Origin of the sequence: Allosalinactinospora lopnorensis (assembly GCF_000981225.1) — a bacterium.
Lineage (GTDB): Bacteria > Actinomycetota > Actinomycetes > Streptosporangiales > Streptosporangiaceae > Allosalinactinospora > Allosalinactinospora lopnorensis.
Window position 1 is genome coordinate 1 of the sequence record NZ_LAJC01000044.1, and the last position, 47,251, is coordinate 47,251.

General features: G+C 69.0%; 39 protein-coding genes, 1 pseudogene and 2 riboswitches. Of the genes and pseudogenes, 20 read left to right on the forward strand and 20 right to left on the reverse strand.

Annotated elements, in window-relative coordinates; all coding sequences use genetic code 11:
- The 4 genes from VS93_RS16315 to VS93_RS16330 form a co-directional block, all read left to right on the forward strand.
- Window positions 1-564: ABC transporter substrate-binding protein (locus VS93_RS16315; protein WP_046470783.1), on the forward strand; the 564-nt coding region annotated here is incomplete at its 5' end.
- Between the two features lie 895 nt (window positions 565-1,459).
- Entirely contained in the window at window positions 1,460-3,217 is a 1,758-nt protein-coding gene (locus VS93_RS16320) for a tetratricopeptide repeat protein (protein WP_052745799.1), read from the forward strand.
- 234 nt (window positions 3,218-3,451) lie between these two features.
- Entirely contained in the window at window positions 3,452-4,300 is an 849-nt protein-coding gene (locus tag VS93_RS16325) for an SDR family oxidoreductase (RefSeq protein WP_046470784.1), read from the forward strand.
- 105 nt (window positions 4,301-4,405) lie between these two features.
- A complete protein-coding gene (locus VS93_RS16330) occupies window positions 4,406-4,813 on the forward strand; it encodes a DUF3140 domain-containing protein (RefSeq protein ID WP_156184877.1) in 408 nt (135 codons plus the stop codon).
- A gap of 40 nt (window positions 4,814-4,853) precedes the next feature.
- On the opposite strand, the gene VS93_RS16335 is transcribed toward VS93_RS16330, so the two are convergent.
- Genes VS93_RS16335 through VS93_RS16345 form a run of 3 tightly spaced genes read right to left on the reverse strand, consistent with a single transcriptional unit; the run spans window position 4,854 to window position 10,004 of the window.
- Window positions 4,854-6,884, reverse strand: a complete 2,031-nt coding sequence (locus VS93_RS16335; protein ID WP_046470785.1) for a CocE/NonD family hydrolase — start codon at window positions 6,882-6,884, stop codon at window positions 4,854-4,856.
- A gap of 10 nt (window positions 6,885-6,894) precedes the next feature.
- Window positions 6,895-8,166 (reverse strand): ATP-grasp domain-containing protein, encoded by a 1,272-nt coding sequence (locus VS93_RS16340; protein WP_046470786.1) that lies wholly within the window; start codon window positions 8,164-8,166, stop codon window positions 6,895-6,897.
- Window positions 8,167-8,204: 38 nt separating this feature from the next.
- Window positions 8,205-10,004 carry a thiamine pyrophosphate-requiring protein gene (locus VS93_RS16345; protein WP_046470787.1) on the reverse strand — a complete coding sequence of 600 codons (1,800 nt, stop codon included), beginning with the start codon at window positions 10,002-10,004 and terminating at the stop codon, window positions 8,205-8,207.
- Between the two features lie 145 nt (window positions 10,005-10,149).
- On the opposite strand from VS93_RS16345, the gene VS93_RS16350 reads away from it, so the two are divergent.
- A complete protein-coding gene (locus VS93_RS16350; RefSeq protein WP_046470788.1) occupies window positions 10,150-10,896 on the forward strand; it encodes a Mut7-C RNAse domain-containing protein in 747 nt (248 codons plus the stop codon).
- A gap of 133 nt (window positions 10,897-11,029) precedes the next feature.
- On the opposite strand, the gene VS93_RS16355 is transcribed toward VS93_RS16350, so the two are convergent.
- The gene (locus tag VS93_RS16355; RefSeq protein ID WP_046470789.1) at window positions 11,030-12,124 is read right to left on the reverse strand and encodes a family 2 encapsulin nanocompartment cargo protein polyprenyl transferase; all 1,095 of its coding nucleotides are present in this window, start codon (window positions 12,122-12,124) and stop codon (window positions 11,030-11,032) included.
- A 15-nt stretch (window positions 12,125-12,139) separates the two neighbouring features.
- Window positions 12,140-13,540: a family 2B encapsulin nanocompartment shell protein gene (locus VS93_RS16360; protein WP_046470814.1), complete on the reverse strand. Its 1,401-nt coding sequence runs from the start codon at window positions 13,538-13,540 to the stop codon at window positions 12,140-12,142.
- Between the two features lie 699 nt (window positions 13,541-14,239).
- On the opposite strand from VS93_RS16360, the gene VS93_RS16365 reads away from it, so the two are divergent.
- Entirely contained in the window at window positions 14,240-15,619 is a 1,380-nt protein-coding gene (locus VS93_RS16365) for a sensor histidine kinase (RefSeq protein ID WP_236700582.1), read from the forward strand.
- Window positions 15,620-15,647: 28 nt separating this feature from the next.
- Here the strand turns inward: VS93_RS16365 and VS93_RS16370 are convergent, their stop codons facing one another.
- From VS93_RS16370 to VS93_RS16385, 4 genes are all read right to left on the reverse strand, one after another.
- Window positions 15,648-16,343: a response regulator transcription factor gene (locus tag VS93_RS16370; RefSeq protein ID WP_046470790.1), complete on the reverse strand. Its 696-nt coding sequence runs from the start codon at window positions 16,341-16,343 to the stop codon at window positions 15,648-15,650.
- A 110-nt stretch (window positions 16,344-16,453) separates the two neighbouring features.
- Entirely contained in the window at window positions 16,454-17,611 is a 1,158-nt protein-coding gene (locus VS93_RS16375) for a sensor histidine kinase (protein ID WP_052745803.1), read from the reverse strand.
- 243 nt (window positions 17,612-17,854) lie between these two features.
- Window positions 17,855-18,412 (reverse strand): HdeD family acid-resistance protein, encoded by a 558-nt coding sequence (locus VS93_RS16380; RefSeq protein ID WP_046470792.1) that lies wholly within the window; start codon window positions 18,410-18,412, stop codon window positions 17,855-17,857.
- Between the two features lie 427 nt (window positions 18,413-18,839).
- Window positions 18,840-20,129, reverse strand: a complete 1,290-nt coding sequence (locus VS93_RS16385; protein ID WP_046470793.1) for a citrate synthase — start codon at window positions 20,127-20,129, stop codon at window positions 18,840-18,842.
- Between the two features lie 621 nt (window positions 20,130-20,750).
- On the opposite strand from VS93_RS16385, the gene VS93_RS16390 reads away from it, so the two are divergent.
- Window positions 20,751-21,278, forward strand: a complete 528-nt coding sequence (locus VS93_RS16390; protein WP_052745800.1) for a DUF7144 family membrane protein — start codon at window positions 20,751-20,753, stop codon at window positions 21,276-21,278.
- Window positions 21,279-21,377: 99 nt separating this feature from the next.
- On the opposite strand, the gene VS93_RS16395 is transcribed toward VS93_RS16390, so the two are convergent.
- Complete coding sequence (locus tag VS93_RS16395; protein ID WP_046470795.1) at window positions 21,378-22,109, reverse strand: TetR/AcrR family transcriptional regulator; 732 nt, start codon at window positions 22,107-22,109, stop codon at window positions 21,378-21,380.
- A 147-nt stretch (window positions 22,110-22,256) separates the two neighbouring features.
- Here VS93_RS16395 and VS93_RS16400 point away from each other — a divergent pair, with 147 nt between their 5' ends.
- Complete coding sequence (locus tag VS93_RS16400; RefSeq protein ID WP_046470796.1) at window positions 22,257-23,411, forward strand: acyl-CoA dehydrogenase family protein; 1,155 nt, start codon at window positions 22,257-22,259, stop codon at window positions 23,409-23,411.
- A gap of 400 nt (window positions 23,412-23,811) precedes the next feature.
- Window positions 23,812-24,204, forward strand: coding sequence for a hypothetical protein (locus VS93_RS16405; protein WP_046470797.1), 393 nt, complete (start codon window positions 23,812-23,814; stop codon window positions 24,202-24,204).
- A gap of 101 nt (window positions 24,205-24,305) precedes the next feature.
- On the opposite strand, the pseudogene VS93_RS33465 reads toward VS93_RS16405, so the two are convergent.
- From VS93_RS33465 to putP, 3 genes and pseudogenes are all read right to left on the reverse strand, one after another.
- Window positions 24,306-25,932: pseudogene (locus VS93_RS33465) on the reverse strand (protein kinase domain-containing protein).
- 319 nt (window positions 25,933-26,251) lie between these two features.
- Complete coding sequence (locus tag VS93_RS16415) at window positions 26,252-26,824, reverse strand: putative glycolipid-binding domain-containing protein (RefSeq protein ID WP_046470798.1); 573 nt, start codon at window positions 26,822-26,824, stop codon at window positions 26,252-26,254.
- A 128-nt stretch (window positions 26,825-26,952) separates the two neighbouring features.
- Complete coding sequence (gene putP, locus VS93_RS16420; protein WP_046470799.1) at window positions 26,953-28,494, reverse strand: sodium/proline symporter PutP; 1,542 nt, start codon at window positions 28,492-28,494, stop codon at window positions 26,953-26,955.
- Window positions 28,495-28,867: 373 nt separating this feature from the next.
- A riboswitch (cobalamin riboswitch) is annotated at window positions 28,868-29,037 on the forward strand.
- A gap of 592 nt (window positions 29,038-29,629) precedes the next feature.
- Here putP and VS93_RS32575 point away from each other — a divergent pair.
- Both VS93_RS32575 and VS93_RS16430 read left to right on the forward strand, forming a co-directional pair.
- A complete protein-coding gene (locus VS93_RS32575; RefSeq protein WP_269082866.1) occupies window positions 29,630-30,130 on the forward strand; it encodes an ABC transporter substrate-binding protein in 501 nt (166 codons plus the stop codon).
- Window positions 30,131-30,141: 11 nt separating this feature from the next.
- Window positions 30,142-31,233, forward strand: coding sequence for a FecCD family ABC transporter permease (locus VS93_RS16430; protein WP_394298829.1), 1,092 nt, complete (start codon window positions 30,142-30,144; stop codon window positions 31,231-31,233).
- 57 nt (window positions 31,234-31,290) lie between these two features.
- Here VS93_RS16430 and VS93_RS16435 read toward each other — a convergent pair whose 3' ends face one another.
- Window positions 31,291-32,535, reverse strand: coding sequence for an FUSC family protein (locus tag VS93_RS16435; protein WP_082126938.1), 1,245 nt, complete (start codon window positions 32,533-32,535; stop codon window positions 31,291-31,293).
- Window positions 32,536-32,748: 213 nt separating this feature from the next.
- Between VS93_RS16435 and VS93_RS16440 the strand changes: the two genes are divergently transcribed.
- Window positions 32,749-33,834 carry a methyltransferase domain-containing protein gene (locus tag VS93_RS16440; protein ID WP_046470800.1) on the forward strand — a complete coding sequence of 362 codons (1,086 nt, stop codon included), beginning with the start codon at window positions 32,749-32,751 and terminating at the stop codon, window positions 33,832-33,834.
- A 250-nt stretch (window positions 33,835-34,084) separates the two neighbouring features.
- Here VS93_RS16440 and VS93_RS16445 read toward each other — a convergent pair whose 3' ends face one another.
- Both VS93_RS16445 and VS93_RS16450 read right to left on the reverse strand, forming a co-directional pair.
- A complete protein-coding gene (locus VS93_RS16445) occupies window positions 34,085-34,270 on the reverse strand; it encodes a DUF397 domain-containing protein (protein WP_046470801.1) in 186 nt (61 codons plus the stop codon).
- A 27-nt stretch (window positions 34,271-34,297) separates the two neighbouring features.
- Window positions 34,298-35,149 carry a helix-turn-helix domain-containing protein gene (locus tag VS93_RS16450; RefSeq protein WP_082126939.1) on the reverse strand — a complete coding sequence of 284 codons (852 nt, stop codon included), beginning with the start codon at window positions 35,147-35,149 and terminating at the stop codon, window positions 34,298-34,300.
- 140 nt (window positions 35,150-35,289) lie between these two features.
- On the opposite strand from VS93_RS16450, the gene VS93_RS29265 reads away from it, so the two are divergent.
- The 8 genes from VS93_RS29265 to VS93_RS16485 all read left to right on the forward strand — a co-directional run bounded on the left by VS93_RS29265 (window position 35,290) and on the right by VS93_RS16485 (window position 40,181).
- Window positions 35,290-35,649, forward strand: coding sequence for a hypothetical protein (locus VS93_RS29265; RefSeq protein ID WP_156184878.1), 360 nt, complete (start codon window positions 35,290-35,292; stop codon window positions 35,647-35,649).
- Window positions 35,650-35,680: 31 nt separating this feature from the next.
- Window positions 35,681-35,848 carry a BldC family transcriptional regulator gene (locus VS93_RS31805; RefSeq protein ID WP_046470804.1) on the forward strand — a complete coding sequence of 56 codons (168 nt, stop codon included), beginning with the start codon at window positions 35,681-35,683 and terminating at the stop codon, window positions 35,846-35,848.
- Window positions 35,845-36,324, forward strand: a complete 480-nt coding sequence (locus tag VS93_RS16465; RefSeq protein ID WP_236700584.1) for a hypothetical protein — start codon at window positions 35,845-35,847, stop codon at window positions 36,322-36,324. The genes VS93_RS31805 and VS93_RS16465 overlap by 4 nt, the downstream gene beginning before the upstream one ends.
- Window positions 36,325-36,427: 103 nt before the next feature.
- Complete coding sequence (locus tag VS93_RS29270; RefSeq protein WP_236700585.1) at window positions 36,428-36,568, forward strand: lasso RiPP family leader peptide-containing protein; 141 nt, start codon at window positions 36,428-36,430, stop codon at window positions 36,566-36,568.
- Between the two features lie 13 nt (window positions 36,569-36,581).
- Window positions 36,582-38,309 carry an asparagine synthase-related protein gene (locus tag VS93_RS29790; RefSeq protein ID WP_046470805.1) on the forward strand — a complete coding sequence of 576 codons (1,728 nt, stop codon included), beginning with the start codon at window positions 36,582-36,584 and terminating at the stop codon, window positions 38,307-38,309.
- A gap of 67 nt (window positions 38,310-38,376) precedes the next feature.
- Window positions 38,377-38,640: a lasso peptide biosynthesis PqqD family chaperone gene (locus VS93_RS16475; RefSeq protein WP_046470806.1), complete on the forward strand. Its 264-nt coding sequence runs from the start codon at window positions 38,377-38,379 to the stop codon at window positions 38,638-38,640.
- A complete protein-coding gene (locus tag VS93_RS16480) occupies window positions 38,637-39,056 on the forward strand; it encodes a lasso peptide biosynthesis B2 protein (protein ID WP_046470807.1) in 420 nt (139 codons plus the stop codon). Before VS93_RS16475 ends, VS93_RS16480 begins: the two co-directional genes overlap by 4 nt.
- A gap of 12 nt (window positions 39,057-39,068) precedes the next feature.
- Window positions 39,069-40,181 (forward strand): protein-L-isoaspartate O-methyltransferase family protein, encoded by a 1,113-nt coding sequence (locus VS93_RS16485; protein WP_052745802.1) that lies wholly within the window; start codon window positions 39,069-39,071, stop codon window positions 40,179-40,181.
- A gap of 173 nt (window positions 40,182-40,354) precedes the next feature.
- Here VS93_RS16485 and VS93_RS16490 read toward each other — a convergent pair whose 3' ends face one another.
- The 4 genes from VS93_RS16490 to VS93_RS16505 form a co-directional block, all read right to left on the reverse strand.
- Complete coding sequence (locus tag VS93_RS16490) at window positions 40,355-41,428, reverse strand: ribonucleotide-diphosphate reductase subunit beta (protein ID WP_046470808.1); 1,074 nt, start codon at window positions 41,426-41,428, stop codon at window positions 40,355-40,357.
- Window positions 41,429-41,521: 93 nt separating this feature from the next.
- Window positions 41,522-44,023, reverse strand: a complete 2,502-nt coding sequence (locus VS93_RS16495) for a ribonucleoside-diphosphate reductase subunit alpha (RefSeq protein ID WP_046470809.1) — start codon at window positions 44,021-44,023, stop codon at window positions 41,522-41,524.
- A 156-nt stretch (window positions 44,024-44,179) separates the two neighbouring features.
- Window positions 44,180-44,441: riboswitch (cobalamin riboswitch) on the reverse strand.
- 160 nt (window positions 44,442-44,601) lie between these two features.
- Window positions 44,602-45,156, reverse strand: coding sequence for a hypothetical protein (locus VS93_RS16500; RefSeq protein WP_046470810.1), 555 nt, complete (start codon window positions 45,154-45,156; stop codon window positions 44,602-44,604).
- Between the two features lie 46 nt (window positions 45,157-45,202).
- Entirely contained in the window at window positions 45,203-46,852 is a 1,650-nt protein-coding gene (locus VS93_RS16505; protein WP_046470811.1) for an NYN domain-containing protein, read from the reverse strand.
- Window positions 46,853-47,251: the final 399 nt, after the last annotated feature.

A 47,251-nucleotide genomic window follows, 5' to 3' on the forward strand; every position in this document is an offset into this window, starting at 1 on the left:
AACCCCTACTCGGTGGAGATCCTGCCCACCGACCCCCAGGGGAAGATCCCCGCGGTCGCCTCCGGCGAGGCCGACGGCCTGCTCGGCTTCGCCCACGACCAGGCACCGACACTGGCGGAGGAGACCGGCCGCGAGGTCGACGCGATGCTCTGGGCCGACTGGGGTCTCTCCTACTACGGCACCGGACTCATCACTTCCGAGACCGTCGTCGAGAGCGACGAGGACCTGGTCCAGCGCATGGTCACCGCCACACAGGAATCCTGGAGCGCCGCCCAGGACAACCCCGAGAAAGCGGTCGCGGCCATGGAGGGCGCCTCCGAGCAACTTCCCAGCGACCAGGTGCTGACCGAGCAGTTCGCCTTCACTCGGAAGCTGATGCCCACCGAGGCGACCGAGGGCAGGGCACCCGGAGTCAACGCCGAGGAGGACTGGCAGCAGACCATCAACATCCTCGCCGAAAGCGGGGTCACCGGGTTCACCGAGACACCCGACGCGTACTGGACCGGCGAATACGCCGAGGCCGGGGCCAGTGCTTTCGCGCAGCGCGGATCCGGGATCCGGTGAGCGGGCACCGTCGACGGCCCCGCTCCGGACCGGACGGCCCGCGGCCGGTGGTGGAAGAAGGGGGATGATCTCCAGCGCCGCGGCGTCCCTGCCGACCGGTCGCGGCGCTGTGTGTCCGGCCGGCGGACGTGCCGCCGAACCCCGGAGCGAACGTGTCACGGCTCATGGCGCGAGACATGTTCCTCCGCGAACGGCCCTGCTCCGCCGACTGGAGCCCGGCGGAGCAGGGCTCTCTCCTGTTCCGGTGCCCACGGAATCCCCCGGATCCGCCCAACGGCCGCATACGGAGAAAACCGCCAATACCAGGGGCATAACCGAAGAAAAAGGAAATTCCACCCCTTGGCGTCGACGATACTCGGAATATACCGCCGCTACTCCACCCTCCGGAAGAAGGGGTGCCCTCGACAGGACCGGGGTTCACTCCGGTCGCGTTGCCACCGGCAAGGAACAATATCCTCCCCCTGAGCGCGGATCCGGGATCTCATAACCCCTGTCGACTTTCTGTATATCCCGTTTTGTCCACTGTTTTGTACCTCCCTTGGTACCGCGCGATTACCGCAGCGTTGAACGGCGCCCCCTCTACCGCAGGTATACCGCCGCTATCCTCGCCGCCCCCAGAGTAGAAATCGTTGGAACCGACCCATCGACGATCTCAGGGGGAAACCAGTGGGAGGCAACGGGGGACCGGAGGAACAAGGGGACGAAATTCCTGTCTCTCCTAACCGAAGAGGCGTTTCGTTGCTGTTTTTCCTACTCGGCGGCGAGGAGCGCGGACACCGGCCAGGAATCCGCCGAAAACACGCTTTACCCATTTTCACTCCGACACCCGGCCTAGCGCCGGCCTGTCCGAATAGTTCTTACCAAGCGGCGCAGACCAATGGACGAACCAGCACACATGAAAAACTCGGTAGGCCCCTCGGACCCGCGGGAACCGGAGCTCCCGTCCCCTGCCACCACCGGTGCGGGCAACCGGACGAGCGGACGGTCAGGGACGGTCGTCCAGACCGGTTCCCTCCACGGCGGTGTGACCGTCAGCGCGCCCTCGGCCCCGGTCACTGCCATGCGCATACTGCCCGCTGACATCGCTTTCTTCACCGGTCGGCGGGCTGAGCTGGAGCGTCTGGTGCAGGCGCTGCCCGGCCGAGCGGGCACAGGCGGGGTGGTGGGGATCAGCGCCATCGACGGGGTGGGCACGACCGCTCTCGCGGTGCATGCCGCGCACCAGCTCGCCCCCCTTTTCCCCGACAGGCAGCTGTTCGTCCGGCTGCATGGCCACACACCGGGACAGCGACCGGTCGAGCCTGCCGAGGTATTGGCCACGCTGCTGCTGGCGGTGGGGGTGGACGCCCGGCAGATCCCCCGGGAGATGGAGGCGCGCGCGGAGCTGTGGCGCGACCGCATGGCGGATAAGCAGGCGCTGGTGGTGCTGGACGACGCGGCCGGCAGTGAGCAGGTGCGTCCCCTGTTGCCCGGCACGGCCGAAACGCTGGTGCTGATCACCAGCCGGCGCCGCCTCAGCGCGCTGCCCGGGGTGTTTCCGGTCATCTTGGACGTGCTGTCCTCTGCGGAGGCCGCCCAGTTGTTCATCCGGCTGGCCGGACGTCCTGACCTGAGCCCCGGTGATGCGGCGGTGACCGAGCTGGTCGAGCTGTACGGGCGCCTGCCGCTGGCGATCAGCCTGATGGCCGGCCAACTCAGACACCGCCCCGCCCGGACGGCGGCTGACCTGGTAGCGGATCTGGGTGCGGCCGGCGACCGCTGCGCCTCCGCCCGCACCGAGCACGCCTTCGCGCTGTGCTACCGCACCCTGCCCACCGAGCAGCGGCGGCTGTTCCGTCGGCTCGGTCTGCACCCCGGCGCCGACATCGACGCCCACGCCGGCGCCGCCCGCCACCGCTTGGACGGGCTGTACGGCCACCACCTGATCGAGGAGCCGGTGCGGGGCCGCTACCGCCTCCACGACCTCATCGGCCGGCACGCCCGCGCCCGCAGCGGCGAGGACCCACCGGCCGATCGGGACGCAGCGCTGGACCGGCTGCTGGACTACTACCTGTACACCGCCCAGGCCGCCGACCGCCACCTCGCCCGCCGCACCCCCACCGGAGTACCCGAGGCGAGCACCACCCCGCCCGCATGGGTGCCGGACCTGCCGACCCGGGAGGCGGCGGCCGCCTGGATGAGGACCGAACGCCTCAATCTGCACGCCGCCGCCGAACACGCCGCAGGCCACGACCGCCCCGGCCACACCATCGCCATCCCCGCCGCGATGGACGGCTTCCTGCGCGCCCACGGCCACTGGGACCAGGCTCGAAGCCTGCACCACACCGCCCTGGAGGCGGCGCGTGACACCGGTGACCGCCGCGCGGAAGCCGAGACCCTCAACAGCATGGGGGAGTTGCTGCTGGCCTCCGCCACCCACGCCAAAGCCCAAGCCCGGCATGAGCAGGCCCTGCGGATCGCCCGCGACATCGCCTTACCGGTTGAGCAGGCACGCGCCCTGGAGGGGATCGGGCGCTGCCGACTCCAGCACGGGCAGGACGGAAAGGGGGCCGCACGGCTGCGCGAGGCTCTGGCGATCTACCGGCGGATCGCGTCCCCGCGTGCCCTGCGGGTGGAGGAGGTCCTGCAGAACAGCGACCTCCGACCTCCATGATGAGCACGGACGTGCTGTCCGGCGGACCTCCGGTCCTCGCGGGCCGCTTCCGAGGGAAAACACCGCGGTGATGTTGCACAGGTCGCGCCCCGGGGTAGCCGACCGCCGAGTAATCGGCGGACCGTACCGGCCGGCGCGACCTGCCCGGAGTACTCGCCCGGTCTCCCGAACGGTCCGCGTCCCGGCTCCCAGGCGGCCGGGGCCGGAAACCGGCATCGAGAGCAGGAGCGCACCATGAGCCATCCTCCAGCACAGAGCCAGCCGTACCCCGGCTGGACCGACCCGATGGAGCCCCGCCCGGCCGACGAGATGCGGGACTACGTGGGACGGGATCTGCTGTCCGGCAGCCGCGCCCTCATCACCGGCGGGGATTCCGGGATCGGCCGGGCCGTCGCCGTGGCGTTCGCGAAGGAGGGCGCCGACGTCAGCGTCGGCTACCTCGAGGAGGACAGCGACGCCGCGCACACCGCCGCGCTGGTCGAGAAGGCGGGCCGCCGGGCACTGCGATTCCGCGGCGATCTGGCGGAGGAGTCCTACTGCCGCGAACTCGTCGAGGGCACGGTCGCCCGGTTCGAACGGATCGACGTCCTCGTCGCCCACGCCGCGACCCAGACGCCCGTCAACGACTTCACCGAGCTCAGCACCGAACAGCTGCTGCGCACATTCCAGGTGAACGTCTACGGCGTGTTCTGGACGATCCGCGAAGCCCTGCCCCATATGCCGGACGGCTCGTCGATCGTCATCACCGGCTCGATCAACGGGCTGCGCGGGAACAAGCGGCTGATCGACTACGCCTCCAGCAAGGCGGCGGCGATGAACCTGACCTACTCGCTGGCGCAGACGCTGAACGAGCGGGGGATCCGGGTGAACTGCGTGGCTCCGGGGCCGGTGTGGACACCGCTGATCCCGGCGACCCTGGAACCCGAGACCGTGGCCGGGTTCGGGGAGCAGGCACCGATGGGACGCGCCGCCCAGCCGGACGAGATCGCGCCCTCCTACGTCTTCTTCGCGAGCGACCGCCTCTCCTCCTTCTACACAGGGGAGGTGCTCGCGCCCACCGGAGGCGAGATCCAGGCCAGCTGAGGCGCGCTCCCGGTCGGAGCCGGGCCGGCGGAGCACCGCCGGCATGACGTTGTGCGGCCCCGGGTACGGGTAGCCGCCCCCCACGTAACCGTGAAGGAGGTAGACATGGCGAACCTGGCAGACGACCCAGAGGTCCACCGGCTGTGGACGGACTTCCATTCCGTGGTGAACATGAGCGGTGAGGATCTCCGGAAATGGTTGCTGACCGAGGCCTCCGGGGAGTCCGCCTTCGACGCCTCCCCGGATCTGGACCTTCCGGAGCAGGGCCGCGCTGTCGTCGAGATCCTGAACAAGCGCCGCACCGACCTCACCAGGGCCGATATCGCGGTGATGCGCGACACCGTTTCGGCGGTCCGCGAGCAGCTCGCGGACCCGCGTCCGAACGACGACGCGTGGCGGCACCGCCTGATGACACTGGGGCACGATCCGCTGAAGCCCGACTCGGAACGGCCGGACGAGGAGAACCTCCCGGAGCCGCCCACCGGCGAGCGCGCCGCCGAACCGGGCGAATGAGACCGCGCGGGTACACCACACCCGCGCGGCCGGTCCGTCCTCACACGTGGTCGCGCGGGATGGTGAGGTTCCAGTTGCGCGAGTAGACCCGCCGGAGCCCCTCGTAGGCGTCCAGCCGGGCATGAACCATGAAGTCCGTGGTATTCGAGGTCAGGACCGTGCGGGTGACCGTCTTGACGTCCCACTCGCCGCGGGAGAACCCCATCTCCCATTCGACGTCGCCGTAGACGGAGCCGAAGTCGTCGTTGACCCAGCCGTAGCGCTCGAAGGCGCGGCGGGTGACCTCCAGACCGATGTCGTCGAACCGGATGGCACCGAGGTCCTTCACCACTTCCAGGGCGGACTCGTAGTTGACCAGGTCCCGGGACACGGTCCAGCGCTCCTCGCCCGGCTGCACCTGCGTCGTCGGGGTGGGGGCGGTGCCCTCGGGTTCGCCGAACGCGCCGACCTCGGGCTCGTCCTGGGCGTTCACCGGTCTGATCGGCAGGGTGAGCGTGCTCCGCCTCGGGTAGACGGTGATCAGTGTGGGACGCGGCGGCGGCCACGCCAGCGGCCAGTACGACGTCGAGACCGACAGCCGGATGCGGTGTCCCTTGGGGAACGACTGCGCCATGGCGTTCATCTGGACGGTGACCCGGTAGCGCTTCCCGGGCTCGAGCATCTCGGGAGCGTTGTGGCCGTTGCGGTGGGTGAGGTTGAGCAGCCCGTAGCTGACCCGGGTGGCCCGCCCCTCGGGCGACACGTCGGAAAGCCGCATCGCGACCATCGCCACCGGCTGGTCGACCGAAAATTCCAGGTCGACCGTTGGCGCGCCCAGGATCTCGCAGCGCTCGCTGAGCTCGTCGGTGTCGAAGACGAGCGAGCCCCCGTCCTCCTCCCGTTGGTCGTAGGGGAGGTCCGGAGGCGCGTTGTAGGAGCACCACTTGCCGGCGAACTGCCCCACCGACAACGGGGATTCGAGCCTCAGCTCGTCCTCATTCCCCCCGTACTCGCCGGGTCGGCAGATGCGGTTGCGGGCTAAGGGGAACGCCTGGTCGGCGAACCGGTCGGTGGGCCAGATGCGCTCTCCCACCCAGCGGCCGGGACGCTCCGTGTAGCTGGTGGACGGCGGCACGCTGTCCTGCATGTAGATGCGCAGCATGGGCTCGTCCATGATGCCGTTGTCCTTGTCGTCCTTGAGCCAGCGGTCCCACCAGCGGACGATCTCCTGCAGGAACCCGATCGCCGGTCCGGGCTTGCCCAGGTGCGGGTACTTGTGCGACCACGGGCCGATCAGGCCCTGCCGGGGGCACTCAAGGTTGGCGAGCATCCGGAACACCGCGTTGGAGTAGCCGTCGGCCCAGCCGCTCACCGCCATGACCGCGCACTCGATCTGCGAGTAATCCTCGCGGACCGAGCCGTGCCGCCAGTAGCCGTCGCGCCGCTGGTGGGTCAGCCACTCCTCCAACCAGAGCCCACTGTTCTTCAGCCGCTCCTGCCACATGTCGCGCCAGCGGTCCCCGGCGATCTCCGGATCGGGCGGGCACGACGTGTAGGCGAACATGGTCGACGCCCACGAGAGGTTGTCGCTGAGCAGGCACCCGCCCATGTAGTGCACGTCGTCGGCGTAGCGATCGTCGCTGGAGCACACCGTGACGATCGCGTCGAGGCCGGGCGGGCGGCGCGCGGCCAACTGCAGGGCGTTGAACCCGCCCCACGAGATTCCCATCACCCCGACCCTGCCGTTCGACCAGGGCTGTTCGGCGAGCCAGTGGAGCACCTCCTCGCCGTCGATCAGCTCCTGCTCCATGTACTCCCCGTCGAGAAAGCCGTCGGAGTCACCGCTTCCCCGAATGTCCACCCGCACACAGGCGTAGCCCTGGCCGGCCAGGTACGGATGGTGTGTCGAGTCCCGCCGCGCGGTGAGATCCCGCTTCCGGTAGGGGATGTACTCCAGGATCACCGGAACAGGTTCCTCGTCAGAGGAGACCGGCCGCCAGATGCGCGCGGCCAGCCGGGCTCCGTCCGACATGGGGATCGATACGTGCTCGTGCTCCTTGATCTCGTGCGGTGTGGAGGTCACCGTACGCATCCAAAGACTCCTAATCGAATTCGAACGGCAGCTCGTTCACACAGGTGTCGTATTTCTTGCGCAGCTCCGCCTCGTCCTCCGCGCCGGCGTAGACCCGGGCCAGCTCATAGCTGTAGCTGTCCTGCCCGTGCTTGTCGGACAGCCGATCGCCTTCGGCCACCTCGACCTGGATCCGGACACCGGGCACCTTGCTCTCCACCCGGGCTATCTCCTCGGTCGTCGGCGTACGCCGCACCACGCCGTCCTCGAAACGCCGCACGAACCATGTCGCCGCGACGTTGTAGGGACCCTGCCGGCGCGGAAGGATCGGCTCACGCCCAAGCGCCAGGTGGATCTGGATCTGATGGTTCGGAATGCCGTCGACGAACTCGAACAGCCGCGCGTGCGACTGGGAGTGCCGCGGGTTGACCTCCAGCAGGTTGATGGCGTTGCTGGTGGGCTCCCAGAAGAACTCGATGTTGAACGTCGTGGAGTCGAGCCCTGTCTGCCGGACGACACGTTTCGAGATCGACGCCAGCCGTTCGACGACCGTCTCCGGCAGCGAGGACGGGTACTGGTAGCGCAGGAAGCTCGAGGTATCGGCGTAGTTGTGGGAGTCCACCACGCCGTGGACACGGGCATCGCCGTCGAAGACGTAGCCCTCGACCGTGAGCTGCATGCCGCCCACCGCCTCCTCGGCCAGGCAGGAACGGCCGCCCGCCGCGGCGATCTCCGGTGGCAGGTCGATGTGCGAGAGAACGAAGTTGAAGGGATCGCCCACCCTGCCGACGTGCTCGCGGATCTCGCGCACCGCGTGGTGGAACCGCTCCTCGTCCTCCACCAGGTAGGCGAGCTCCGAGGAGGCGGACTTCACCGGTTTGAGCCACATCGGGAAGCCCACCTCGGAGGGCGGGGACGGCTCCTCTCCGTCCAACCGCACCAGCGCGAACCGGGGATGCTCGTCGATCACCTCCGCCTGCGTGAGGCGGCTCCAGTACTTGTGCTCGCAGCGCACGACGGCGTCCAGCGGAGCGCTGCGCAGCCCGAAGTCGGCGCAGAGGATCGGCACCATCGAGCTGACCGGGAAGTCCCAGTAGCCGATGATCGCGTCCACCCGGCCGTCGAACGACCGGAGCTGTTCCCGCACCTTGTCGAGCAGTTCGGGCAGCGGGATCTCCTCACCACCCAGCAGTTCGTCGAGGCTCAGCAGCGCGTGGAACCGGTACTGGGCCAGATGTGGCAGGTCCTGCAGCGTTTCGAGGTTCACCTCGTCGAGCCCCAGAACGAAGATGTTCTCATGCATGGAGATTCCCTCTCCTGACCACCGCCGGGCGGCGGTCCTCAGTGCCCCCTGCCCGGAATGAACTCCTGGAGCTTCGTGCGCATGCCTTTGGCCACGAGATCGGCACCGTCGGGGTCACCCGTGGCGAGTGCCTTCGTGGTGTCGAGGAGCTGGTCCAGTTCCACATGGGGCGGGATCGGCGGAATGTTCGGGTCGCAGTGGACGTCGAGCACCACGGGACGGTCGGCGCTCAGCGCGCGGTCCCATGCGGGCACGACGGCCTCAGGCGTGTCGACCTCGAAGCCGAGCAGGCCGGCCGACGTCGCGAAATCGGAATAGGAGAACTCCGGGAGGTCCTGGGAGAACGGCGTCTTGGGAGAGCCGCTCATCGCCCTCTGCTCCCAGGTCACCTGGTTCAGATCATTGTTGTGCAGCACGCACACCACGAGGCGCGGATCGCGCCAGTCCCGGTAGTAGCGCCGCAGGGTGAGCAGCTCGGCGAGACCGTTCATCTGCATCGCGCCGTCCCCCACCAGAGCGACGGCCGGGCGGTCCGGCGCGGCGAACTTCGCCCCGATGGCGTAGGGGACCCCGCAGCCCATGGTGGCGAGGGTCCCGGACAGGGAGCCGCGCATGCTCTCGCGGAACTTCAGCGACCGCGCGTACCAGTTCGCCGCGGATCCGGAGTCCGCTGTGACCATCGCGTCCCACGGCAGACGCGGCGACAGCTCGTCGAAGACCAGCATGGGGTTGATCGGGTCGCCGGGCACACGCGCCTGCTGGCCCATGGTGGTCCACCACTGCTCGACGCTCTTGTGCACACTCTCCCGCCAGCGGCGTGTCCGGGCGCCGGATTTGGACCGCAACCGCTTGAGGAGCTCGCGCAGGGTCGGTGCCGCGTCACCGACAAGGTTGACCTCCGTGGGGTAGCGCATGCCGATCATCCGAGCGTCGATGTCGATCTGTACCGCGCGCTTGCCGAAGGGCGGTAGGAACTGCGAGTACGGCAGGTTCGAGCCGACGATCACCAAGGTGTCGCAGTCGCGCATCAGCTCCCACGACGGCCGGGTGCCGAGCAGGCCGATAGCCCCGGTGACATAGGGCAGCTCGTCGCTGAGCACGTCCTTGCCCAGCAGCGCCTTGGCCACGCCCCCTTGCGTGGTCTCGGCCAGTTCCTTCACTTCGGCGACCGCGCCGCGGGCTCCCTGCCCGATGAGGATGGCGACGCGCTCCCCCTCGTTGATCACCCCGGCCGCGCGGTCGATCTCCGAGGCGGCGGCGACGACCTCCGGCTGCACCAGCCCGGGTGAGCTTGACGGCACGTGCTTGAACGCGTGGCCGGGAGGCGTGTAGTCCGCCTCCTGAAGGTCCGCGGGGATGATGACCGCGGTCGGGCAGCGCTCGGCGAGCGCGGTGCGGATCGCGCGGTCCAGGATGTTCGGGAGCTGTTCGGGGACCATCGCGGTCTCCACGTAGGCGCCCGCGACGTCCTTGTACAGAGTGCGCAGGTCGACCTCCTGCTGATAGCTCCCGCCCACCGCCGAGCGGGCGACCTGGCCGACGACGGCCACGACAGGAACATGGTCGAGCTTGGCGTCGTAGAGTCCGTTGAGCAGATGGATCGCACCCGGGCCGCCCGTCGCCAGGCAGACGCCGAGGCCACCGCCGAACTTGGCGTACCCCACCGCCTCGAAGGCCGACATCTCCTCGTGGCGGCTCTGCACGAACCGCGGCCCCTCCTCGGACTTGCCCAGTTCAGCGATGAGGCCGTTGATGCCGTCACCGGGGTAGCCGAAGACATGCTCGACCCCCCAATGGCGCAAGCGCTGCCACACGTGACCGGCCACACTCTGGCTCACGGTCCCCTCCCGGATCCCAACCGCTTTCGGCGTCCTCCCGGGCTACTGCCAAGAATCCGATGCACCAAACCTGCGCGTGCCGACGGCACGCGGGCGGAGGGCGGACACGCAAGGGCCGGAGCGGGTGCGGTGGCATCCTGAAAGGATGGACCACTCCGAGCTGCGCCTGCGGTTCGCGGCGGAGCTGTGGCTGTTCCTCCCGCAGCGCAAGCGGGGCCCGGAGGCGAGCGCGCCCTGTGACACGACCTCGACACTCGGCCATGTGATCCAGTCGTCCGGGGTCCCGCTCACCGAGGTGGGCCGCCTTCTCGTCAACGGGCACCCGGTGGCGCCCTCCCACCGGCCCGGCCCCGGTGACGTCGTCCACATTCTCGGGATCGAGCGGCCGCAGAAACCCCCCTTTCACCCGCCCCGGTTCGTGCTGGATGTCCACCTGGGGGCGCTGGCACGCCGGCTGCGGCTGGTCGGCGTGGACACCGCCTACCGCAACGACCTGGACGACGACACACTGATCGAGCGAGCGAACGCGGAACAGCGGGTGCTGCTGACCCAGGACCGCCGGCTGCTGCACCGCCGGATCCTGGAGGCCGGCGCCTTCGTCCGGGGACACGACCCGGATCACCAGGTCCTCGACGTCCTGGAACGGTTCGCTCCACCACTGGCCCCGTGGAGCCGGTGCACGGCGTGCAACGGTCTCCTCGCGCCCGTCGACAAGCGCGACGTGGCGCACCTGCTGGAGGCGGGGACCCGGGCCACCTACGACACCTTCGCCCGCTGCCGGTCGTGCGGCCGGATCTACTGGCCCGGTGCCCACCACCGGCATCTCACGGCCATCGTGGACGCGGCGGAGAGAACCGTCTCCGCGGTCGCCGGGCCGCAACGGCGGTCGTGAACGCGACTCGCCGCGAAGCGGTGCCCCCGGCCCGAGGGGCAACAGGGCCGCACAGCGGCGGCAGCCGGAAACGGACGGTCTTCCGCCCGGTCACGGTGACCGGGCGGAAGACGCGCCAGGGCGGCGGTCATCGCTACCCCGGCGGGACCGGTCGAGGCGGGCCGGCCGTTCCTCCTGGCACCGTGCCGCGTTCCCCGACCAGGCGGGCGAGCGCGGCCAGCTCCAGCGCGGCCGGCTCCGACGGTGCGGACGCGTCGAGGTCGCAGAGCGCGCTCTCCAGCAGGTGACCGATTTGGTGCCGGCTCCACGCGCGCCCGCCCGCACGCTCGATCAGCTCCGCCGCGTGGGTGAGCTCCGCACCGGACAGCGACTCCTCGTGCGGGTCGCGCCCGTAGAGCGCCGCGAGTTCCCGCCCGGCCGCGGTGCCCGATGTCAGAGCGGCCACCACCGGTAGCGACTTCTTCCGGTTGCGCAGATCCGAATAGACCGGCTTCCCTGTCGAGTTCGGGTCGCCCCAGATCCCCAGCAGGTCGTCGGCGAACTGGAAGGCCATACCCACGCGTTCACCGAAAGCGCGCAGGTACTCGCCCCGCTCCGGCGAGGCGCCGCCGAACAAGGCACCGAGGACACAGGCGCACCCGAACAGCGCCGCGGTCTTCCGTTCCACCATGCTCAGGCACTCGTCCAGGTCGACATCGGCGCGGCGCTCGAAGGCCATGTCCAAGCTCTGCCCGTCGACCAGGCTCAGCACCGCGGTGCTGAGCCTGCGTGTGCCGTCGTGCGCGGTCGGGTGCCCGCTTCCGGCGAGCACGTCGGAAGCCAGGGTCAGCAGCGCGTCGCCGGCCAGGATCGCCGAGCCGCGGCCGAACACGCTCCACGCCGTCGGCCGGTGGCGGCGGGTCGCGTCGCCGTCCATGACGTCGTCGTGCAGCAGGGAGAAGTTGTGCACCAGCTCGACCGCCACCGCGGCCGGCACGGCCGCGGCCGGTGTGCCTCCCACGGCCGGGGCCGCCAGCAGCGCCAGGGCAGGGCGCAGCGCCTTGCCGCCGTCGGCCTCGGTTGGCCGGCCGTGCTCGTCCCGCCAGCCGAAGTGGTAGCCGGCGATGTCCCGCATCGAGGCGGGCAACCGCTCGACCGCCTCGCGCAGGGCGGGATCGACCATGTCCCTGCTCCAGGTCAGCACATCGCGGGCGGATCGCCCTTCGGTCATCTCGCCAGTGGGGGACATGCCCGCCACCTCCCCTCAGCGCCCGAGCTCGACGTTCTCCAGGACACCGAGAGCGTCGGGGACCAGAACGGCCGCGGAATAGTAGGTGCTGACCAGGTAGGAGATGATCGCCTTCTCGCTGATGCCCATGAACCGCACCGACAGCCCCGGCTCGTACTCGTCGGGAAGCCCGGTCTGGTGCAGCCCGACCACCCCCTCGTCGTCCTCGCCGGTGCGCATGGCGAGGATGGAACTGGTCCGGGTCTTACTGATCGGGATCTTGTTGCACGGGAGCATCGGCACCCCCCGCCAGGACGGCACCATGTTCCCGTTCATCTCGACGTTCTGCGGGTAGAGGCCGCGGCGGCTGCACTCCCGGCCGAACGCGGCGATCGCCTCAGGGTGCGCCAGGAGGTATTGCGACTTCCTGCGGCGGGACAGCAGTTCGTCGAGGTCGTCGGGGGTAGGCGGCCCATTCCGGGTAGGGATCCGCTGCCTCAGATCGGCATTGTGCAGCAACCCGAACTCGCGGTTGTTGACCAGCTCGTGCTCCTGCCGCTCCCGCAGCGCCTCGATTGTCAGCCGCAACTGCTGCTCGACCTGGTCCATCGGCTCGTTGTAGAGATCGGCCACCCGCGTATGCACCCGCAGCACCGTCTGCGCCACACTCAACTCGTACTCGCGCGGCGACAACTCGTAATCAACGAACGTTCCCGCGATCTCCGGCTCCCCCGAATGCCCCGACAGCACGTCGATATCGGCCTCGCCGTACCTGTTCTGCCGCCGCTGAGGACCGGACCGGAACTCCTCCACATGCGCCCGCAGGGTCTCCGAGCGCTCCATCAGCTCGTCGAAGGATTCCCGGGAGAGCTCCAGCACAGTGGACCTGGTGACCGCCTTGACCGCGAACTCCCACCTGCTCTGGGAATCCGTCAGCGCATGATCCCCGAAATGATCACCGTCGATCAGCGTGGCCAGCACACTCTCATCGTCATACTCTCCCGCCCCCACCTTGTTCACCTTGCCGTGGACGATCAAAAAGACCCGGTCCACCGGCCGGCCCGACTCCACGATCACCTCACCCGGCCGGTACTCCACCTGCTCGAAACGGTCCGCCAACTCCCCCAGCACGCCTTCACCGGCGAGCCCCCTCAGCAGCGGCAACTCCCGCAGCTCCTCGGGAACGACCCGCATATCAGCACCGATATTGGTGAACGTGACCCGGCCATCGCCGACCGTGTAGGTCACCCGACGGTTGACCCGGTAGACCCCGCCCCGCGTCTCCACCCACGGCAGCACCCGCAGCAACCACCGCGAAGTGATCCCCTGCATCTGGGGAACCGACTTGGTCGTCGTCGCCAGATTACGCGCGGCCGCCGTCCCCAGACTCAGCGACGACCGGCCGTCCTGCGTCCTCGACGCAACCGTTTCCGTCACGACACACACCACCAATCCATTCAGGTGCCAACAGAAAAGAGTCGGGTATTCCTGCGCGGAAACAGCACCCGACACAACAAATAAATCGACTCCCGTTAACGCGGTACAAACATTTCTGCCTACCGACCGGGCATCGGAATTAAATTCCCAGTCGAATCGACGTTATGCGCGACCGAGACCGTTCTTACCCCGAGCAAATCACCGGCACGCCAGGGCGTCCGCCTTTTTCCTCGACTACGCACCGGTAATTTCCAGCGCACTTCGGATTCGGTCCCGCACCTCGTCCGACACGGCGCCCGACCGGCCGGCTTTTCGCCTGCTGCGCCGGACAAACGACCGGGTTTTCGGTCCACAGAGATCACACCCGACCAAAATCCTATTAGCGCGGATTTCGGTCGCCCAACACCTCTTGGATCCCCTTTCCGGGCAGGCGGACCCGGGATATGAGATGCCGCAGAATTTCGACTATCCTTGCCGCCATAAATACATAAATGACGGGACAAACGCACGGAAACCGTACGGGGAGAGGACCCTTCGCCGCCAGGCCGGCGCGCAGAACCCGACGGTCGGACGGGCCCGGACGCGCCACATCGCTCGAAGCGGATATCCTGGTTCCCAAATCGCCCCCTTCCTTCGGTCAAACAGCGGGGCGTACCGGGTGCTCCAGGATGTTCTGTCTACCGTGACGACGATGCGGACATGCCGAGGTCGACTGTGATCGGGCGGCTACGCGCCCTCCGGTCGATCCGCGCGCGGGTAACGGCCGGCTCGATCGCCGTGCTGGGGATCGCGCTCGCCTTCGCCATCGCCATCACCTCCCTGCTGATCCGGGACGTGGTCGAACGGGAACTCATTGATCGGGCCGCCGACGCCGCGGGCAATGTGGCCGAGACCATCGCCACCCAGCCCGTCGAAGAGCCGATCTCACCGAGGAGCGGCGTGGTGCGGCTCCAGGTGGTCGATGCCGAGAGAACGGTCGTCGCGTCGAGCCCCGCGCTGCGGGACCACGGCCCCCTGACGGAGGCCCGCCCGGAGGGCGGCAACCTGGAGGTCAGCACGATAGAGTGCCAGATCGGCGAGCTCGCCCCGACCTGCTTGCGCATCGTGGGGTTCGCGGTTCCCGATTCGGCCTACGGTGATGTGGTCGCCTACGCCGCGGTCTCGCAACCGCCGTTCCTCTCGCAGTACGTCCTGGAGGCCGCCCTGGTGCTGTTGGGGCTGGTCGTGCTCGTGCTGGTCGGCAGCGGCATATGGTGGGCGGCCGGCCGGACCCTGCGCCCGGTGGAGGAGATCCGGGCCGAGCTGGAGCGGATCACCGCCGCCGACCTCAGCCGCCGGGTGCCCGAGCCGCGCACCGAGGACGAGATCGCGGACCTGGCCCACACCGTGAACGAGACCCTGGCGCGGCTGGAATCCGCGGCGTACCGGCAGCAGCGTTTCATCTCCGACGCCTCGCACGAGCTGCGCACCCCGATCGCGGGACTGCAGATGCAGGTGGAGCTCGCACTGGAGGACCCCGAGGGGGAGCATCCCCGTTGGACCCTGCGAAGGATGCTCCGCGATACCCAGCGGCTTCAGCGGATCGCGGACGACCTGCTGCAACTGGCCCGACTGGACTCCGATACCGTGAGCGGGCGGGAACCGGTGGATCTCGGCGAACTGGTGGGCGCGGAGGTGTCGCGGAGCCGGTTCGAGCCCGAAATCAGCGTCGACACCGCCCCGGACACCATTGTCACCGGCGACCGGACCCAGCTCTCCCGGCTGCTGATCAACCTGCTGGCCAACGCCTCACGGCACGCGGCGGGCCGGATCCGCATCACCGTCACGCGGGAGGACGGGCAGGCCGTGCTGCGGGTCCACGACGACGGCCCCGGCATTCCACCCGGGGAGCGGGAGCGGATCTTCGAGCGCTTCGCCCGCCTCGACGAGTCGCGCCACAAGGATCCCGGCGGCACGGGCCTCGGCCTGTCCATCGCCCGCGAAATAGCACGGATGCACGGCGGGTCGCTGGCCGCTGAGGAGAACTCCGAGCTGGGCGGCGCCGTGTTCGTTCTCCGGCTGCCGCTGCGCAGGGGATGACGGGCCCCGGATCGACCGGGCGGGCCGTTCACCCCAGCCAGCCCGGTTTGACCAGCCCGGCCTCGTAGGCGAGGACGACGAGTTGGGCGCGGTCGCGGGCGCCGAGCTTGGTCAGCACCCGGCTCACATGGGTCTTGGCCGTCGCCGGGCTCACCACCAGCCGCCCCGCGATCTCCTCGTTGGACAGACCCGCGGCCACCGCTACCAGGACCTCGCGCTCGCGCTCCGTCAGACTGTTCAGCAGGGGCGCGGGCGGCGGCTCCTTGATCCGGCCGGCGAACTCCCCGATAAGCCGGCGGGTGACGGACGGCGCCAGCAGCGCGTCGCCCCGCGCGACCACCCGAACACCGTGGATCAGCTCCATCGGCTCGGTGTCTTTGACCAGGAATCCGCTCGCCCCGGCTTTCAGGGCTCCGTAGACGTACTCGTCCAGGTCGAACATCGTGAGAATGAGGACCTTGACGCCGTGGAGCCGCTCGTCGGCGGCGATCCGCCGGGTGGCCTCCAGTCCGTCGAGCACCGGCATGCGGATGTCCATCAGGACCACACTGGGCCGTTCCGACCGCGCTAGCCGCACCGCCTCGGCGCCGTCACCCGCCTCCCCGACGACCGAAAGTTCCGCTTCGTCGTCGAGTATGGAGCGGAAACCGGCGCGCACCAGGGTCTGGTCGTCGGCGAGGATGAGCCGGGTCGCGGCGCTCGCGCCGCCGTCGCCTCGGTTCACGCTCGTGCACACCTCCGCGCCCCGCACCGATTGGTCCCCCATTGATACCAGGACGGGAAAGCGCGGAACAGCCGAGCGGGCGGACACCGGCGAAGAGGCCAGCGGGTACGTCACATGCCGGTGGTGCCACCACTGAGCGGGAGTACGGCGCGCACCCGGAAACCGCCCTCCGGGCGCGGCTCCGCGGTGACGTCGCCCCCCACGGAGGTCGCGCGTTCGCGCATGCCGCGCAGTCCCTCCCCCGCGGATACAGCGGTCCCGGGCACACCGTCCCCGTCATCGTCGATCTGCACGGCGACCGTGCCGCACGTGTAGCGCAGGGACACCATCGCCCCTGTGGCTCCCGCGTGTCGCACGGCGTTGGTGAGGGCTTCCTGGATGATGCGATAGGCCGCCAGGTCGACCGCCGAGGGCAGCGGTGCATGGTCGCCTTCGGTGTCGACGCTGACCGGAAGACCGGCCCGGGTCACCTGAGCGGCCAGGTCATCGAGCCGCGCCAGGGACGGTACCGGAGCCACCGGCGCCGCGTCCTTCTCGTCGACCCGCCGGAGCACACCGAGGGTTGACCGGAGCTCTCTCAGTGTCTCCTTGCTGGCCTGCCCGATCGAGGCGAGCGTTTCGTAGGCCTGCTCGGGGTCGCGGCGATGCGCCGCCGCCCCGGCCTGCACGTTGATCAGCGAGATGTTGTGCGCGATGACGTCGTGCAGCTCCCGGGCGATGCGCAGCCGCTCCTCGGTGGCGCGGCGGCGTGCCGTCTCCTCACGGGACCGCTCGGCTTCGACGGCCCGTTGTTCGTACTCGTGCAGGTAGGCGCGGCGACTCCGCGCGATCTCCCCGGCCGCGAGCACCACGATCAGCCACGCGAGCGCCATGAGCGACCGGCCGAGCTCGAAGTGGACCATCTCGCCGGCCAGGAAGAACCCGAACGCCACAGTGGTCCCGACGACGGCGGACAACCGGTGGCGCTCCGCCGCCAGGCGGAAGACACCGACGGCGAACGCCCCCCACCCGCTCCAGCCGTCAACGCTGCCGAGCATGTAGTACAGCGGGGTCGCGGTACCAAGGGCCACTCCGGTGACCAGTGGCCACCGGCTCAGCACCGACAGAGACGCCGCACCGGCGAGCAGCACGGCGAGACTGGGTACCCCCAGCGGTTCGCCGGTGATGTCGGCCGTCAGCAGTTCCCCGGCAAGCAGGATGACGCTCACGGCCGCGGCCAGTGCCGCGTCCAGCGGCGAACCGGACAACCGGGCCACCAGGTTTCGCACCCCGCGCGCCACCTCTCGCTCGAAGCGCCCCGAGACACCTGGGCGAAGACGCCGGTTCGCGTGGTTCAGAGGAATCCGCCGACCAGTCCTGCCAGCGCGACTCCCGCGGTCCGCAGTCCCCACATACCGGTTTCCCCTCTCCGAACAGCCGCTTACCCAACGGCTCGATACTGGGAAAGGGGTTCCGCACCGCGCATTCGCCTCGCGGAGGCACTCGGGCTACATCGAGCGATGTACGCGGGGTCAGAGGGTGATGTTGTCCCTCGCCACGCTCGGGCCCTCGCGGCGCACCCGCAGGCTCAGCATGACCAGCACCGCGCCGAACACGATCGCGTAGATACCGATGATCCAGGCCACCGCCACGGCCGCGGTGGTCGGCCAGAACCACACCAGCAGGCCGAAGAACACGGACAGGGCCCCGGCGAGGATGAGCAGCCATTCACCCTCGATCTCCTCGCGCAGCCGGACCGCGGTGATGATCTCGAAGATGCCGGTGACGAACGCCCACGCCCCGATGAGGACGATCAGTACGATGACGGTCACGCCCGGCCAGACCAGCGCCACCGCCCCGAACCCGAGCCCGAAGACGGCTTCGAGCGCCAGCGGCAGCCGGTTCCCGTTCCTCACCCGGATCGCGGAGACAGCGGCGAGGACTCCGTCGGCGAGTGCGTACACGCCGAACACTATGGTGAGCGCGATCAGCGTGATCCCCGGCCAGATCACGGCCAGCAGACCGAAAATGATTGCTGCGGCGCCGCGTACGGTGAGGACCCACCAGTGGCGCGCAAGATCGTTGAGCATGTCTCCCCCGCCCGTCAACCAACCATATCCCTGCCGTGCCCTACTGCTCCCAGGGCGATCTCAAGAACGGGGAAAGGAGTACTGAGTCTTCTTTATCCTGTTCCTTCCATTCTCAGAATCAGGTAAGGAGGGATGCCGCCATGGTCGCGGCCGGCTGCACGGTGCCGGCCCGCGGCGGGAAAGGAGCGGCCCCCCGGCCGGCGGCACGCAGGCGGCGGCGCCGGCCGTGCGGTCCACCCGCTGCAGACGTGCCCGACGCTTCGCCGCCTCGGCTCCGGGGGGACGCGCATTCGGGGAGTTTCGACCTTCTCCCTGGGCACGACCATCGTGCGACCCCGATGAGGGAGGGCGCGGCTTCCCCTCCGGGCCTGGTGGCCGGAGGAACCGCCGCGCGACCCCAACGGCGCCGCACTGGACGCGCCTCTCCTTAGGCATGCCCAGGGTAGGCGCGCTCTGCCGGCCCGGTGTAGAGCTGGCGGGGACGGGCGATACGCGCGGACGAATCGGCCGCCTGCTCGCGCCAGTGAGCGATCCAGCCGGGCAGTCGGCCAATGGCGAAGAGCACCGTGAACATGTTGGTGGGGAAGCCCATTGCCCGGTAGATCACACCGGTGTAGAAGTCGACGTTCGGGTAGAGCTTGCGCTCGGTGAAGTAGGAGTCGGCGAGCGCCTTGGACTCCAGCCGCAGCGCCAGTTCGAAGAGCTCGTCGGGACGCTCCTGGTTGGCCAGGATCTGGCTCGCGAGGCCCTTGATCTCCTTGCTGCGCGGGTCGAAGTTCTTGTAGACGCGGTGGCCGAACCCCATAAGGCGGGTCTCCCGGGCCTTCACCCTCTCCAGGAAGGCGTCGATGTCGCCGCCGCTCTGGCGGATCTCCTCGAGCATCTCGAGTACGGCCTGGTTGGCACCGCCGTGCAGCGGACCGAAGAGCGCGTTGATGCCTCCGGTGACACTGCCGTACATGTCGGCCTGCGAGGAACCGACGACACGCACCGTCGCCGTGGAGCAGTTCTGCTCGTGGTCGGCGTGCAGGATCAGCAGCAGGTCCATCGCCTTGACGAACAGCGAGCCGAGTTCTCCCTGGCCCTTCTCCTGACCGAAGGTCATGTGCAGGAAGTTCTCGACGTAGTCGAGGGAGGCGTCCGGCTCGACCGGCTGCTCGCCGACGGAGTTGCGGTAGATGTGCGCCGCGATCGTCGGCAGCTTGGCCAGCAGCCGGATCGTGGCGAGCTCTACCTGGTCGGGGTCGGAGGGGTCGACGCTGTCGGAGTAGTAGGCGGCGAGCGTGTTGATGGCGCTCCCGAGGAGCGTCATCGGGTGTCCGTTGCGCGGGAACGCGTCCAGCAGGGTCCGCATCTCCTCGGGGATCCCCGCGTTCACCTTCAGCTTGTCGGCGAACTCCTTGAGTTCGCCCGGCCCCGGAAGTTCACCGTAGATAAGCAGGTGGCAGACCTCGATGAAGGAGCTTCCGGTGGCCAGCTCCTGGATCGGATAGCCGCGATAGCGCAGGATCCCCGCGTCCCCGTCGATATAGGTGATCGCCGATCTACAGGAGGCGGTATTGACGAAGCCGGGATCGAGCGCGACCTTGCCGGCCTTCGCCAGCAGTGTCTTCACCTCGATGGCCTCATCGCCCTCGCTCCCGGTCAGTACGGGGAGGCGCAGCGCGCCATCGTCGTACTGGAGCTCTGCCGTGCGCTCTTTACCGTCTTCACTCATGCCCGAGTCAACCTTTCCAGGCGGGGGATGCAGGAGATGCGCGGGGTGTAGGGCGCGGGGGGCGGGCCCTACACGTGTTATTCCGTTGACACTATGCAGTTTCATTAAACTTCCGTGAAGTAAAACCATACAATTCTCGCGGATCCACGCACAGGTGATGTACGGCACACCACAAAGGCAGCGAATTGTTACGCACACGGCAAAGAAATCGACTTCTTCACATACGGTGCATAATCTGCTAATCACACGGTGAACACAATGTCGCCTCCGTCGTGGCGACGGCGTCCCGCACACCGTCGAGGAGCGACCGCGGGAGGGGAGCGCCCCGCTACCCGCCGGATCCGGTGCCGCCGTCTACGGCGGTTTCGCGCCCTACCGGGCGGCCGCGCCCGTCGCGGCGGATGTGTTTACCGCCGGATTCCGGCCCCTGACCGCACCAAGGGCCGGATGCCAGGCTTGAAACGGTCATTACGATTTTCCGGTGAGCTTTTCACCGCCCCTGGAGCATCCTGGATGCAAGGCTGGTGGAGCGGTCGCCTTGATCGGGTCTCCGGCTAGTCCTCCGCCAACGAGCCTGTTAACGCCATAACTGGCCAAGACGGATCAACGGTGGTGAGATCTATGAACAACGTTCAGCTCCACGGGTGGGGCGCGTTCGCCGCGACCGTAGTGCTGCTCGCGGGCGCGTTCCATCTGATCCAGGGGATCACGGCGATGGCCGCGCCGGCGTTCTTCGTCGGCACCGAAGGCCAACTGCTGATAGCCGCCACATTCGTGGGCTGGGGGATCGTCCTCGCTATCCTCGGCCTGGTGCTGATCCTGACCGGGATCGCCCTCTTCTACGGCTACATGTGGGCGCGCGTCCTCGGTGTGGTGCTGGCCGGCATCGGGGCCGTCCTCCAGCTCGGCTTCCTCGCCGCGTTCCCGATCTGGTCGCTGGCGGTCATCGTCCTCAACGTCGTGGTGATCTACGGCCTCACCGCGGGATGGTCGACGGAGACGAGGGACGAGGAGGTCGCGAGGGCGGCCGCCTCTTACCAGGCCGGCCGCACTGACGCCACGAGGGCCACCGCACCCACCCAGCGCGAATCCGGCGCGCACGAGCGCCCGGACATGCCCTCCGGTGGGACCACGACCGGCGGCCCCTGACCACCTCAGCCGGCGGGACGTCTCCGCGCGCCGGCCGCCCTGGACGAACAGCGAGCCCCGGAAGGACAGATGTTCCCCGGGGCCCGCTTGTGTGCGCCTTCAGCCGGGGCCTTCCCCCAGGGCCTCGCTTACCCGGCGCAGTACGTCCGTACCGCCCGTGGACGAGGGGTAGACCGCGACCAGCACGGTGTCACGGGGGCTTTCCCCGGCGGCCGCGGTCTGCCCGGAGCTCCGGAGCATCGCTCCAAGGGAGCGGGTCACGAACTCCATGGCGCGGTCGAAGCGCGCCCAGGGGACGGGCTGGTCGGGATCGTGCAGCCAGGACCGCAGCACGTGGTTGTGCGCGGCGATGACCGAGGCGGCCAGCGCCTCACCGGCGAGCACCCGGGGGCCGGTGGTCTCCCCCCGCGCCAGGTAACGGCTGAACGCGCCCTGGTAGCGGGCGGTCATGGCGATCTCGCGGTCGCGCAGCCGCGGAACGGCGCGCACCAGCCGATAGCGGGGCACGGTGATCTCGGGGACGTCGACGTAGGCCTGGAAGACCATGCGGGCGGCGGCGCAGACGGTGGCCGCGGGGTCGTCGCCGGGTGTCGCCTCCAGGTAGCGCGTGACGGTCTCGAAGAGCTCGTCGTGCTCGGCGAAGAGGATGTCCTCCTTGGAGCCGAAGTGCCGGAAAAGGCTCCGCCTGCTCACACCGGAGGCCGCCGCGATGCCGTCCATGGTGGTCGCCTCGTACCCGGCACCGTCGAAGAGCCGCACAGCGGCTGCCACGACATGGCGGCGCGCGGGCTTGCCCGCCCTGCCCCGTTCGGATCCGCCCGGTTCCTCCACGCTCCTGCTCCCCCATCGCGCCGGCTGTCTGGAAGCGAACATAACCGACCCGGTCGACACGAAAAGCCGCCCACCCTCTACCCTGACACTAAATGCCATAATTAGGCACGCAGTGCCAAAACGAAGGCCCGAGAGCGAGGAACCCCCATGAGCGACTTTCCCCTGTTCCAGACCGGTGAGGAGCACGAGGAGCTCCGCGAGGCCGTACATGCCGTCGCCGAGGACAAGATCGCCCCTCACGCCGCCGAGGTGGACGCCAACAGCGAGTTCCCGCGGGCCGCCTACGACGCCCTGCGCGCCACCGACTTCCATGCGGCGCACATCCCCGAGGACTACGAGGGTGTCGGCGCCGACGCGCTCGCCACCTGCATCATCATCGAAGAGGTGGCCCGTGTCTGCGCCTCCTCGTCGCTGATCCCGGCGGTCAACAAGCTGGGCACCATGCCACTCATCCTCGGCGCCTCCGAGGACGTCAAGCGGCGCTACCTGACGCCCACGGCGCGCGGCGAAGCGATGTTCTCCTACGGGCTGTCCGAGCGCGAGGCCGGATCCGACACCGCGCGCATGCGCACCCAGGCCGTCGCCGACGGAGACGACTGGATCCTGAACGGCCAGAAGTCCTGGATCACCAACGCCGGCGTGAGCGAGTACTACACCGTCATGGCGGTCACCGACCCGGACGGCAAACGCGGCAGCAACATCAGCGCGTTCGTCGTGCACGCCGACGACCCCGGCTTCGCTCTGGGCGAGCCCGAGAAGAAACTCGGCATCAAGGGGTCGCCCACGCGCGAGCTGTTCTTCGACGACGTCCGCATTCCCGGCGACCGTCTCGTCGGCGAGCCGGGCGAGGGGCTGAAGATCGCGCTGCGCACCCTCGACCACACTCGCGTCACCATCGGGGCGCAGGCCATCGGCATCGCGCAGGGCGCACTGGACAATGCCGTGGCCTACGTCAAGGAGCGCAAGCAGTTCGACACGGCCATCGCCGACTTCCAGGGCATCCAGTTCATGCTCGCCGACATGGCCATGAAGCTGGAGACCGCCCGCCAGATGGTCTACGTCGCCGCGGCCAAGTCCGAGCGCAACGACTCCGACCTCTCCTTCTTCGGTGCCGCCGCCAAGTGCTACGCCTCCGACGCGGCCATGGAGATCACCACCGACGCGGTCCAGCTCCTCGGCGGCGCCGGCTACGTCAGCGACTTCCCTCTGGAGCGCATGATGCGCGACGCCAAGATCACCCAGATCTACGAGGGCACCAACCAGATCCAGCGCCTGGTCATGGCCCGCCACCTGCTGAAATGAGGGGGGCGATGTGACCTGGGGACCCCGCTCCGTCTCAACACCGCCGGTCGCGGGGCGCGGGCGGGCTACACCTGTGCCGGTCCCCTCCGCGTCCGCCCTTTCGTCCGCCGGTCCGCGAGGCGCGCTCCGGCCATACCGGCCCATCCCCATGTAGCGTCCGCCAATCAGGATCGCAGTCGACGTTCAACTGATGGGGAAAGGACCTTCGCCCCCGTTCTCGGCACCCCTTCCGGCGCGAGGGTGGGTGCAGGGCCAAGACACGGGCTCGGGAGCGCACGGTTGAGCAGAGGGGGAGCAATGGACACGGCAACCCAGGACAGACAGGACACCAGGCTGCTGTTCCGCATGGAGGGCAGACTCACCGAGCTCGTGATCGTCGGGCTCTTCCCGGAGCGTCCGGATGGTCAACAGCTTCGAGGGCCGCATCGTGACCGGGGAACCCGCCGGCGCGCGCGTGATCGGCACGGACCACTTCACGGTCCGCCCCGACGGTGTCGGCACCATAGAGGCCCGCGAACTGGTCAGCACCGACCGGTACCAGACCAGCGCCGAGGTGTACGGATACGCCACGCCTCCCGCCGGCCTCCAGCTCCCATCGCTCGATGTGCTGCTCGACCCGGATTTCACCTGGCCCGACGCCTGGTTCACCATCGACGCGTTCGCGCTCTACCGGACGGCCGCGCCGGGACTGGTCGGGCTCAACCGGACCGCCGTCTCACACCGGGGACGGGTGAACATGGGTACCGGGGAACTCCTCATCGAGGGCCGGGCGGTCACGGCCGAGGCCTCGTGACCGGATCAGCGGGCGGAGCGGCCGCTCGGTGCCGGGCGCAGAGGACGGGGCCCCTGATGGGTGTAGCCCCGATGCCACGGTCCGGCCGGTGAGCGCGGCGGCTACTCCGCGGGTTCGAAGGACTCCGTCATCGTGTCCAGGAGTTCCCGGTTCTCCTCCCAGTCCTCCTCGGGGGAGACCAGGAACAGGGCGTAGCCCTTCTCCTCGTTGTGGAACGCGCGGTTGACCGCGCGCATCCGCCCGTTGGAGTCGGCGAATGTGAACTCCCAGTCGGCGGCGCTGATGTACTCGTCGAGGTAGGGCTCGTCCAGCGCCACGATCTCCTCACGCTGGTAGCCGCTGAACCCCCTGGATATGGTCCTCTCCTGCCGCTCCCAGTCCTCCTTGGCGTTGTCGGCCGGGGTGTCGGTCTGGTCGATCTGCAGGTAGCCCCCCGCGGGGTTGAAGAAGAACACCCCGTTGTCGCGCTGGTCCAGCTCCCAGCTCGCGGGCACGTCGAGTGAGAAGCCCGTAGGGTCCTCGTGCCGGGCCAGGGGGGGAGCGTTCTCCGGGGGTTCCGCCTCGGCGCTGTTCTCGGGATCCTCCAGGAGGTCCTCCGCGGGGGGCGCCTCGCCTGACGGGTCGGTTTCGTCGCCGCTGCTCAGCCCCAGCCAGAACCCCGCTACGATCGCGCCACCGCCGCCGCGCCTCCGGCCGCGGTCGGGAGCAGTTTCCTCCGGCGCTCGGACGCCGGGGACGGCGCGGACGCCGCGGGCGCGGAAGGCAGCGGCCCGGGAGGCTCCGGGGGCATGGTCGCGGCCACCACCGGGGGTACCGGCATGGTGGAGGTCGGCTCCTCCGCCCCCTCCTCCGGAGCGCTCGCAGCGGACTGCTCTTCCTGCGGCGCATCGGACGAGGTCACGGCATCGACCGCCACGCGCAGCATCCAATGCGCCTCCGCCGCCAGGGGCCGGCGCTCGGGCACCTTGTCGAGGAGCCGCTCCAGCAGCGGCCGGAGTGGCCCGGCGGCGACCGGCGAGGGCGCCTCCTCGGTGACGATGGCGGTAAGCGTCGCCATAGGAGTGGCGCGCTGGAAGGGAAGGTCGCCTTCGAGCGCCTGGTACAGGGTGACGCCGAGCGCCCACATGTCGGAGGCCGGGGTGGCCGAACCGCCTTCGGCCAGTTCCGGGGCGAGGTAGCTGGGCGACCCGATGAGCTGACCAGTGCTGGTGAGGTTGGTGTTGCCCTCCAGCAGCGCGATCCCGAAATCGGTGAGCACGGCGCGTTCGCCGCGCGCGATCAGGACGTTGCCCGGCTTGATGTCGCGGTGCACGACGCCCCGGTTGTGCGCCACGGCCAGGGCCGCGACCACCTGCAGGCCGATCCTGGCGACCCGCTCGGGCGCTGCGCGCCTTCGCGTTTGAGCAGATCTCCCAGTGAATCGCCGCGCACCAGCTCCATGACGATCCACGGCCGGCCGTCGCTCTCGACGACGTCGAAGACCGTGATGATCGACGGATGGCTGAGCTGGGCGGCGCTGCGCGCCTCGCGCAGCATCCTGGCCCGCAGCACATCGATCTCGCGCGGGGGCAGGTTCGGGGAGATACTGAGTTCCTTGATGGCGACCGGGCGGTCGAGCAGCTCGTCGGTGCCCTGCCAGACACGGCCCATGCCGCCTTCGCCGATCGGCTGGGAGAGCCGATAGCGTCCGACGATCAAGCGTCCCGACTCGGTTTGCTCAATGCTCATACGCGAGGATTCCTCAGATGGGGAGGCAGACGCCTGGGAGGCCGGAGGCGTCGTGTAGCGAGTTTAGAAGCACGAGACGTGCCGCAAGCGATACGAATCCCGCGCCGTTGGGTGGTACTACGCCTACCACACGCGCAGGCTACCCTTCTGACCTGCGTCAACGCGAAAAATTTACTGTTTACCCGCTATGTGCCGAATTATGCGTAACTCCGCTGTCCGGAACCGGCCGCATTGGACGTCGCGAGTATAACGCGAAGGGACGTCTCCGGATCCCGCAGGTCAGCGGTCGAACGCCGACCCCACGACCAGGAACCTCCCTCTAGGAAACCCTCGTGGCCAGGCCCTGGTAGTCCACGACAAGGCCGTCATTGTCAACGGTCAGCGCGAAAGCTCCGTGCTCCGAATCGCTGTACTCGTAGCGTTCGCGTCCCTCGGCCGAGCCGAGCCTGGTGTAGCGCTGGACCACGCGCCGCACCTGCAGACTCGGGACATCGATCCAGACGACCGGGATGTCGCGGAACTCTCCGGGCTGCAGTCCCAGGCGGCGGATCGGCAGGGTGTTGGTGAGCGGTGTGGCCGCGACGTCCACGTCCACGCAGCCGCTGAGCGACGGGGCCGGCCTGCCGTCGAGCCTCCAGTGCTCGCCCCTCCGGATCAGTTCGAGCACCTGCGCTCCGCGCTCCGACAGCACCTCGACGCGGACCTCACTGGTCACCCAGGCCAGGTCGGCGCGGACCGTGAACCGGGAGGAGAACCGGTCGCGCTGGTCGGCGACCGTTTCGCTGCCCTCCAACCGGAACCCGTCCAGGTCGGCGATCAGTGTGCCCAGCCCCAGCCCCGCGGGGACGTCAAGCCGGGCCCACACAGCGGGGCGATCGTTGCTGGCGGACATGGCACCTTTCTATCGGTACCTCTTATTACACGCCAGATGGAGCAGAGCACGCGACGTGACACCGGAACGCGTGGACCCGCGGACCGCTTCCCGGTCCGCGGGTCCACGCGCGGTGTGCGCCAAGGTGCTCAGACGACCGGCTTGAGCTCCTTGAACTCCCCGTCCACGCGGTCGAAGTCCTGCTCCATCTGCTCGGAGACCCGTCCCATGGGGTTGCAGACGGCGATGGCGAGGAAGCTCGCGGCCACGGCCGGGACCATGGCGTACAGCCCGGTTCCCAGCACCTGCTCATCCAGGACGTCCCAGATGATGGCCATGGCGCCGCCGACGATCATCCCGCCGAGCGCGCCGGCCCGGTTCATCCGGCGCCAGTACAACGAGAGCAGAATGACCGGCCCGAAGCCCGCACCGAACCCGGCCCAGGCGTAGCCGACCAGGTCCATGATGGTGTTGTTGCCGGACAGCGCGATCCCGGCGGCGACGACCGCGACCAGGACAACGGCGGCACGACTGATCCACACGAGCGACATCGGTGAGGCGTCGCGCTTGAGGAAGGCCCGGTAGCCGTCCTCGGTCAGCGCGGAGGAGGCGACCAGGAGCTGGGAGTCAGCGGTGCTCATGACCGCCGCGAGGATGGCCGCCAGCAGGAAGCCGGCGATCCACGGGTTCATCAGGGCCTGGATCAGCTGCGGGAAGACCTGCTCGGCCATGTCCTCCCCAAGCGGCTGGTCGAAGTAGGCCACCCCGGTGAACCCGACAACGAGCGCCAGCGCCATGGCGGTGACCGCCCAACTGACGCTGATCACACCCGCCGCGGGAACGTCGCGCGGGGAGCGGATGCCCATGAACCGGGCGAGGATGTGCGGCTGTCCGAGGTAACCGAAGCCCCAGGCCAGGCCGGAGATGACCACCACGGGCACGAGAGCGTCGGACAGGCTCCAGGCGCCCTCCAGGCCCGAGACACCGCCGAAGACCGATCCGAGGTCCCCGTCCACGCCCTTGTCCGGGTCCATGAAGATCGCGACGATCGCGACGACCGGCACGACGAGCAGCGCGATCCACATCATCGCTGCCTGGATGACGTCGGTGTAGCTCACCGCGAGGAAACCGCCGAGGAAGGTGTAGAGCACCACGATCGACACGCCCAGGACGATGGCCGTGTTCGCCGACATGCCGAAGACCTGCTCGAACAGGCCGCCCATCGCGACCAGTCCAGAGGCCACGTAGAAGAGGTAGAAGACCAGGATCAGGACGGCCGAGACACCGCGGAGCATCCCGCCCCGGTCGCCGAACCGGTTCTCCAGGTACGAGGAGAGGGTGAGGGAGTTGGACTCACCGCCCATCCGGGCGTCGGTGGCGCGCTCGGTGAAGAGGCGCAGCCGGCCCGCGAGCAGGTACCAACTGGCGGCGAAGCCGATGGCCAGGCCCACGGCGATCCAGGCCTCGCCCAGCCCGGACAGGTAGATCGCGCCGGGAAGCCCCAGCAGCAGCCAGGCGCTGAAGTCGCTGGCGTTGGCGCTCAGCCCGGCCACCCAGCTGTTCAGCTGGCGACCGCCGAGAACGAAGTCGGACAGGGACGCGGTCCGTTTGAAGACCCAGAAACCGATCACGACCATCACCACGAAGTACACGGCGAAGGTCGCGACCGATGCCAATGTGGAGCTGCTCACTAGGCTCCCTCATTTCTTTCGTTCGTGTGGGGTGGGGGGAAGGGAGAGACAGGGGCGATCCTGACCCGCCTGAGGCGCTCCGGGCAATAACCGGTACGAAGATGCCTGCTTACCGAGATCATGCCGGGGGTCCGCCCCGCTCGGGATTGTGGTTTCGGCCAGCCTTGTCCGCGCCTCTTTGTCGGGTCGGACATATCCCGTCCCAGCAGGGCCACGACCACCCGGGGCTTCGGCCACAAAGCACCGATCACAGGATCTCTACGCCGCTCACCTCCCTGATTCCGGGGCCGAGCCCGAGCCCGAGGGAGGCCGCACGCCCCGCTTCTCCACCGGAACACCGCCCCTGACCACTGGGAGGCACGGGCGGCGCCCTACGATAGGCCATGGCGACGGAGACCAGGAAGCCGGTGCGAATCCGGCACGGTCCCGCCACTGTGACCGGTGAGCCGACCCCCGCAGCGAGCCACGGCGTGCACACGCTGGAAGGCCGGGCGAGGCGATGACCCGGGAGTCAGGAGACTGGGCCGTCGCGACATTGTCGTCGACCAGGGGCGCGGACCCCGGGGAGGACCACATGCCGGGACGATCGCTCGTGCCCGTACCTCTCGCCGCGCCCGGCTCCCGCGAGAGGAACCAGACGTGCCACATCAGTCCCCCACCGTTTTCCCCTGCCCCGACCCCTGGTGCTGGCGTCGGCGCTCACGCTGACGCTCACCGGCTGCGGTGACGGTGCCGCCCCGGACAGCGGCGGAGAGGCCCCGGCCGAGGGCTACCCGGTCACCATCACCAACTGCGGCGTCGAAGTGGAGGTGACCGCTCCCCCGGAACGCGTGGTCACCATGAACCAGCACGTGACCGAGGTGATGCTCGCGCTGGGCCTGGAGGACCGGCTGGTCGGGACCGCCTACCTGGACGACGAAGTGCTCCCGGAGTACCGCGACGCCTACGAGGAGGTCCCGGTCCTCGCCGATGAGTATCCCTCCCTGGAGAAACTACTGGAGGCCGAGCCCGACTTCGTCTACGCCGGGTTCGGCGCCAGCGCGTTCGACGCCGCCGAGGGCCGGGGACGGGACGCGCTCGCCGAGCTCGGCATCGGAACCTACGAAAGCCTGGAGGAGTGCACCGACCGGTGGGGATGGACACCGTCGCCACCGAGCTCCGCAACATGGGGGAGATCTTCGGTGTCGAGGACCGGGCGGAGGAGACCATCGCCGAGATCGAGGCCGACGTCGAGACCGTCTCGGAGCGGCTGGACGGCGTCGATCCCGTGGAGGTCCTCGTCGTGGACAGTATCGACGACACGGTCTTCACCTCGGGCGGCGGCGGAATCGGCACCGAGATCATCGAGCGCGCCGGCGGCAGCAACGTCTTCGACGACGTGGACGACGCCTTCTCCGACGTCTCCATCGAGCAGGCCGCCGACCGCTCCCCCGAAGCGATCCTCATCTACGACTACGGCGCCACCACGGCCGAGGAGAAGAAGCAGGCGGTGCTGGCCGACCCCACGCTCGCCGGGACGCCGGCCGTCCGCGAGGAGCGGTTCGGCGTGCTCCCGTTGTCCTCTGTCGTGGTGGGTGTGCGCGTAGGAGGCGCGGTGACCGAGGTCGCCGAGCAGCTCCACCCCGACGCGTTCTAACCGGCGTGCTGCTGAGAAAGGCTTTCGCCCGCGGCCGATCCGGGGCGGGCGGCCCCGCCCGCAGCGGCCCGCTGCCGCTGCCCGTCGTGCTCCCGGCGCTGCTCACCGCGCTACCGGTGACCATGACGTTCGCGGTCATCATCGGCTCGGTGGAGATCTCGTTCGTCGACACCTGGCGGATCCTGGCACACCGGGTGTTCCCCGACCTGGTCGAGCCGGCCTGGCCGCGGGCGCACGAGGCGATCGTGCTGACCGCGCGGCTCCCGCGGGTGCTGCTGGCGGCGGTGGTCGGTGCCGGACTGGCGCTGGTCGGTGTGGTGCTGCAGACGCTGGTCCGCAACCCGCTGGCCGACCCCCTGCTGCTGGGGGTCTCCTCGGGCGCGACGTTCGGCGCGGTACTGGTGGTGATCTCCGGCTTCACCGCCTTCGGACTGTACTCGCTCCCGGTATCGGCGTTCCTGGGGGCGCTGGCCTCCCTGATCGCGGTGTACCTGCTGGCGCAGACCGGCGGCCGGACGACCACCACACGGCTCATCCTCTCGGGCGTGGTCGTGGGGCAGGTCATGCTGTCGGCCGCCAATCTGATCATCATGACCTCCGGTGATCCGCACGCCGCGAAGCAGGTGACCCGCTGGACACTCGGTGGTTTGGGCGGGACCGGTTGGGACATGCTGCCGCTGCCGTCGGTCGTGCTGCTCGCGGTACTGGTGCTGCTGGTGCTGCAGATGGGTTCGCTCAACGTGCTGATGCTGGGCGAGGAGACCGCAACGGGGATGGGGCTGCCGGTGCACCGGTTCCGTGCGGTCATGTTCGTGCTGGCGTCCCTGGCTACGGGGGTGATGGTCGCCGTGAGCGGGGCGATCGGGTTCGTCGGGCTGATGATGCCGCACATCGCCCGCCTGCTGGTGGGAACCGACCACCGCCGCGTTCTCCCGGTGGCTCCGCTGCTCGGCGCCGTGTTCCTGGTCGTCGCCGATCTCGCCGCCCGCACCCTGGCCAGTCCCGAGGAGATCCCCGTGGGGATACTCACCGCCCTGTGCGGCGCCCCGTTCTTCCTGTGGCTCATGCGCCGCGACGCCGGGAACCGGAAACCGCTGATGTGAGCCCCGCCCTGTGGACGACCTGCCGGGAGCCCTCCGCAGGGCCGTGGAGGATGGCGGTCAGCCCGACTCCGCCGAGTGGGGGGCTTCCGGGTCGTCTTCCGGATGCCGGATCACACGCGTGAGGGTGTGGTGGATGTAGTCGAACTCTTCCACCAGGCGTTCGGCGTCGAGGAGCAGGCCACCGTAGACGCGGGACTCGTCGACCAGGTTGAGCTCGTGCTCCTGCGTAATCCGGGTGAGGGCCGACTGGTCGCTCCGCGCCTGCTCGACACAGTCCTCCAGTTGCCGGCTCTGCTCCCGAAGCCGGGCTGAGTCGAGTTCGACCAGCAGATGCGCGGCGTCGCCGATGTGCCCGAGGAACGCACCGTAGCGGCGCAGGAAGTCCTCGTGCGGAACGTCGGGGTCGTCACTGGTGCGGCGCAGCGTCTCGACGAGGGAACTCAGGTGCGCGCTGATGCGCCGCATCCGGTCGACGACGGTGCGGTAGCCGCCGAAGGGCGGTTCCTCGTTCAGCAGCAGCCGGCGCGGGTTCCAGCGGACGCTCTCCTCGGCGCCGGTGATGGTGTGCTGCGTCTGGTCGGCGAGTTTTTCGAGGTCGTCGGTGCGGTACCACCAGTCCTCACTGTCGCCCTCCCTGCTCCGCCCGTCGCTCAGAGCCGCGGAGATGTCGCTGATGAGCCCCTGGACGGCGCTGGCCAGGTTGGTGACACCGTACTCGGCGCTGCGGTAGCGCATCGGCGGCACGATCAGGATGTTGACGAGGACACCGATCGCGCTGCCCATCAGCACCAGCAGGATGAGGCTGGCCAACAGGTTCAGCCGGTCCGGGGTCTCGGTGACGCTGAGGAACGCGGTGTAGGCGAAGAACGCGGCGGTGACGACCTGGCTCCCCTGGCTCCCCAGGCGGCGCCACCGGCCGATGACCAGCGCTACGAGGGTGACGACGGCGAACGTCCAGATGTGCGGCGTGAGGAGGAACCCCAGCAGCCCCTGCAAGGAGACGCCGAGCGCGACCGCCAGCACGAACCGCATGGACTGCAGCACCGACTGGTACACCGTCACCTGCAGCATGAGCACCGCGGCGAACGGCGCGAAGGCCGGGTACTCCGACTGCAGGAGCTCCTGCGCGATGAACCAGGCCGCCGTAGCGGCCAACGTGCTCTTGAGGATGAGGAGGAGGGACTCGCGTTCGGGACCACCGTGGCCGCGGGCCCGTTGCAACGCCCCCCGCAGCCGGCCGAACACCCCCCGCCCCGCGGACGTCCCATCGCCCCGCGCGCTGGAAGCATCTTCTTTCGACATCTCACGGCCTCGACTCAGAGATACGGTAAGCGAACCCTTCACCGACTACCCGGAGTCATGCGAACAACGCGTCCCCAGGATCGCCACTTCTATGCACTCGTTCCCCGGCGATCGGGGGATGGGGCGGGTCCGGCCCGGGCGTGCCTTCACCATGGCCTGACCGAACCTGGGCCACACTCTGACTCAACGTGATCGCCAAGTTACCATCGCCGCATGGCATCCCCGAGCCACGAATGGGGTGAGGCTCTGCGCGCCACGCCCCGGCATCTGTTCGTGCCCGACACCGCTTGGACCACCCAACACGGACTGACCGACCGCAACGCCGATCCGGACACCTGGTGGTCCACGGTGAACAGCGACAGCGCGATCGTCACCCAGATCGACGACGGCGCCACCGAACTGACCAACGAATCGCCGTGGAGGACCATCAATCACACCAGTTCGTGCTCGGCGCCGAGCATGGTGTTCGACTTTCTGGGGTTGCTGGCCCCCTACCCCGGCGACCGGGTGTTGGAGATCGGTGCCGGAACCGGGTGGACCGCCGCCCTGCTCTCAGCCCGCCTCGGCTCGGACAAGGTCACCACGGTCGAGGTGGACGAGCAGGTCGCCAAGCAGGCAGCGGCGAACCTGGAGCGCGCCGGGTATTCCCCGACCCTGGTCGTAGGCGATGGCGCCCATGGTTGGCCCGAGAACGCCCCATACGACCGCGTGCACGTCACCTGCGGCGCGGTCACCATCCCTTACGCGTGGGTGGAGCAGACGCGCCCCGGCGGGGTGATCGCACTGCCATGGATGCACGGCGCGCTCGGCGCTGGACACAAGGCCACGCTCACTGTGGCCGGTGAACAGGCCATCGGGCGGTTCCACAGCGAGTGCGCCTACATGATGCTGCGCGCCCAACGCCCTACGCACCCCCCGATCGAAGGCGAAGCGCGCGAAAGCACACCTCGGGTAGACCCGCGGCGGCTCTCCCGCGCCGGGGACGGGCTGCGGCTCGCACTGGCGGGGATGCTGCCCGGGGTGTCCCTCAACGGCGCCGACCACCCCGGCGGTTCCCACCGGCTGGCCCTGCGTCACCTGCTCAGCGAGTCCCACGCCCTCGCGGTCCATTCCGGCGAGGGAGGGGACGCCGAGGTGACCCAGCGCGGCCCCCGCGACCTGTGGAGCGAGGCGGAGGCGGCCTACCTGGCGTGGGCGGGGTGGGGCGAACCCGGCCGGGGCCGCTTCGGCCTCACCGTCACCCCCAACGGCCAGCATGTTTGGCTGGACCGACCCGGCAACCTCCTTGGGCAGGTGTGAATGGGCAAGCACGGTAAGGAGCAGGACTGCGGAATGTGCGGCGGCAGCGGCATGGCCACCATCGTCAACGACGGAAAGCGTGCAGAACGCCCGTGCGTAGGATGCCGGGGCACTGGCAAGGTCTGACCGGGTGCGGAGTCTGGTGGAAGGCACGGTGCCGCGATAGCATCCCCGATGGGTATTGCTTGAAGAAGCGACTAGGTACACGAGGCCCTCACCTTGCTACAGGTGAGGGCCCTCGTGTTTAGGACTACAGCTTGTCAGCCTTTGCGGCCTTCAGGAACGCCGTCCACTCTGCCGCGGGGATCTCGATGTGTCCGAGCCGCCGGTTCTTGGTGTCGCGCACCGCCGCGCCGATCGCGGCATGCTTGGCAATTTCCACACAGTCCTGCCGGTTCCCGCTGTAGGAGGACTTGTGGAACTCCAGGTCGATCATGGGTATCACTCAGGTCTTCCTAAGAGGCTAGGTAAGGCCGCGTATCACCTGCTGGATGAACTCGACTGATCTCGCCTGCGTCAACGCCGCTCCTTGGACGTTCGCCCACACGTCGTTGTATGTGGCGATTTCGGCCTCTTCCTCTATCACGATGCTAGCCGTGACGGTTTCGGTGAACGCCACGGGGAGGTCGAGGGGGTTCGGGAAATCGAGGACCGTGAACGACCCGTTCGACGCCTGGTGTTCGCCCGCCTCATAGGGAAGAACCCGCAGGTCAATGTTATGGCGCGTTGCCATGTTGCAAAGGTGCTGCAACTGCTCCAGCAGCACGGCTCGACCGCCGATCTGGCGCCGCAGTGCACCTTCGTCGAGGATCGCGGAGAACCGGGGCGGGTGCACGCCATTGAGGATCTGTTGGCGCTCGATCCGGCCCTTCACATGCCGGTGCACGACAGCATCTTCCCGGGCGTTTCCCGCCCGAAAGACTGCCTCGATGTAGTCCGGGGTTTGGAGAAGGCCGGGGACGAGCTGCGCCTGCCAGCAACGAATGCCCGATGCTTCCGCCTCGAAGTCGGGCAGGGCTCGGTCGCCGAAGATGTCTCGGTACTTCCACCACCAGCCGCGTTCCTTGGATTCTCGCGCTAACCGGAGCATCGCGTCGCGGGTGTCCGCGTCGCTGACGTCGTAGAGATCCATCAGTTTCACCAGGTCGGCAGGCTTAACGCCTTGCTTGGCGGCTTCGATCTTCGTCAGCTTCGAATGGGGCCATCCCAACTTCGCGGCAGCGCGGGCGCCTGTGTACCCGCAGAGGTCACGAGCTTTGCGAAGTTCCGCGGCGAGTCGCCTACGCCGAACTGACGGGCTGTACGTCCGTTGCATGGGTCATCACTCTAGAGCACACCCGAGAATGGGATCTTTTCTGTCTTTGGCTTGAAATTTAGAAGTTTTCGATTCATGATGATCGTCACCTAGTTGTTTCCCACCGTAGCGGCACATCGTCGCAAACGGAGCTGATACCTATGCGCTTCACACTGTCCCTGCTCGTTCCCCTGACAGCGCTTCTGTTCTGGGCTCGCGAAGTGAGCACGCGTCCGGCTAGACAACGCGTTTCGGCTCGGTTGGCGCGTTTGGTGGTGGGGCTTCCCGCGCGGCCATCGTGGCCGGAGCTGCCCGTCTACGGGCCGCACGCTCCGGTGTTCGCTGCTCGTGCGGCGCTGATCCGTCCCTACGTTCGCGATGCCGCGCATCGCCCCCGCCCACAGGCCGCCGCAATCGGAGAACGCCGCCAGGGCGATGGTCTCGACGATCTGCGCGCCGAGTTGGCGCCGCTGGTCCGCGACCTGCTGGCCCGGCGCGAGGTGGCGGAGGTACAGCCGTGACCCCCGAACCCGCACCCCGCACCAGGCTGAGGTGTTGTTGACCACCGCCGAGGTCGCGGCGGTCTTTCGGGTGCACCCCGAAACCGTCAAGAACTGGACCCGGCGCGGCGCGCTGTCCTCGCTTCGCACCTTGGGCGGGCACCACCGCTACCGCAAGGCCGAAGTGAACCGGCTCCTGCGGGGGGAGGCAGCACAGTGACCACCATTCAGCCCGGCCGCCCGCCGCTGCGTCTGGTTCCCCAGCAGCGCGGCGACAGCCCGGCGATCGACGTCCGCACGGCCCGCACCTACGACGAACTCCACTCCTGGGCGACCGCGATGGACGTCGTCCCCACCGTGGTCGAGGAGGACTGGCAGAGCATCACCTACCAGGCCGAGGCTGACCTCCGCGGAACGCGGGTCCGCTATCGGCTCCGGGACGTGCTGCCCCGCGAGACCGCGCTGCGCCGACTGGCCCGCACCTATGTGGTCGGGATGGTCCACCAGGTCGGCGACGGCGAGTGCTACCACGTGCGCGAGGTCATCGCCCCGTGCCTGTCCGCCCCGGAGGAGCAGGCCCGGGAGCAGGCGAGAATCCTCGCCGGGGCGCGGGTCGAGGCCGAGCGCCGGGCGGTGTGCGGCGCCACCGCGACCAGCCTACGCACCCACCTGGTGGAGCGCGCCATCGATTGGTAGACCCCCGCGCGGCCACAGTCGGTCAGACCCCTCTATGTGAGGGTTCTGACCGACGACCCTGGTATCAGGTTTAGCCCCATAGGACAGTGAGAAAGGGTGCCCCGTGCAGGAATCGACAACGCCCCCCTATGAGCCCCCGATGGTGGTCGAGGTCGGCGACTTCACCGAGATCACACGGGGTCAGTACGCCTCCGAACACGCCGACGACGGTGACGGCGCCGGGTACTGGTCACAACCAGTCTGAGGTCTGCGAGCCATTGTTTCCCTCACCCGGGCGTGGCGGTTGGTGGCTTGCGCTGCCGGACGCCGCCGCGCCCGCTATCGAGCAACAGCCCGACTGGCCGGTCATCGCCCGGCATCCCTCGGGCCGCCCGTGGCTCCTCGGCGAGCTGGCCACCCCCGTTCTCACCGCCGCGGCTGGTCCTGTGATAGCCGCGGCGATCGGTGACGTACTCGCCGAACCGCAGGAGTTCGTCGAACTCCTACGCCGGGCAGTCGAGCATCGAGACTATGACCCCTTGATGACTCTTCCCGGTAGCTACCACTTCGCCGTGAGCGAGCCAGGGCGCATGCTCGCCTATGGCGACGCGGCCGGTCTGCGCCGTCTCTACACCACCCGCTACGGGCGTGCGACGGTTGTCAGCGATCGGGCGCGCGTGCTCGCCGACCTGCGCGAGGCCAAGGTCGACCCGGTGTGGATGGCCGCGCGGATGTGCACCCCGGCGGTACCCGTTCCGGTTCGCCAGACACATAGCCCGTTCGAGGCCGTCACCCCGGTTCCGGCCGGGTACCGGGTCGAGATCGCTGACGACCAGGTGCCACGCACCGCCCGGTACTGGCATCCCCCGCCGGCCGAGTCCCCATTGCGGGAGGGGGCCGTCGGGTTGCGGACGGCGCTTGAGGGCGCGGTCGCTGACCGGGCGCATCGCAGCGGTGGCCCGGTCACAGTCGAGCTATCTGGCGGGCTCGATTCCGCAGCGCTGGCCGCACTGGCCGTGAGCGCAGTCGGCGCCGATGGTGTCCGCCTGGTGACGACCCCGTCCGCGGCCAGCGGTGATCTACCGTGGGCGTGCCTGGTCGCCGACCACCTCGGCGCATGGCACGACGTGCTCGACCACGCCCCGCCCTTGTTCGCCGGCCTTCCCGGCATCGTCCCGCACGGCAGCGATGAGCCGCCCGCTGCAGTGGGTGCGGCTCGCATCGCGCATACCGCGCGCACCCTGGCCCGGAGCCGACTGCACCTGAACGGTCAAGGCGGCGACGAGGTGATCGGGGCCCCGCTGGCGAATCTGGGGCCGCTGCTGCGCGAGCGGCGACGCGGGGTGGTGCGGCGCCTACGCGGATACGCCGCACTGTACGCCACCTCAGCCGTGCGGCTTGCCCGGCACGCTCTTACCGAACAGCCGTACCAGCGGTGGCTACAGGAGGCGGCCGAGGCCTTCGACGTCGAGGTCGGCCCGATCCGGGACGCAGTGTCGTGGCAGGCCCACCCGCGGCCGATGCCATGGGCGAGCCGACATGCCCGGCACCTGGTCGCCGGCGCCCTAGTAGAGACCGCGCCGGAGCCATGGGGCGACCGGCCCACTCATGCCGCTCTTGCGCGGGTGCGGACCTCGGCCGCGGCGGCGGCCACCTACGGCCAGGCCATGGCCGAGCTCGGCGGGCCGGTTCCGGTGTTCCCGTTCTTTGATCGGGCGGTCATCGAAGCGTGCCTCGTCGTCCGGCCATGGGAGCGCGCGGACCCGTGGGTGTTCAAGCCGTTGTTGGTCGAGGCGATGCGCGACGCGCTTCCCGAGGCGCTGCTCGCCCGCACCACCAAAGGGTCTTATACCCCCGACATACATCGGGGGTGGGCGCAGCACCGGAGAACGGTGCTCGACCTGGTGCGTTCCCCGCTGCTCGCCGAGTTCGGGCTGGTCGAACCGGCGATCCTACGCCGGGCGCTCACCGGGTGGGGCGCGGCCGGTCTTCCGCCAGCCATGTGACCGACCTCGCCGCCCTCGAACTGTGGGCGCGTACCGTCCACACCGAGTCTGCAAGGGAGACCGCGGTATGACCGTACTCGCCCCCCATGTGACCCTCACCCCCACCAACGACGGCGCGATGCTGCTCGATGAGCGCACCGGCCGTATGTTCCACCTCAACCGCTCCGGCTACGAGGTGCTGACCGCCATGCTCGACGGCGGCACCGATGCAGCGGCCACGCGACTGTGTGACCGCTACGGCATCGACGATGACCGGGCCTGGCGCGACGCCGAAGCCGTGCTCACCGACCTGACCACGCGCGGGCTCATCACATCGGAGACGGCTACGTGAGCCCGCAGGTCGTGCTGCGACGCCCCTCCGCCCTCACCGTGGGGGCCCGTGTACTCGGGTGCGTGGCGGTCGCCGCGGCCCGGCTGCTCCTGGCCATGACCCGAGGACGGCCGGTGCGCATCCGCCGCATCCTGCGCGCCCTGCTCGCCGGAGTGCCCCCGGCGACCCCTGCAGCGGCCGAGGCCGCGCACGCCGCCGTGGTCACCGTCAGTCTGCGGTGCGCGAGCCCACATGGGTGCCTGCCGCGGTCGGTGGCGGTTGCGCTGCTGTTCCGCATGCGCGGCGCCCGAGTGCGGTGGGTCGTCGGGGTCTCTTCACCCCCACCGGCCTCGCACGCGTGGGTGGAAACGACGGACGGGCCCGTCGTCGAACCCGACGACCCCCGAGCGACCTTCACACCGGCGATCACGATCTAGGGGGACCACCAGGTGACCGCAGCACCCGACCAGATGACCGAGCGGCTCCGCCGCTACGCCGACGCGCTACGCCGCCAGGGCGCCATCACCACCGACGCCGTGCACCGCGCGTTCGCCACGGTCCAGCGGCACCACTGCGTGGAGGCGTTCTACTACCGCGGCGAGCGCTACGGCGTTCCCCAGGACTCGCCTCCGCCCGACGAGGTGCTCGGCATCATCTACAGCGACGCCTCGTTGCTCACCATCATGCCCAGCCGCTCCGACGAGCCCGCATCATCCTCCAGCGCGCCCACGATCATGGGCCCCATGCTCGAAGAACTCGACCTCTCCCCGGGCATGCGGGTCTTGGAAATCGGGGCCGGCACCGGGTACAATGCGGCGCTCATCGCGACCATCACCGGGGCCGAGGTCGTCACCGTTGAAGCGGGTGATGTCGCTGCGGCCGGTGCTGCGGAATCCATCCGCCGGCTCGGCATAGATGATCTGGTTCGCGTGGTCTACGCCGACGGCTACGGCGGGCCGACCGCCGAGTCCGGACGCTTCGACCGGATCATCGTCACCGTTGGCATCGCCGGCATCCCACCGGCCTGGTTCGACCGGCTCACCGACGACGGGCTGATCCTCGCCCCCATCGCGCACGGCGGGATGCACCCGACCATGGCAATGCGCCCCGGCAAAACCGTCTATCCCCGGTTGTGGTCGGACTTCATGACCGCCGTCGGCCCGCTGCGCCCACCCGAGGCCAGTGGCCGCCCCGGCGCCAAAATCACCGGAGAGCCCGGCCACCTCCCCGAGGTGTTTCCCGCCCTGGAGACCGGTGCCTACAACGACCTGTGGTTCTACCTCGGCGCGAACGATTCCCGCACCACCCGCGCCTACCTCGACCATCCCGAGTTCGACCCCTGGGGCGGGTTCTGCGCCATCGTCACCGAGGACCACCGCGCCGCATGGGTGCGCCGCGACGGCTCCGTCCTGCACACCGATTCCGCTCTCGGCACTGAGGCCGCCCGCTTCGCATCGGCCTGGTATGAGACCGGTTGCCCAACGCTGCGGCGGTGGCACGCCGAACTCCGGCCGGCCTTCGCCGCAGAATCCCTGCTCGTCCCCACCAACTGGCAACACTGACAAGCCGAGGTAGCCCTGAACCCATCGCCCGCGCTCACCCGTGGCGGTGCTGGACGAACCGCCGGCGCCCTACCGGAAGCAGGGCGCCGGCCGGGAGAACCCCGATAACTCCCGGACTCCTCCCGGAACCGCCCCCTCCCTCCACGATGAGGGAGGAGAGCGGGTCTTCCCGGTCAGTCCCAGTCGAGGCCGCCGCCGGTCTGGTACTCGATCACCCGGGTCTCGAAGAAGTTCTTCTCCTTCTTCAGGTCCATCATCTCCGACATCCACGGGAACGGGTTCTCCGTCTCACCGAAGATCGGCGCCAGGCCGATCTGCTCGGCGCGCCGGTCCGTGATGAAGCGCATGTACTGCTCGCACAGCCCGGCGTTGAGGCCGAGGATCCCCCGCGGCATCGTCTCGCGCCCGTAGGCGACCTCCAGCTCGCACGCCTCGGCGAGCATGGTGCGCACCTCGGCCTGGAACCCCTCACTCCACAGGTGCGGGTTCTCGATCTTGATCTGGTTGATCACGTCGATGCCGAAGTTCAGGTGGATCGACTCGTCACGCAGGATGTACTGGTACTGCTCGGCGATGCCCACCATCTTGTTCCGCCGCCCCAGCGACAGGATCTGGGCGAACCCGGTGTAGAACCACATCCCCTCGAAGACGACGTAGAACGCCACCAGGTCGCGCAGGAACGCCTGGTCCGCCTCGGGGGTGCCGGTGCTGAAGTCCGGGTTCTCCAGGTTCTGCGTGTACCGCAGCGCCCAGGTGTCCTTCTCGGTGATGGACGGGATCTCCCGGTACATGTTGAACAGCTCGCCCTCGTCCAGGCCGAGGCTCTCGCAGATGTACTGGAAGGTGTGCGTGTGCACGGCCTCCTCGAACGCCTGGCGGAGCAGGTACTGGCGGCACTCGGGATTGGTGAGGTGCCGGTACACCGCCAGCACGATGTTGTTGGCCACCAGGGACTCCGCCGTGGCGAAGAAGCCGAGGTTGCGCTTGAGCATCAGCCGTTCGTCCTCGCTGAGGCCATCGGGGGACTTCCACAGCGCGATGTCCGCCTGCATCGCGACCTCGGTCGGCATCCAGTGGTTGTTGCAGCCGGCGATGTACTTGTCCCAGGCCCAGTGGTACTTGAGCGGGAGCAGCTGGTTGACGTCGGCGCGCGAGTTGATCATCGCCTTGTCGTCGACGCTGACCCGGTCGGCGTCCCGCCGGATCTCGCCGAGGCCGGTGGTATCGGGGTCGAAAACGCTGGTCATAAAGGGTAATCAGCTCTTTCGCGGTCAGGGGCGGCGCGGGGGCTCCCGGCGCCGCCCCGGCGTGCGTGGGGTGTGCGCGGCGGGTGTGCCGCCCTACTGGCAGGCCTCGCAGTCGGTGTCGTCGACGGAGCAGGCGGCGCCCGCGTCGGAGTCGGGTGCCGGCGGGACCGCCGAGGGGCTCGGCGCGGGCGAAGCGGCGGAGACGCCCGGAGCCGGTGCCGCGGCGACCGCGTTGAGCCGGCCGTCGGTGCCCTTGAGCGTGCTCTTCTCCACGTGGGTCGCGCTCTGCGAACGCAGGTAGTAGGTGGTCTTGAGTCCCTTGCGCCAGGCGCGGCGGTAGAGCTCGTCGAGCTTGCGACCGCTGGGCCCGGACATGTACAGGTTCAGCGACTGCGCCTGGTCGATCCACTTCTGCCGCCGCGACCCCGCGTCGACCAGCCAGGACGGGTCGATCTCGAAGGCCGTCGCGTACAGCTCCTTGAGGTCGCCGGGGATCCGGTCGACGCGCCCGAGACTGCCGTCGTGCAGCTTCAGCTCGGCGACCATCTCCTCGTCCCACAGGCCCCGATCCTTGAGGTCGCGGACCAGGTAGGGGTTGGCCACGGTGAAGTCACCGGACATGTTCGACTTCACGTACAGGTTGCGGTAGATCGGCTCGACCGACTGGCCGACACCGGTGATGTTGGCGATGGTCGCCGTCGGGGCGATCGCCATGACGTTGGAGTTGCGCATTCCCACGGTGCGCACCTGAGTGCGCAGGGTCTCCCAGTCCAGTCGCTCCGTCGTGTCGACGTCGAGGTCGCCCCCGCGGGCTTCGGCGAGTGCGCGCAGCGAGTCGATCGGCAACACGCCCTTGCTCCACAGCGAGCCGTCGAAGCTCTCGTACGTCCCGCGCTCCGCGGCCAGCTCCATCGACGCCGTGATCGCGTGGTAGGAGATCAGCTCCATGCTCTCGTCGGCGAACTCCACCGCCTCCCGGGAGGAGACCGGAAGGCGCTGCTGGAACAGCGCGTCCTGGTAGCCCATGACGCCCAGCCCCACCGGGCGGTGCCGCATGTTGGCGCGCTCCGCCTCGGGGATCGTGTAGAAGTTCACGTCGATGACGTTGTCGAGCATCCGCACAGCGGTACGGACGGTGCGGCGCAGCCGCGCGGCGTCGATGCCCTCCTCCGTTACGTGCCGGGCCAGGTTGACCGAGCCGAGGTTGCACACGGCGACCTCGTCGGCGCTGGTGTTCAGGGTGATCTCGGTGCACAGGTTGGACGAGTGCACCACACCGGTGTGCTGCTGCGGGGAGCGCAGGTTGCACGGGTCCTTGAAGGTGATCCACGGATGGCCGGTCTCGAACAGCATCGTGAGCATGCGCCGCCACAGGTCCACCGCCCGCACCCGGCGCCACACCTTGATCCCGCCGGCCTCGGCCGCCCGCTCGTAGGCCTCGTACCGCTCGGCGAACGCGGTTCCGTAGAGGTCGTGCAGATCGGGGACCTCGTCCGGGGAGAACAGCGTCCACTCGGCATCGGCCTCGACGCGCCGCAGGAACAGGTCGGGCACCCAGTTGGCGGTGTTCATGTCGTGGGTGCGCCTGCGCTCGTCCCCCGTGTTCTTGCGCAGGTCGAGGAACTCCTCGACGTCGATGTGCCACGTCTCCAGGTAGGCGCAGACGGCGCCCTTGCGCCGGCCTCCCTGGTTCACGGCCACGGCGGTGTCGTTGGCGATCTTCAGGAAGGGCACGATGCCCTGGCTCTTGCCGTTGGTCCCACGGATGTGGGCACCCATCCCGCGCACCGGTGTCCAGTCGTTGCCGAGGCCGCCGGAGTACTTGGACAGCAGCGCGTTGTTGCTGATGCCGTGGAAGATCGAGTGCAGGTCGTCGCCAACGGTCGTGAGGAAGCACGAGGAGAGCTGGGCGCGCTGGGTCCCGGAGTTGAACAGCGTCGGCGTCGAGCACATGAAGTCGAAGGAGGAGAGCAGCTCGTAGAACTCGACGGCGCGCGCCTCGCGGTCGTCCTCCCGCAGTGCGAGGCCCATGGCCACCCGCATGAAGAACGCCTGCGGAAGCTCGTACCGGGTTCCTTCACTGTGCAGGAAGTAGCGGTCGTACAGGGTCTGCAGGCCGAGGTAGTTGAACTCCAGGTCGCGCTCCGGGCGCAGCGCGGCGCCGAGACGGGCCAGGTCGAACTTCGCGAGTTCGGGGTCGAGCTGGCCGAGCCGCACGCCGCGCTCGACATAGGACACCAGGTAGTCGGGGTAGCGTCCGGCCATCTCGGCCTGCCCGGCCTCGTCGGGGCGGCCGGAGAGGAAGGTCAGGGCTTCGCGGCGGAGCTTGTCCAGCAGCAGCCGCGCGGCGACGTGGGAGTAGCCGGGGTCGGTCTCGACGAACGACCGCGCCGCCATGACCAGCGCGAGTTCCAGCTCCTCGGAAAGGATTCCCGGGTAGAGGTTGCGCCGGGTCTCGGCGAGAACCGCCTCCTCCGACACCCCCGCGAGTCCCGCGCACGCTTCGCCGACCAGCAGAGCAACCCGCTCCATCGGATCGGCGGGAGGGTTCGCGGACGCCGGCTCTGCCGAGGCGACATCGGTGTCGAAGGTCATCGTGGCTCCAACCAGGTAGTGCGGAAAACCGGTCGGGGCTTCGAGGTGTGTACCGTGCGAAGAAGGGCGAAGCGCGGCGCCGGCCGTGCCGGTCCGGTGGCCGGAGGTCCCTCTGCTTCACGGCGGCCCACCCTCGAGGCCCCGCTTCTCATGCGCGCCCGGCGCGCACTGGTGGTAGGTCTTCGGACTCGCGGGCGGCTGCGGCCGGAATCCGGCCGGGCCTACCGGCCGTCGCTCCCCGGGGCCGTGGCGTGGCGCCCAGTGCCTGATGACGGCGTTCGGAAGCGCGCTCACGTGCGTCGTTCGCGCCGCTGTTCGTTCCCGCTCACCGCTGCGGGGCAGTCCCGGACTCGCACCGGGTTCCCTCTTGCCTCACCGCGGGGCGTGCCCTTGGTGAACCACCAGCGGAAGCGATACTACATCTAGTGTCGAAGGGCAGTGAACATCGCAAGATAGGCGTGTGTCACCCGGGAATCCGCTGACAGCGCGCCGCGGTCCGTGATACGCAGGGCGCGGCCCATGCGTCCGAGGTGAACCCCGCCGACCGCGCCCCGGCGCGGGTCTTCCCGCGGCCCCGCTCAGTCGTCGAGCAGCCGGTCGAGCGCGTCCTCTTTCAGCCCCAGATCCATCCGGATCCGGAAACGCGACCGTAAGAGCTCTGTGAGGAGATCGTGGATGTAGGGGGTGACGTCCTGGTGCCGGAATCGCTGCACGCCGAGGGTCGCCCAGCTGTGCGCCCCCTCCAGGTCGCCGTGGGCCTGCAGGGTCTCGGCGATGTGGATGTAGGTGGGCAGGTTGCGCGGACCCTCGACCCGCATGTGCTCTAGCTGCCCGTAGGCGGCGTCGATCAGGTCGAGCTCCAGGAGGGCGCCGGCCAGCAGGGCGCGGGCGTCGATGATGGTCACGCCGCCGTCGTCGATCGCACGCTGGTAGGCGGCGGAGGCGCGTTCGTACTCCTGGGCCATCTCCCACTGTTCACCGGCGCGGACGAAGAGCTCCGCCCGGGAGATCTCGCTGTCGGCGTCGACACTGTTGGCCAGGTCGAGGAGTTCCTGGGCGACATCGACGTGGTCACCGGACTGCACGGCTCGGAATTCCAGCCGATCAAGATCGGCCGTCGTCACGCGGGTCACTGTCACCCTCCCTGCGTCCTCGCCGCCACACGGCGCGTCCCGGCCGCTAGGTCCGAGCGCGTTCCAGAGCGTCCCAGAACCCCTGCCGCAGCGATTGGCGGACCTCGTCACGCAGCAGGAAATCGACCGGCAGCGCCGAGCCCTGCAGCAACCGCGCCTCCAGGTCGGAAGGCAGTCTGGGTCTGCGGGCCAGCACCGCCTCCAACCACAGGGCCGGTGCGTCACGCGCTATCGCTTCGGCGAAGTCGTTCCCCTCTCGGCGCGCGACATGCACCGCGTCTTCGATCGTGCGGGCCACCGACGCTCCGGGAGGGATGTACCCCACACTCGGCGTCGGGTCGGTGTAAGGGCCGTGCTGGACCCTTGGATCGGGGTGGGGGCCAGTAGCGGTCCCGGATCCCTCGCGGGGTCCGGGAGCATTCCTGAAGCTGGCTTCAGCCTTCGTACTGGCCCCAAAAGTAGGGTTTGGGCCGGTGTTACCTCCAAACCCCGGGTTCTCCCCTGTATTAGGCCCGTATCTGGGATCCGGTGGCGGCGCGTTTCTGGGCGGCGGCTGCCCGCGCTGCTCGTACTGCGGCGGCTGCCCGCCTCCCATCATCGGAGGGTGCTGCGCGCCCGTCTGGTGCTGCGGTGGAGGCGGCGGGGCCGGCCGGTTCTGCGGCTGCGGGGGACCGTACCCCTCAGGAGCCGGGCCGCGCATACTGGGGTGAGCTCCGGTGGGCGGATTGCCGAACGCCGGATTGGGACCGGTGGGCGGGTTGGCCGCCATCCCCGGATGCGCCCCGGTGTTCTGCGCCTGCGGAGGTGTCTGACCGCCCGAAGGGAACCCGTTCGCGTCGATCGGGCCCGAGTTGTTCGACCGCGGCGCGTTCCCGGAACCGGGCTCCTGCGGAGCGAGGTGGTCGCCGCCCCTGTGCTGGGCGAGGCTCTGCTGCATCGCCCGCAACTGGTCCATGGCGTTGCCGCTCATGGGCTGCTGCCCACCGGTGTTCGCGAACATCGCCTCAAGCCCGCCGGAGGACGTGGTCGCCGGTTCCACCCGCGAAGCCCCGGCGTGTGCTGTGACGGGTTGCCGTGTAACGTTCGCCGCCGTGTGCCCTTGGCCGTTGCTGAGCGGGGCGGCCGGTACGGACTGCGCGGCCTCGCCTTCGGCACCGGCGCCCGAGAGCAGGTTCACATACGGGCGCAGGTGACCGGCGCCGATCTCGATTAGGTCGTCGCACTCGCGGCGCAGCGCCCGCGAGATGGTCCAGTTGCCCTCGACGGAAATGTGCATGACGGTGACCCGGACACCGAGGTCCTGGACGTCCGACACGACCTGGGCCATGTCCTCGTCCCCACTGACAAGGATCGCCTCGCACAGCACCCCTGTACGCGCGAGCGTCGTCAGGTCCCGTTGCACATAGCTTTCAACACCCTCCCGCCTGCCTGGACGGATACGCGCAGCTCGGAACTTTATCCCGGGGATGTCCGCGATGCCGTCCTGCTCCTGAGTACGGCGGCCGTCGGCCGTCGCCTCGTACCAGTAGCACCGCAGCAGCGAAAGACCCGTGCGGTCACGCGCCACCTCGTTGAGGAGACGGGCGAGACCCGCGTAATCCCATGACACGGAATCGCGGTTGCGGGTTCCGTGCACAGCCATCGCGCCGTCGGCGAGGAGGTAGCCGGCGTCCACGAACAGCGCGCAGCGATCCACGCGACACCGCCCCCTTCCCTTGTTCTGGTCGTCCGGTCGGGGAAAACGAGGTCAGAGTTCTCCGGCGATCGGCGTTCGACCAATAGATAGGCCAGGCCACAGCCTAACCAAGTCTGCGGCGATTCGGATGCCGCCCTTGGCACTCGAAACCGCCCTCCGGTTCGGGAATCGCGCGCCCCGGGCCGGGTGTCCCCGGAAACACGCCCATACAAGGAGGCGAGGGCGCCGCATCCTATTATCCGATAACCGGATCTCAATGAATGCCCCATAGCGTTCACCGGATGGCCGTGTGTGGCCAAGCGTTCTTCCACACAGCGCGCAAGGCCGGGAACACCGCGTTCCGCGAACGGGCCGCCCGCCCGGCCCCGACCCACCGGGGCCGGGCGGGCCGGGTGACCG

Bases quoted from the DNA above. Each gene is read 5' to 3' on its own strand.
- VS93_RS16325 (WP_046470784.1), top strand. From the start codon at position 3,452: ATGAGCCATCCTCCAGCACAGAGCCAGCCGTACCCCGGCTGGACCGAC.
- VS93_RS16450 (WP_082126939.1), bottom strand. From the start codon at position 35,149: ATGCAACGGACGTACAGCCCGTCAGTTCGGCGTAGGCGACTCGCCGCG.
- VS93_RS16380 (WP_046470792.1), bottom strand. From the start codon at position 18,412: ATGCTCAACGATCTTGCGCGCCACTGGTGGGTCCTCACCGTACGCGGC.
- VS93_RS32575 (WP_269082866.1), top strand. From the start codon at position 29,630: ATGGACACCGTCGCCACCGAGCTCCGCAACATGGGGGAGATCTTCGGT.
- VS93_RS16435 (WP_082126938.1), bottom strand. From the start codon at position 32,535: ATGTCGAAAGAAGATGCTTCCAGCGCGCGGGGCGATGGGACGTCCGCG.
- VS93_RS16340 (WP_046470786.1), bottom strand. From the start codon at position 8,166: ATGCATGAGAACATCTTCGTTCTGGGGCTCGACGAGGTGAACCTCGAA.
- VS93_RS16440 (WP_046470800.1), top strand. From the start codon at position 32,749: ATGGCATCCCCGAGCCACGAATGGGGTGAGGCTCTGCGCGCCACGCCC.
- VS93_RS16365 (WP_236700582.1), top strand. From the start codon at position 14,240: ATGCCGAGGTCGACTGTGATCGGGCGGCTACGCGCCCTCCGGTCGATC.
- VS93_RS16400 (WP_046470796.1), top strand. From the start codon at position 22,257: ATGAGCGACTTTCCCCTGTTCCAGACCGGTGAGGAGCACGAGGAGCTC.
- VS93_RS16355 (WP_046470789.1), bottom strand. From the start codon at position 12,124: ATGTCCCCCACTGGCGAGATGACCGAAGGGCGATCCGCCCGCGATGTG.
- VS93_RS16490 (WP_046470808.1), bottom strand. From the start codon at position 41,428: ATGACCAGCGTTTTCGACCCCGATACCACCGGCCTCGGCGAGATCCGG.
- VS93_RS16335 (WP_046470785.1), bottom strand. From the start codon at position 6,884: ATGCGTACGGTGACCTCCACACCGCACGAGATCAAGGAGCACGAGCAC.
- VS93_RS16475 (WP_046470806.1), top strand. From the start codon at position 38,377: ATGACCGTACTCGCCCCCCATGTGACCCTCACCCCCACCAACGACGGC.
- VS93_RS16415 (WP_046470798.1), bottom strand. From the start codon at position 26,824: ATGTCCGCCAGCAACGATCGCCCCGCTGTGTGGGCCCGGCTTGACGTC.
- VS93_RS16445 (WP_046470801.1), bottom strand. From the start codon at position 34,270: ATGATCGACCTGGAGTTCCACAAGTCCTCCTACAGCGGGAACCGGCAG.
- VS93_RS16495 (WP_046470809.1), bottom strand. From the start codon at position 44,023: ATGACCTTCGACACCGATGTCGCCTCGGCAGAGCCGGCGTCCGCGAAC.
- VS93_RS16405 (WP_046470797.1), top strand. From the start codon at position 23,812: ATGGTCAACAGCTTCGAGGGCCGCATCGTGACCGGGGAACCCGCCGGC.
- VS93_RS16320 (WP_052745799.1), top strand. From the start codon at position 1,460: ATGAAAAACTCGGTAGGCCCCTCGGACCCGCGGGAACCGGAGCTCCCG.
- VS93_RS29265 (WP_156184878.1), top strand. From the start codon at position 35,290: ATGCGCTTCACACTGTCCCTGCTCGTTCCCCTGACAGCGCTTCTGTTC.
- VS93_RS16385 (WP_046470793.1), bottom strand. From the start codon at position 20,129: ATGAGTGAAGACGGTAAAGAGCGCACGGCAGAGCTCCAGTACGACGAT.
- VS93_RS16390 (WP_052745800.1), top strand. From the start codon at position 20,751: ATGAACAACGTTCAGCTCCACGGGTGGGGCGCGTTCGCCGCGACCGTA.
- VS93_RS16350 (WP_046470788.1), top strand. From the start codon at position 10,150: ATGGACCACTCCGAGCTGCGCCTGCGGTTCGCGGCGGAGCTGTGGCTG.
- VS93_RS16330 (WP_156184877.1), top strand. From the start codon at position 4,406: ATGGCGAACCTGGCAGACGACCCAGAGGTCCACCGGCTGTGGACGGAC.